At 42.0% G+C, this 57671-nt stretch carries 53 protein-coding genes, 1 tRNA gene, 1 pseudogene and 1 CRISPR repeat array (1 of these 56 only partly in view); of the genes and pseudogenes, 25 read left to right on the top strand and 30 right to left on the bottom strand.

Annotation, left to right across the window (positions count from 1 at the left end; translation table 11 throughout):
• The 4 genes from HEQ19_26600 to HEQ19_26585 form a co-directional block, all read left to right on the top strand.
• Positions 1-1749 carry the 3' portion of an ExeM/NucH family extracellular endonuclease gene (locus tag HEQ19_26600; GenBank protein ID WYM02512.1) on the top strand. It extends 6084 nt beyond the left edge of the window, so the window shows 1749 of its 7833 coding nt (coding positions 6085-7833); its start codon lies off the left edge, out of view; the stop codon is at positions 1747-1749.
• Between the two features lie 220 nt (positions 1750-1969).
• A CRISPR array of direct repeats spans positions 1970-2508; the repeat unit is 27 nt; unit sequence TAATCCGAATTAACCCAATCGGTGGGG.
• A gap of 315 nt (positions 2509-2823) precedes the next feature.
• The gene (locus HEQ19_26595) at positions 2824-3132 is read left to right on the top strand and encodes a hypothetical protein (GenBank protein ID WYM02511.1); all 309 of its coding nucleotides are present in this window, start codon (positions 2824-2826) and stop codon (positions 3130-3132) included.
• A gap of 27 nt (positions 3133-3159) precedes the next feature.
• Complete coding sequence (locus HEQ19_26590) at positions 3160-3528, top strand: type II toxin-antitoxin system RelE/ParE family toxin (GenBank protein ID WYM02510.1); 369 nt, start codon at positions 3160-3162, stop codon at positions 3526-3528.
• 2 nt (positions 3529-3530) lie between these two features.
• Positions 3531-3857, top strand: coding sequence for an XRE family transcriptional regulator (locus tag HEQ19_26585; GenBank protein ID WYM02509.1), 327 nt, complete (start codon positions 3531-3533; stop codon positions 3855-3857).
• A 153-nt stretch (positions 3858-4010) separates the two neighbouring features.
• On the opposite strand, the gene HEQ19_26580 is transcribed toward HEQ19_26585, so the two are convergent.
• Positions 4011-4220 carry a hypothetical protein gene (locus tag HEQ19_26580; GenBank protein ID WZI67032.1) on the bottom strand — a complete coding sequence of 70 codons (210 nt, stop codon included), beginning with the start codon at positions 4218-4220 and terminating at the stop codon, positions 4011-4013.
• A 533-nt stretch (positions 4221-4753) separates the two neighbouring features.
• Between HEQ19_26580 and phnG the strand changes: the two genes are divergently transcribed.
• From phnG to HEQ19_26515, 13 genes are all read left to right on the top strand, one after another.
• Positions 4754-5212 (top strand): phosphonate C-P lyase system protein PhnG, encoded by a 459-nt coding sequence (gene phnG, locus HEQ19_26575; protein ID WYM02508.1) that lies wholly within the window; start codon positions 4754-4756, stop codon positions 5210-5212.
• A gap of 5 nt (positions 5213-5217) precedes the next feature.
• A complete protein-coding gene (gene phnH, locus HEQ19_26570; GenBank protein WYM02507.1) occupies positions 5218-5820 on the top strand; it encodes a phosphonate C-P lyase system protein PhnH in 603 nt (200 codons plus the stop codon).
• Positions 5810-6274: a GNAT family N-acetyltransferase gene (locus tag HEQ19_26565; protein ID WYM02506.1), complete on the top strand. Its 465-nt coding sequence runs from the start codon at positions 5810-5812 to the stop codon at positions 6272-6274. The genes phnH and HEQ19_26565 overlap by 11 nt, the downstream gene beginning before the upstream one ends.
• 31 nt (positions 6275-6305) lie before the next feature.
• Positions 6306-7412, top strand: coding sequence for a carbon-phosphorus lyase complex subunit PhnI (locus HEQ19_26560; GenBank protein ID WYM02505.1), 1107 nt, complete (start codon positions 6306-6308; stop codon positions 7410-7412).
• A gap of 23 nt (positions 7413-7435) precedes the next feature.
• Positions 7436-8638 (top strand): alpha-D-ribose 1-methylphosphonate 5-triphosphate diphosphatase, encoded by a 1203-nt coding sequence (locus HEQ19_26555; GenBank protein ID WYM02504.1) that lies wholly within the window; start codon positions 7436-7438, stop codon positions 8636-8638.
• 69 nt (positions 8639-8707) lie between these two features.
• Complete coding sequence (locus HEQ19_26550; protein ID WYM02503.1) at positions 8708-9265, top strand: phosphonate degradation HD-domain oxygenase; 558 nt, start codon at positions 8708-8710, stop codon at positions 9263-9265.
• Positions 9262-10140, top strand: a complete 879-nt coding sequence (locus HEQ19_26545; protein ID WYM02502.1) for an alpha-D-ribose 1-methylphosphonate 5-phosphate C-P-lyase PhnJ — start codon at positions 9262-9264, stop codon at positions 10138-10140. Before HEQ19_26550 ends, HEQ19_26545 begins: the two co-directional genes overlap by 4 nt.
• Positions 10141-10368: 228 nt before the next feature.
• Complete coding sequence (gene phnK / locus HEQ19_26540; GenBank protein ID WYM02501.1) at positions 10369-11142, top strand: phosphonate C-P lyase system protein PhnK; 774 nt, start codon at positions 10369-10371, stop codon at positions 11140-11142.
• Positions 11143-11144: 2 nt separating this feature from the next.
• A complete protein-coding gene (locus tag HEQ19_26535; protein ID WYM03642.2) occupies positions 11145-11540 on the top strand; it encodes a hypothetical protein in 396 nt (131 codons plus the stop codon).
• Entirely contained in the window at positions 11540-12298 is a 759-nt protein-coding gene (gene phnL / locus HEQ19_26530; GenBank protein WYM02500.1) for a phosphonate C-P lyase system protein PhnL, read from the top strand. The genes HEQ19_26535 and phnL overlap by 1 nt, the downstream gene beginning before the upstream one ends.
• A 3-nt stretch (positions 12299-12301) precedes the next feature.
• Positions 12302-13438, top strand: a complete 1137-nt coding sequence (gene phnM / locus HEQ19_26525) for a phosphonate metabolism protein PhnM (GenBank protein WYM02499.1) — start codon at positions 12302-12304, stop codon at positions 13436-13438.
• A 391-nt stretch (positions 13439-13829) separates the two neighbouring features.
• A complete protein-coding gene (locus HEQ19_26520; protein WZI67031.1) occupies positions 13830-13994 on the top strand; it encodes a cytochrome P450 in 165 nt (54 codons plus the stop codon).
• An 8-nt stretch (positions 13995-14002) separates the two neighbouring features.
• A complete protein-coding gene (locus HEQ19_26515; protein WYM02498.1) occupies positions 14003-14752 on the top strand; it encodes a hypothetical protein in 750 nt (249 codons plus the stop codon).
• A 99-nt stretch (positions 14753-14851) separates the two neighbouring features.
• Here HEQ19_26515 and HEQ19_26510 read toward each other — a convergent pair whose 3' ends face one another.
• Positions 14852-16027: an FAD-binding oxidoreductase gene (locus tag HEQ19_26510; GenBank protein WYM02497.1), complete on the bottom strand. Its 1176-nt coding sequence runs from the start codon at positions 16025-16027 to the stop codon at positions 14852-14854.
• 5 nt (positions 16028-16032) lie between these two features.
• Positions 16033-16233 (bottom strand): annotated as a pseudogene (locus HEQ19_26505) (isopenicillin N synthase family oxygenase).
• 190 nt (positions 16234-16423) lie between these two features.
• On the opposite strand from HEQ19_26505, the gene HEQ19_31390 reads away from it, so the two are divergent.
• Positions 16424-16723, top strand: coding sequence for a GNAT family N-acetyltransferase (locus HEQ19_31390; GenBank protein WZI67030.1), 300 nt, complete (start codon positions 16424-16426; stop codon positions 16721-16723).
• A 213-nt stretch (positions 16724-16936) separates the two neighbouring features.
• Here HEQ19_31390 and HEQ19_26495 read toward each other — a convergent pair whose 3' ends face one another.
• The 4 genes from HEQ19_26495 to HEQ19_26480 all read right to left on the bottom strand — a co-directional run bounded on the left by HEQ19_26495 (position 16937) and on the right by HEQ19_26480 (position 20775).
• On the bottom strand, positions 16937-18310 hold the full coding sequence (locus HEQ19_26495; protein ID WYM02496.1) for an AtzE family amidohydrolase: 1374 nt from the start codon (positions 18308-18310) through the stop codon (positions 16937-16939).
• Entirely contained in the window at positions 18307-18495 is a 189-nt protein-coding gene (locus HEQ19_26490; protein ID WYM03641.1) for a DUF4089 domain-containing protein, read from the bottom strand. Before HEQ19_26490 ends, HEQ19_26495 begins: the two co-directional genes overlap by 4 nt.
• A 28-nt stretch (positions 18496-18523) precedes the next feature.
• Positions 18524-18874 (bottom strand): DUF952 domain-containing protein, encoded by a 351-nt coding sequence (locus tag HEQ19_26485; protein ID WYM02495.1) that lies wholly within the window; start codon positions 18872-18874, stop codon positions 18524-18526.
• Positions 18875-19266: 392 nt separating this feature from the next.
• Positions 19267-20775 carry a thioredoxin-like domain-containing protein gene (locus tag HEQ19_26480; protein WYM02494.1) on the bottom strand — a complete coding sequence of 503 codons (1509 nt, stop codon included), beginning with the start codon at positions 20773-20775 and terminating at the stop codon, positions 19267-19269.
• A 199-nt stretch (positions 20776-20974) separates the two neighbouring features.
• Here HEQ19_26480 and HEQ19_26475 point away from each other — a divergent pair, with 199 nt between their 5' ends.
• Positions 20975-21871, top strand: coding sequence for a glutaminase (locus HEQ19_26475; protein ID WYM02493.1), 897 nt, complete (start codon positions 20975-20977; stop codon positions 21869-21871).
• A 13-nt stretch (positions 21872-21884) separates the two neighbouring features.
• On the opposite strand, the gene HEQ19_26470 is transcribed toward HEQ19_26475, so the two are convergent.
• Entirely contained in the window at positions 21885-23510 is a 1626-nt protein-coding gene (locus HEQ19_26470; protein WYM02492.2) for a hypothetical protein, read from the bottom strand.
• Positions 23467-23679 carry a hypothetical protein gene (locus tag HEQ19_26465; GenBank protein ID WYM02491.1) on the bottom strand — a complete coding sequence of 71 codons (213 nt, stop codon included), beginning with the start codon at positions 23677-23679 and terminating at the stop codon, positions 23467-23469. Before HEQ19_26465 ends, HEQ19_26470 begins: the two co-directional genes overlap by 44 nt.
• 593 nt (positions 23680-24272) lie before the next feature.
• On the opposite strand from HEQ19_26465, the gene psaA reads away from it, so the two are divergent.
• Positions 24273-26531, top strand: coding sequence for a photosystem I core protein PsaA (gene psaA, locus HEQ19_26460; protein WYM02490.1), 2259 nt, complete (start codon positions 24273-24275; stop codon positions 26529-26531).
• A gap of 110 nt (positions 26532-26641) precedes the next feature.
• Positions 26642-28867, top strand: a complete 2226-nt coding sequence (gene psaB, locus HEQ19_26455; protein WYM02489.1) for a photosystem I core protein PsaB — start codon at positions 26642-26644, stop codon at positions 28865-28867.
• Positions 28868-29416: 549 nt separating this feature from the next.
• On the opposite strand, the gene HEQ19_26450 is transcribed toward psaB, so the two are convergent.
• The 10 genes from HEQ19_26450 to tnpA form a co-directional block, all read right to left on the bottom strand.
• The gene (locus tag HEQ19_26450) at positions 29417-30031 is read right to left on the bottom strand and encodes a Uma2 family endonuclease (GenBank protein ID WYM02488.1); all 615 of its coding nucleotides are present in this window, start codon (positions 30029-30031) and stop codon (positions 29417-29419) included.
• A 476-nt stretch (positions 30032-30507) separates the two neighbouring features.
• Complete coding sequence (gene csx2, locus HEQ19_26445; protein ID WYM02487.1) at positions 30508-31764, bottom strand: TIGR02221 family CRISPR-associated protein; 1257 nt, start codon at positions 31762-31764, stop codon at positions 30508-30510.
• Positions 31765-31782: 18 nt separating this feature from the next.
• Positions 31783-32079: a CRISPR system precrRNA processing endoribonuclease RAMP protein Cas6 gene (cas6, locus tag HEQ19_26440; GenBank protein WZI67029.1), complete on the bottom strand. Its 297-nt coding sequence runs from the start codon at positions 32077-32079 to the stop codon at positions 31783-31785.
• A 221-nt stretch (positions 32080-32300) separates the two neighbouring features.
• Complete coding sequence (gene csm3, locus HEQ19_26435) at positions 32301-33032, bottom strand: type III-A CRISPR-associated RAMP protein Csm3 (protein WYM02486.1); 732 nt, start codon at positions 33030-33032, stop codon at positions 32301-32303.
• A complete protein-coding gene (gene csm2 / locus HEQ19_26430) occupies positions 33033-33572 on the bottom strand; it encodes a type III-A CRISPR-associated protein Csm2 (GenBank protein ID WYM03640.2) in 540 nt (179 codons plus the stop codon). It lies immediately after the preceding gene.
• Entirely contained in the window at positions 33541-35961 is a 2421-nt protein-coding gene (cas10, locus tag HEQ19_26425; GenBank protein ID WYM02485.1) for a type III-A CRISPR-associated protein Cas10/Csm1, read from the bottom strand. The genes csm2 and cas10 overlap by 32 nt, the downstream gene beginning before the upstream one ends.
• Before the next feature lie 123 nt (positions 35962-36084).
• Positions 36085-36390, bottom strand: coding sequence for a CRISPR-associated protein Csx3 (locus HEQ19_26420; GenBank protein ID WYM02484.1), 306 nt, complete (start codon positions 36388-36390; stop codon positions 36085-36087).
• Positions 36390-36650, bottom strand: coding sequence for a hypothetical protein (locus HEQ19_26415; GenBank protein ID WYM02483.1), 261 nt, complete (start codon positions 36648-36650; stop codon positions 36390-36392). Before HEQ19_26415 ends, HEQ19_26420 begins: the two co-directional genes overlap by 1 nt.
• A 636-nt stretch (positions 36651-37286) precedes the next feature.
• Complete coding sequence (locus HEQ19_26410) at positions 37287-38612, bottom strand: VCBS repeat-containing protein (GenBank protein WYM02482.1); 1326 nt, start codon at positions 38610-38612, stop codon at positions 37287-37289.
• A gap of 494 nt (positions 38613-39106) precedes the next feature.
• Positions 39107-39511 (bottom strand): IS200/IS605 family transposase, encoded by a 405-nt coding sequence (gene tnpA / locus HEQ19_26405; protein WYM02481.1) that lies wholly within the window; start codon positions 39509-39511, stop codon positions 39107-39109.
• Positions 39512-39593: 82 nt separating this feature from the next.
• On the opposite strand from tnpA, the gene HEQ19_26400 reads away from it, so the two are divergent.
• Together HEQ19_26400 and HEQ19_26395 are read left to right on the top strand one after the other, a co-directional pair.
• Complete coding sequence (locus HEQ19_26400; GenBank protein ID WYM02480.1) at positions 39594-40799, top strand: transposase; 1206 nt, start codon at positions 39594-39596, stop codon at positions 40797-40799.
• Positions 40800-41076: 277 nt separating this feature from the next.
• Complete coding sequence (locus HEQ19_26395; GenBank protein WYM02479.1) at positions 41077-42384, top strand: aminopeptidase P N-terminal domain-containing protein; 1308 nt, start codon at positions 41077-41079, stop codon at positions 42382-42384.
• 642 nt (positions 42385-43026) lie between these two features.
• Here the strand turns inward: HEQ19_26395 and HEQ19_26390 are convergent.
• The 6 genes from HEQ19_26390 to HEQ19_26365 all read right to left on the bottom strand — a co-directional run bounded on the left by HEQ19_26390 (position 43027) and on the right by HEQ19_26365 (position 50673).
• Positions 43027-43761: an HNH endonuclease gene (locus HEQ19_26390; protein ID WYM02478.1), complete on the bottom strand. Its 735-nt coding sequence runs from the start codon at positions 43759-43761 to the stop codon at positions 43027-43029.
• Entirely contained in the window at positions 43733-44671 is a 939-nt protein-coding gene (locus HEQ19_26385) for a DNA adenine methylase (protein ID WYM02477.1), read from the bottom strand. The genes HEQ19_26390 and HEQ19_26385 overlap by 29 nt, the downstream gene beginning before the upstream one ends.
• 229 nt (positions 44672-44900) lie before the next feature.
• On the bottom strand, positions 44901-46358 hold the full coding sequence (locus tag HEQ19_26380) for an AAA domain-containing protein (GenBank protein ID WYM02476.2): 1458 nt from the start codon (positions 46356-46358) through the stop codon (positions 44901-44903).
• A gap of 256 nt (positions 46359-46614) precedes the next feature.
• Complete coding sequence (locus HEQ19_26375) at positions 46615-47625, bottom strand: DUF4011 domain-containing protein (protein WYM02475.1); 1011 nt, start codon at positions 47623-47625, stop codon at positions 46615-46617.
• Positions 47626-47814: 189 nt separating this feature from the next.
• Positions 47815-49701 carry an ATP-dependent zinc metalloprotease FtsH2 gene (ftsH2, locus tag HEQ19_26370; GenBank protein WYM02474.1) on the bottom strand — a complete coding sequence of 629 codons (1887 nt, stop codon included), beginning with the start codon at positions 49699-49701 and terminating at the stop codon, positions 47815-47817.
• A gap of 474 nt (positions 49702-50175) precedes the next feature.
• Positions 50176-50673, bottom strand: a complete 498-nt coding sequence (locus HEQ19_26365; GenBank protein WYM02473.1) for a hypothetical protein — start codon at positions 50671-50673, stop codon at positions 50176-50178.
• A gap of 149 nt (positions 50674-50822) precedes the next feature.
• Here HEQ19_26365 and HEQ19_26360 point away from each other — a divergent pair, with 149 nt between their 5' ends.
• The gene (locus HEQ19_26360; GenBank protein WYL98135.1) at positions 50823-51254 is read left to right on the top strand and encodes a hypothetical protein; all 432 of its coding nucleotides are present in this window, start codon (positions 50823-50825) and stop codon (positions 51252-51254) included.
• Positions 51208-51435 carry a GMC oxidoreductase gene (locus HEQ19_26355; GenBank protein ID WYM02472.2) on the top strand — a complete coding sequence of 76 codons (228 nt, stop codon included), beginning with the start codon at positions 51208-51210 and terminating at the stop codon, positions 51433-51435. The genes HEQ19_26360 and HEQ19_26355 overlap by 47 nt, the downstream gene beginning before the upstream one ends.
• A gap of 162 nt (positions 51436-51597) precedes the next feature.
• Here HEQ19_26355 and gltX read toward each other — a convergent pair whose 3' ends face one another.
• The 5 genes from gltX to HEQ19_26330 form a co-directional block, all read right to left on the bottom strand.
• Positions 51598-53040, bottom strand: coding sequence for a glutamate--tRNA ligase (gltX, locus tag HEQ19_26350; GenBank protein ID WYM02471.1), 1443 nt, complete (start codon positions 53038-53040; stop codon positions 51598-51600).
• 84 nt (positions 53041-53124) lie between these two features.
• A tRNA-Asp gene (locus HEQ19_26345) sits at positions 53125-53198 on the bottom strand.
• A gap of 258 nt (positions 53199-53456) precedes the next feature.
• Positions 53457-54065 (bottom strand): Uma2 family endonuclease, encoded by a 609-nt coding sequence (locus HEQ19_26340; protein WYM02470.1) that lies wholly within the window; start codon positions 54063-54065, stop codon positions 53457-53459.
• 203 nt (positions 54066-54268) lie between these two features.
• Positions 54269-55777, bottom strand: a complete 1509-nt coding sequence (locus HEQ19_26335; protein WYM02469.1) for a serine/threonine-protein kinase — start codon at positions 55775-55777, stop codon at positions 54269-54271.
• A 134-nt stretch (positions 55778-55911) separates the two neighbouring features.
• Positions 55912-57534, bottom strand: a complete 1623-nt coding sequence (locus HEQ19_26330) for a serine/threonine-protein kinase (protein WYM03639.2) — start codon at positions 57532-57534, stop codon at positions 55912-55914.
• Positions 57535-57671: the final 137 nt, after the last annotated feature.

The following is a 57671-nucleotide window of genomic DNA, read 5'->3' as shown; positions in this document are numbered from 1 at the left end:
GCCATCATCAGCGGGAACATCACAGGCGCAGTCACAGAAGATGCAGCCCAAAATACCGTCACGGGTAGCCTGAGTGTCACCGATGTCGATTCTCCTGCTACCTTTGTCGCCCAAACCAACAGCAGCGGTACTTACGGTAGCTTTACCATCAGTAACAATGGTAACTGGAGCTATAGCCTCAACAACAGCAACTCAGCCACCAATGCCTTGACAGCAGGTCAAACAGTCAACGATACTTTCACGGTGCAGACTGCAGATGGCACCAGCCAAACAGTTACCATCACTGTGACAGGTGCTAATGATGGGATTACGATTTTGGGTACTGCGGGCAATGATACCCTCACAGGAACTGACGGATCTGACATTATTTCGGGTCTAGCAGGTAACGATACCCTCAATGGTGGTGCTGGTAACGATACCCTCAATGGTGGTATTGGCAATGATGTGTTAAATGGTGACGCTGGCGATGATAACCTCAATGGCGACGCTGGCAATGATGTGTTAAATGGTGGAGATGGCAATGACTCCCTCAATGGCGGTGTCGGGAACGATACCCTCACTGGCGGTGCTGGTAACGATAACCTCAATGGTGGTGTCGGGAACGATACCCTCACTGGCGGTGCTGGTAACGATAACCTCAATGGTGGTATTGGCAATGATGTGCTAGATGGCGGTGTTGGCAATGATGTGCTAGATGGCGGTGCTGGTAATGACACCTACATTGTAGACAGCGTTGATGATGTGATTGTCGAATATGCCAATTCTGGCACGGATACAGTTAGATCCTCAGTCACTTTCACCTTGGCAAATAATGTCGAGAACCTAACACTGACTGGAACATTAGCGATTGATGGGACTGGCAATAACCTCAACAATATACTCACAGGCAATGCTGCCAATAATACCCTCAATGGCGGTGCTGGTAACGATACCCTCACTGGTGCCGCTGGCGATGATACCCTCAATGGCGACGCTGGTAATGATGTGTTAAATGGTGGGGATGGTAATGACTCCCTCAATGGCGGTGTCGGTAACGATACCCTCACTGGCGGTGCTGGTAACGATATCCTCAATGGTGGGGATGGCAATGATCTGTTAGATGGCGGTGTTGGCAATGACACCCTGACTGGCGGTGCTGGTAATGATACCTACACTGTAGACAGCGTTGATGATGTGATTGTGGAAGATGTCAACTCTGGCACTGATACAGTTAGATCCTCAGTCACTTTCACCTTGGCAAACTATGTCGAGAACCTAACACTGACCGGAACATTAGCGATTGATGGGACTGGCAATAACCTCAACAATATACTCACAGGTAATGCTGCCAATAATACCCTCAATGGCGGTGCTGGTAACGATATCCTCAATGGTGGTGCTGGCGATGATCTGCTTTATGGCGGTGCTGGTAATGATGTCTTGACTGGTGGAACTGGTGGCGATGGCTTCTACCTCACTGGTAATAGCGTTGGTGATTTTGATACCCTCGCTGACTTTGCACGAGGCGTTGATACGATCTTCATCTCCAAATCAGATTTCGGACTGACTCAAGCACTGGGTGTACTTGACGCCAGCTTGTTGCGATTGGGTGCGAGTGCGACTAGTGCGAGCGATCGCTTTGTCTACAACTCGGCTACGGGTAAACTCTTCTTTGATGCAGATGGTCTTGGCGGTGTGGCACAAGTCCAAATTGCCCAGTTATCGAATAAAGCAGCCCTCACCAGTAATAATATTACTGTGATTGCATAGCTCAAAAACTTGCATTTTTGAATTTTTGACCATCCCACGGTTGATTGCATCAGCGTCACCGTGGGATTTTTACAGCGATTTTCAGGTAAATGAACCACATTTTTATATCTCACGCAAAGGCGCAAAGGCGCATTCGCGGAGCGTCTCGCAGAGAAGGAAGAAAGAAATACAGATATCGGGGTGTCGTCTAAATACCTGAAAACTGCTGTAAAAGGTATTTTATTCATCATTAACCCAATCGGTGGGGAATTCAATTTCCCGTCATCTGACGACTCAGCACAAACCTGTTTCCAACTAATCCGAATTAACCCAATCGGTGGGGCTTTTGTCGTATCCGAAAACAAGCAAGAACGTTTCGTTTCCAACTAATCCGAATTAACCCAATCGGTGGGGTAATGGCATCAAACCAACTGTTCTGCAATTTGATAGCGTTTCCAACTAATCCGAATTAACCCAATCGGTGGGGGCGATGAAAAAAACGATGTCGCCATGCTAAGGCGTTTCCAATTAATCCGAATTAACCCAATCGGTGGGGATGGAGAACTCTCTCCAAACGGCACCTACAATGTTAAAGTTTCCAATTAATCCGAATTAACCCAATCGGTGGGGAAACAGCGGTTGAAAAAGCGGCAAAAAGAGAAGAGGGTTTCCAATTAATCCGAATTAACCCAATCGGTGGGGGGCAGAAACAATGTTGACAGAGTTTCTTCTGCAAGAGGAAATGTTTCCAATTAATCCGAATTAACCCAATCGGTGGGGAGTTCGTCTAGCAGCCCAAGCCCCGTAAGGGTTTCAGCCTGCAAATCGACACACCTCTAAAAAACATTATATATGTTGTGCAAAATTTAGCAAGACACATACCTCAAATCCTTACTGTGTAAGCAATCGACACCACTCAACGAAAAATATAGGGTTTCAGCGATTTGGCGAGTGGTGTCGATGACGTTGATACAAAACTTCCCAAACCTAGATAAGATAATACTTCGGCGGTGTTTGGGGTGGTTCCCCACCCAATACTGCTAGGAAAAAACAGGCGATACCGTAGGTGGGCGCAGCCATCGCTACAAACTTGTCTTGGTAACGAAAGTAGTTGTCTTGGTAACGAAAGTAGTTGTCTTGGTAACGAAAGTACTTGTCTTGGTAACGAAAGTAGTTGTCTTGGTAACGAAAGTACTTGTCTTGGTAACGAAAGCACTTGTCTTGGTAACGAAAGTAGTTGTCTTGGTAACGAAAGTACTTGTCTTGGTAACGAAAGCACTTGTCTTGGTAACGAAAGTACTTGTCTTGGTAACGAAAGCACTTGTCTTGGTAACGAAAGTAGTTGTCTTGGTAACGAAAGCACTTGTCTTGGTAACGAAAGCGACATTTCATGCTATCTTATGACTGGTTTTATAGTAAATTTCATATAAAATGGAAGATGATGAGGATATTATAGAAATTCCTTTACGACCTCTGGTTTGGATGGGAGACTCTCTCAAAAATATCCGTTCATTTCCTGAAGAAGTGCGTGCATCAGTGGGCTATGCGCTGCAATTGGTGCAAGCAGGGGAAACACCAATGGATGCCAAGCCTTTTAAGGGGGTTGGAAGTGGCGTGTATGAAATTGTCAAACGCTACGATACCGATACTTACAGGGCAGTTTATGCGGTAAAGATTGGAGAAAAAATTTATGTCCTGCACGCTTTTCAAAAGAAATCAAAGCAGGGAATTAAAACTCCACAGGCTGATGTTGACTTGATTAAACAACGCTATAAGGATGCGGTAGCAAGGGAGGAATAACAATGACTCAGGAACCCGTTTTTGAAGAAAGCAGTGGTAATGTATTCGCTGATCTTGGTTTATCAGATGCAGATGAACTTTTTACTAGGGGAAAGATAGGGATTCAGGTACTACGCCTTTTGAAAGAACGCAACCTGAAACAGCGTGAAATCAGCGAACTTCTTGGCATTCCCCAGCCAGAAGTATCTCATTTGATGAAAGGAGAGTTTCAACGGTTCAGTGAGGGCAAACTCCTCATTTTCCTCAAGCGACTCGATACGGAAATCACTTTACATCTTCGCCCTCGTCACGGGACTGGCCAATCTGCTGAAACTGTGATATCGCTATAGGGGAGGATGGAAACCTTAAAATTTCTTGATTCTTGCGGTACATAAATGCCAATTTCCAATACCACAACCTATTATCTAGCACAGGGGGTCATGGTGTTGGGGTTTTTCTCAAGTGGACGAAGGTGTTTTTCATCGCTGCTATCAATTTTCATATCAAGGACTATTATTTAATATTTTGCTTGTATTCTCAATACTATCTGCGTTGCTTGCTGCTCCTACTAAAATTTCAAATAAAGTTTTCTGGTCACAAGCTCCTTGCGTTTTAATCGAAATATTTTCACTCAAACAAATTAGAACCTCTTCAAGAGTTTCTGAATCGGTCAGGGCTAGCTGTTTTGATAAAGTCATTGGCTTAAATTTCATGACTAATATCCTTTATTTTTTCATTTTTTAAACCTTTTTTTATAATTCTAGGACTTACGCATTGACAAAAAACACAAAATATGGGCTGCCAAAAAACCGGAGATGTCGTAGGGGTTTAGCATTGCTAAACCCCTACAATGCGGGTCTGTTTACCATCAAAGTAATAATTAATCAAAGCCTGAAACAACGTATTTTGGTAAAAGCATACCATGCCAAATTTGTACAGTGCGTAAGTCCTATACTTGTCTTGGTAACGAAAGCACTTGTTTTCTTAACCAAGGAACTTGTTTTCTTAACCAATCGTTATTCACATAATAGTCAATTTGTACAGTGCGTAAGTCTGACGAAATTGCTGTAAAATAACGTCACAGCGATTTTCACCGAATAACCACAGAGCTTCGTAGGGGCGCAAGGCCTTGCGCCCCAAAAGCGTGGTCTATTTACCAGAAAATGGCTGTAATGAAAAATGCGTTTTTTCACCAAAGAAATACAAACCGCAATCTCCTGTAGACCAATTATCTTTAAACTAACTTATGGGTACTGTGACGCCGCGACAAGCATGGATGGCAACATTAGCTAAAGCTGAGTCAGAGCTATTGGAAAAATTAGTAAACAAATTGGGGGATTTGCCAAAGTATAAACTACTACGTAATCCAGAAATTGGTTTAGCAATGGTTCGGGGACGCGCTGGTGGTACGGGTACTGTATTTAACTTGGGAGAAATGACCATGACTCGGTGTGTGGTGCAATTAGAGAGTCAAGAAGAGCAGGCGATCGCTGGATTTGGTTATGTAGCAGGGCGATCGCACCGCCATGCGGAACTAGCCGCTGTTTGTGATGCTTTGCTACAAACCTCAAACTGGCACGATCAAATTCAGTCTGAGGTAATTCAACCCTTGCAAATACAAAGTCAACAACAGCAGGAACTCAACCAGCGTCAAACAGCCGCTACTAAGGTCAATTTCTACACAATGGTCAGGGGTGAAGGGTAAAAAAAATGTCAAATACAGTTACGCATTTACCAGGCTTTCCAGACCCAATTCATGATGCCCAGAGGACGTTTCGGGCGCTGCTGGATGCCCATGCTCGACCGGGAAACTCTGACCCGATAACTACCAGCATGACTGTGCCTTTTAGTTTAAAGCCTGCATGTGGGGCGGCTTGTCTGACGTTGCTAGATTTAGATGTTGTGGTATGGCTACAGCCGAGTTTTGCTGCTGAAGTTAGGGCTTGGTTGTTGTTCCACACTGGTTGTCGCTTCACCCAGCACCCAAAAGAAGCTGATTTTGCTTTAATTCAAGATTTGACAGCATTACCAGAATTGTCTATTTTCCACTGTGGTACCGCAGAACAACCAGAAGCCTCAACAACACTGTTGATACAGGTGGAAAGTTTTGAAATTGGGCAACCTGTAATCTTAACAGGACCGGGAATTTTAGACCAGCGAAGGGTCTCCCCCACACTGAATCGCCATTTTTGGGAATTCTGGGTGCAGAATCATCAAGCTTATCCCCAGGGCGTAGATGTATTGTTATTTACAGAAAATGCAGTAATGGGACTACCACGAACCACAAAACCAGAGGTTAATTATGACTGTTGATATCCGCATTGCTACCCGTGAAGATTGGCCGATATTAAATTACCTTTATGCTGACATGGATGGACAGACACCCATGTCAAGCGATCTCGCAGAAAAAATCCTCACAGAAATCACACAGTTTCCCAACTACCAGATCTACCTTGCTGTGGAAAAACACCAAGCTGTAGGTACTTTTAGCCTCCTGTATGTGCCCACAATGATGCATCGGGTATATCATAAATTTGCAGTTCTAGATGGAGTTGCAGTCAGTTCTGAACTTCGCGGACAGGGGATTGGCACGCAAATGGTGCAAGCAGCGCTGAAACTTAGTACGGAGGCTGGGTGTTATAAATTAATGCTTTCTTCCAATATAAAACGCGAGCGTGCCCATCAATTCTATCAATCACTGGGATTCAAGCAGCATGGCTGGAGTTTTCAATGTGTACTCCAGCCCAGCGTAGAAAGTGACAATTAGGAAACAATATCGGAGCAGATAATCAAAATATATGCCATACGTTGCAGTTAAAGGCGGTGAACAGGCAATTCAAAATGCAGAAGCACTATTACAAAGCAAACGTAGAGGTGATCCTGCTATTCCCGAATTGACCCTAGACCAAATTGAACAACAGCTTACCCTAGCTGTAGAACGGGTGATGTCGGAGGGGAGCTTATATGACCGACAGTTAGCCGCTTTAGCGATTAAACAATCTTGGGGTGATTTAGTAGAAGCAATTTTCTTAGTCCGAGCCTATCGCACAACATTACCCCGCTTTTACTACAGCCTACCGTTAGACACCAGCAAAATGCAGATTCAGCGGCGAATTTCTGCCATTTTTAAAGATGTTCCGGGAGGACAGAAGTTAGGCCCTACTTTTGACTACATCCACCGTCTACTAGACTTTAAGCTAATAGCAGAAGGACAAGTTCCCACAGCACCAGAAGCAGAAGCATTTACAGAACCAGTTCCTCGCGTAATTGACACTCTAGATCGTGAAGGCTTGATCCAAGCAGAACTAGAACAGGGAAGCAGAGACACAAACCAAGCAAACAATGATGATTCTTCACCTCAACCATTTGACCTGACTCGCCAACCGTTAACCTTTCCAGCAGAACGGGATGCGAGACTGCAAAATCTAGCGCGTGCAGATGAGGGTTTTTTGCTATCTTTGGCATATTCTACACAACGAGGCTACGGCAGAAACCATCCGTTTGCGGGAGAAATTCGCATGGGGGAAGTAGAGGTAATAATTTGTCCAGAAGAATTGGGATTTGAAGTGGCGATCGCCGATATTACCGTTACCGAAGTGCAAATGGTCAACCAGTTTCAAGGTAGTCAAGAATTACCCGCCCAGTTTACCCGTGGCTATGGACTCACCTTTGGTTACAACGAACGTAAAACTATGTCGATGGCGTTGGTAGATAGAGCAATGCGGTCTGAGGAATTAGGAGAAACAGTTCAAGGCCCAGCCCAAAGTGTCGAATTTGTAGTTTCCCACTCCGATAACGTGGAAGCACAAGGTTTTGTCCAACATCTCAAACTCCCACATTACATAGACTTCCAAGCAGAGTTAAATCTGGTGCGAAAAATCCGCAAAGCAGGGAATGGGGAATAGGAAGGAAAATAAAAACACAAGCTATGCCATTATTGTCAACAATGACGAAAAGAAAAATCGCAATTCAAGGAGTAAATGTACTAACTCCAAATGGTTGGCTAAAAGATGCCACAGTCTGCATAGAAGATGGGCAATTTACTAGCATTGATCAGGCAATTAGTCCAGAGGGATTTCATCTAGTAAATGCTCAAGGACTACAGATGTTGCCAGGAATGATCGACCTCCACGGTGATGCTTTTGAAAGGATGATTTATCCTCGTCCTGGAATTAACTTTCCTCTAGCAATGGCGATGGCTGACAATGATCGTCATCTTTTAGCATCTGGAATCACAACTTTTTACTGCTCAATTACAGATTCCTATGAACCAGGTTTACGCAGCCGAGATTCAGCCAGGGAATTAATTGACTTTATCTTGGGGGTAGGAAAACAAATTTTAAATTGCAATCACAGGATTCATATTAGACATGAAGAAGCAAATACCGCAGGACATCAAGAGTTGTGTGATTGGCTAACATCTGATCGGGTGCATATTTTGTCAGTCAACGACCATTTACCACCCCCAGGAAATGAAAAGAGATTGAGCCGATATCTCAACAGTGTGAGACAAAGATCATCCATGTCGGTGCTAGAAATTGAAGCATTACTCAACCAAGTAGCAGAACGGCGACAGGAAGGATACGCGCAAATAGCAGAATTGGTGGATTTAGCTCATAGCAAAAATATTCCCCTGGCTTCTCATGATGATGACACCCCAGAAAAAGTGGCGCTGAGTCAACAACGCCGAGTAGCGATCGCCGAATTTCCCGCTGATATTACCTTAGCCGCCCAGTCTCGTGAATATGGAGCAGCAGTCCTCATGGGTGCCCCTAATTTAGTTCGTGGTGGCTCTCACCTGGGCTTGATGAGTGTAGCTGAAGCGATTAAACATAAGGTCCTCGATTGTCTTTGCTCAGATTATCATTATCCTTCCTTATTTTATGCCCCCTTCAAGCTTGAAGAATTAGGCTTAATGTCTTTTGAACAAGCATGGTCATTAGTTTCCCAACGACCTGCAGAAGCGGTGGGAATTAGCGATCGCAAAGGTAAAATTGCTCCTGGTTTAGACGCTGATTTTCTCTTAATCTGTTCTGCTCATCCTCTACCATCGTCCATCGCATCTGTTTATATAGCCGGACAAGAAGTTGCTCGATATAGCAGGGGACTGGGGACTGGGTTACAAGTCTGATTATGTCTAGGTTTTATCATCAGTTAATGTCCTAAGCACTTTGGCGGTTGCTATATCACACGAAATCACATGAAACCTACTATCGAAAACATTATTAATCTATTTGCCGAAAAAGGTCATCAATTGTATGGCGACGAAGCTGTTAGTCAGCTAGAACACGCCTTACAATGCGCTAGCCTCGCCGAAGCATCAGGTCAAACAAATGAATTAATTACTGCTTGTCTACTTCATGACTTAGGGCATTTAATTCATAATTTGGGAGATAATCCAGCCACCAAAGGTATAGACGATCAACATGAATATCGAGCTATTTCCTTACTAAGTAAAATGTTTAGTCCAGCAGTCACAGAACCAATTAAATTTCATGTCGCCGCCAAACGCTATCTTTGCTCAGTTGATCCTGAATATTGGAATAGTCTCTCAAATCCATCTAAACGCAGCTTAGAACTGCAAGGAGGAAGATTTTCGCCTGAACAAGCAGATACATTTATTCACCAACCCTATGCCCAAGATGCTGTGCAGTTAAGGATTTATGACGACCAAGCAAAAATCACAAATCTGCAAACACCCGATTTAAACCATTTCATTCCATCTATAACAGCCTGTTTAATATCCCTTGGAAAATGAATATTTCTCCCAATTCCCCATCCCCAGAAACAGGCTTTAATTTTGCTTACTTAGACGAGCAAACAAAGCGATCAATTCGTCGCGCTCTGCTGAAAGCCGTTGCTATTCCCGGACATCAAATTCCCTTTTCTTCCAGAGAAATGCCCATGTCTTACGGCTGGGGTACTGGTGGAATTCAGGTAACAGCTGCTGTCATTGGTCAAACTGATGTATTGAAAGTAATTGATCAAGGAGCAGATGATACCACCAACGCCGTAAATATTCGCCGCTTTTTCCAAAAAGTTTGTGGTGTAGAAACCACAGAACAGACATCAGCAGCAACTTTAATTCAGACTCGTCATCGCATACCCGAAACACCACTACAGGATGGACAGATTTTAGTTTATCAAGTACCGATCCCCGAACCTTTGCGATGGCTAGAACCTTCATCTGTTGAAACCAGCAAAATGCACGCCTTAGAAGAATACGGGTCTATGTATGTCAAGCTTTACGAAGACATCACCAGACATGGATACATTGCTACATCCTACGACTACCCGGTAATTGTGCATAACCACTATCTGATGAGTCCTAGTCCGATCCCACGCTTTGATAATCCCAAAATGGAGATGAGTCCCGCACTGCAATTATTTGGCGCAGGGAGAGAAAAACGCATATATGCAATTCCACCCTACACCAAAGTTAAAAGCCTCGACTTTGAAGACCATCCCTTTACTATCGAGCGATGGGATCAAGTCTGTGAGTTATGCGGTTCCACAGAAAGCTATCTAGATGAAGTAGTCATTGACGACCAAGGTGGACGAATGTGGATCTGCTCAGATACAGACTACTGTAATCGACGGCAAGGCAAAAATCCAATGACTGTTGACGGTTGACCAATGACCAATGACAAATGACAAATGACAAATGACCAATGAGTAATGAGTAATGAGTAATGAGTAATGAGTAATGAGTAATGAGTTAGGAGTTAGGAGTTAGGAGTTAGGAGTTAGGAGTTAGGAGTTACCTACCAATGACAAATAACAAATGACCAATGACAAATGACAAATGACAAATGACAAATGACAAATGACCAATGACCAATGACAAATCACTAATAACTAATGACTAAACCTCTTTTACAGGTTCACGAACTGAGTAAATCCTACGGCGCAATTAAAGCGTGCGATCGCATTTCTTTTGATCTCTATCCTGGACAAGTTCTCGGTATTGTTGGCGAATCAGGTTCAGGTAAGTCTACTTTGCTGAGTGCGATCGCCAATCAAATTTCTCTTGACCAGGGTAATATTATTTATGCTAGTAGTAGTGGAGATTACTTAGATATTTGCCAGCTTGCGGAAGCTAAACGGCGTTTATTGATGCGAACAGAGTGGGGTTTTGTTCAGCAAAATCCCCGTGATGGTTTGCGAATGAGGGTCAGTGCTGGCGCCAATATTGGCGAACGCCTACTAGATATAGGAGTACGGCATTACGGTAAAATTCGGGATGAAGCAGCCCACTGGCTACAACAAGTGGAAATTGACCCAGGGCGGATAGATGATTTGCCAATTCACTTTTCGGGAGGGATGCAACAAAGATTACAACTGGCTCGTGTGTTGGTGACACGTCCTCGCTTGATATTAATGGATGAACCGACGGGGGGGTTAGATGTCTCGGTACAAGCACGGTTATTAGATTTGTTGCGATCGCTTGTCCGAAATTTTCAACTCAGCGTCATTATAGTCACCCACGATATCGGCGTAGTCAGGCTTCTGGCTCACAGATTACTAGTTATGCAACAAGGACAGGTGGTGGAATCAGGTTTGACTGACCAAGTGCTTGATGATCCACAACATCCTTACACTCAATTACTAGTTAGCGCCACTTTAACACCTTGAATTTGTCATTTGTCGTTTGTCGTTTGTCATTTGTCATTTGTCATTTGTCATTACTCATTACTCATTACTCATTACTCATTACTCATTACTCATTACTCATTACTCATTACTCATTACTCATTACTCATTACTCATTACTCATTACTCATTACTCATTACTCATTACTCATTACTCATTACTCATTACTCATTACTCATTACTCATTACTCATTACTCATCACTCATCACTCATCACTCATTACTCATCACTCATTACTCATTACTCATCACTCATCACTCATTACTCATCACTCATTACTCATTACTCATTACTCATTACTCATTACTCATTACTCATTACTCATTACTCTTTGTCACTACTCCCAATCCCCAATCCCCAATCCCTGGAGATGTTTAATGCAATCATTACCTGTTAATCATCGACAAGTAAATTTTGCTAGCCAAGCAGTTTTACAAGTTGAAAATTTGCGAAAAAGCTTTACTTTACATCAGCAAGGAGGAATTTGTTTACCGGTACTAAAAGGCGTATCTTTGAGCATTAATGCAGGAGAATGTGTCGCCCTTGCTGGAGCATCGGGAAGTGGAAAATCTACATTTATGCGCTGTTTATATGCTAATTATCGGGTTGATAGTGGTTCCATCTGGATAAAGCATCAGCAAAATTGGGTTGATTTGTGTCAACTTGCTCCCCACGAAATTTTAACAATTCGGCAGAAAACAATTGGATATGTCAGCCAGTTTTTACGAGTAATTCCCAGAGTTCCAGCGTTGGAGGTAGCTGCAGAACCACTTTTAGAATTAGGAGTAAATATAGATGTTGCATATCAAAAAGTTAAAGAATTATTTTGTCGCCTCAACCTCCCAGAAAGACTGTGGAATATTTCCCCCACTACATTTTCTGGAGGCGAAAAGCAACGGGTAAATATTACTCGTGCTTTAGTAGTTGATTATCCAATTTTGCTACTGGATGAACCAACTTCAGCGTTAGATGCTACCAATCGCCAAGTAGTAATTGAACTGTTACAAGAGCGAAAAGCTCAAGGCTGTGCCTTAATTGGTATTTTTCATGATGAAGAATTAAGAGGTCTAACGACAAATAGCTCTGCGTCTACGCAGCTTTGTAACCGGGAATTAATCTTTGGGAAGGATAATTGAGCCATGAATGAGCAGATTTACACTAACTATCGTCTCCAACTCCCAGATCAAGAACTGCTGGGAACTTTAGTAGTAAGAGATGGATTGATTGCTGATATTCAACCAGGGGTTGTGAGTCATGGTCAAAATGGTGAGGGAGATTATCTTTTACCAGGGTTGATTGAGTTACACACCGACAATCTAGAACGCTGTATGTCTCCTCGTCCAGGTATTAACTGGCCAATAGATGCTGCAGCAGTTTATCATGATCGAGATTTCGCTAGTGCGGGAGTAACAACAGTATGTGATGCGATCGCCATTGGGGATGTGGCGACCGGCTCCCCTCGTTTAACTAAGTTTGGGTCGATGATTGATATCATTTCTCAAAGACAAGCCGCCGGTAGCTTTTGTGTGGAACATCGCATTCATCTACGCTGTGAATTGGCATATGAAAAAGTTTTTGAGATTACTACACAATATGCCGATCATCCACTATTATCAATGATTTCGTTGATGGATCATACCCCCGGTCAACGACAGTTTGTCCGCTTAGATAAGTTTAAAGAATATTACATGGGCAAACACGGTGTTACTTCCGAACAAATGGCAGAATTTATCCTGACTCGTCAGCAACAACAAGAAATATATGCACAGAAAAACCGTAGAGATCTAGTAGAACTCAGCAAAGCCAAAGGTATTTCCTTAGCAAGTCATGATGATGCTACACTGGAACATGTTCAGGAAGCGGTACAAGATGGCGTAGTGCTATCTGAGTTTCCCACCACCTTAGAAGCTGCAAAAGCCGCGCACAACTGCGGATTACAAGTTTTGATGGGTGCGCCTAATTTAGTCCTTGGGGGTTCTCACTCTGGTAATGTTTCGGCGATGGAGCTTGTATTGCACAATTTAGTGGACGTGATTTCTTCTGATTATGTTCCTCAAAGTCTATTACAATCAATCTTTATCATAGCCAATAAAACTGGCAAGCCTATTTACGAAGCTATGCAATTAGCTACGAGTAATCCAGCAAAAGCCATTGATATTTTCCCAGATCGCGGTAGTCTAGAGGTAGGAAAAAGAGCGGATTTGATCACTATTCATGATGATGGTATCGTACCCCGATTAAATACAACTATCTGCCAAGGTCATCGTGTTGCTTAATACTTAATTTTATTTACTCCCTTCCCGGTCTAAGAGGATGTTTGAAAAGCCCTGGCGATTAGAAATCGCGGCTACACAGACAAAACCCACCTCCGTGGGTTGAAGATCTTCTCTGCGTTCGCGTAGCGTGTTGAAGACAGACGCTCCGCGAATGCGCCTTTGCGCCTTCTCTGCGAGACGCTCCGCGAATGCGCCTTTGCGTGAGCTAAAAATTATTTCCCTACGGGACGCTCCGCGAACGGTAATCTTCTAGCGGGAAGGGAGTAATAGCAATTAAACAAAAGAATGGGACAGATAGGGTAGGGGCGCAAGGCCTTGCGCCCCTACAGATTATTGATGTGTTGCAAAGATTGTTTGAATTGGTATAATTGGCTTTGGTGGAGGACTACGGGTGTGTATTGGGATCGCTTTTGCGAAAATGGAAATGAAAATTGTTGCAGCCCATCTTTTATGCAGCTATGATTGGGAAATATTGCCGAATCAAAGTTTAGATCCAGTGCAAATTCCCACCAATCACCCTAAAGATGGATTGCGGGTTAGATTTCAGCATCGGTGAAATGTTATATGACACCTCAAATAGATTTACATTTGTCTGAAGGAGTTCTTCAACACTTTCAAAAAGTCAAAGGCTTTGTTAACGAAAGGGTTCATTCTCTGACCAACTCAGCACAGCAAGTTGGTGAGTCTTTAAAGGAAACAGCTACTCAAGCTACCGATAGGGTAATTGATACAGCCACAACAACCCTTGAGCAAGCTAAAGGCTCGTTAGAACAAGGTTTGCAAACAGCAGAGCAAGTCAAAAATACCACATCTGTAGCCGTTAAAACAGCGCTCGCTTCTTCGATAAATGATTGGCTGACACAACACCCAATATTTTTAAAGCTATTTCAAATCCTAGGTTGGGCAGCTAATCACCCAATTATCAGTTGTGTAATTTTGCTTTTTATGCTTGCTCTAGTTTGGAGCATCATTAAAGCGATTATACGTTTAATTGAAACCGCTAGTTGGTCAATACTTAAATTTCCCTTAAAATTACTGCAGGCTTTAATGACGGTTATTTTGACCAATCTGGGAAGATTTGCTGTTCAAAAAATTAATTTTGCTAAACAATCTGATAATGACAAAAATTTAATATCTATAATCTCACCGACAATTTATCAAGGTAAACAGCAAAGATTAGCAGAAATTTCCCATCGCTTAAAGGTGATTCAAAAGGAACAAGATGAACTTTTGCAAGAAGCAGCAGAGCTAATTTCTGGAGATACAATTGATATTAACGTAGAAGAAATCACATTCAATAACAGTCGAAATTAATCCTCGGAACCCCTAAGCGCACGTGGGGAGGGGGCGCAAGGCCTTGCGCCCCTACAAATATATCAATCTGTTACCAACATTTTTTTACTTGTTAAAAGATTATTTAAACCGAGATGGAGATAGCTGAGAAATAATTGGATCTTCCTTGCCAGTTGCAAAGTTAGCAAAGCGTTGTGCTAAGGGTGGTATAATAACTAAAGGATTGCTAAATCCAGAGAAAACATGAATACCATCAAATCCGGGAATAGCACCAATTAAAGGGAGGTTGTCACTACTAAACGCCACTAAACAATGATGCCAATTTCCTGGTAAATTTGCCAAAGCTGGTAAAAATTTCCCCACACTTTGACGCAACCAAGCTTCACTTTGATTGGGATTAATTTCAGCATTTGGGTCGGTCAGAGCGCGGCTAATTTGACCTAAGCGCAAACTACCATTTTGAAACTGAATCGCACCGGCATCTAAAATTGGTGGTATGATTTCATTACCGATTTCATCCCATAACTTATCAACTTGAGTTGATTTAGATTCTAGTTGAAACCTTTGCAAATTGGCTGATGTAACTAAAGTGTGTAACCGCAAATCAACGGATGGAGTTTCAATAATTTCTGCGTGGGTAAAATATAAATTGATAGGAATACCCGCTGATTTTAATAATTGTCGGCTGAGTCCACCGGCACAGATGACAATGTTAGCACTTTGATAGGTTTGGGTAGTTGTATTTATAGCGCTAAACCCCACCCCGGAAGCGAGGAGGGGAGTTAATTCTAATGCTTTGGTGATATGCATTTCACCACCAGCACGTAAAAAAGCTTGAATATAAGCTTGTGCTGTTTTTTGTGGGTGGATATGACCGTGTTTTACAATTAAAGCACCTGCGATCGCATCCTGATTTAATAGCGGCTCTAACTCACAAGCTTGTTGTACACTGATTAGGCGGGGTGGAATGGCACAATGGATGTAGGATGCAGCAGTATTTTCGGGATTACTATCAGCGGATATAGTGAGTAATAAGTCTAATTCGCGAAATTCAATATCAGCGTCTAACTCTTGAGCTAAAATTTGATAACGGGCGATCGCTTCTGTACACAATTGGCGAGTTAAGGCTGTAGTCCCCGACCAATAAGCAAGTCCACCATAACTATAGCGCGTGGCATTATCTGGCGTCGCGTCTTTTTCTAACAACAACACCCTAAAGCCTTTCTGCACTAGTTCATAACTAAGTGTAGCACCTGTAATGCCACCACCAACCACAATCCAGTCATAGGTTTTCATTGAATTTAATATGTTGCTTGTAAACGACTTAAAAGATATTCTCCCGCTAAAATAGGAGGATACATAGGTGGATTTTCTTTTTGACAACTTTCAAGACAAGCAATTTCTGTATCATGATTAGGATGGCAGAAAAACGCGATAGAATATCGAGATTGGTTTACCCTGTTGTCATGGGGAATCATCACCCGATGCGGTTCTTGCGTACTTAGCGTGCTAAATATGTTGAAAAATAAGCTTGAACTCCTTGCTGGGATAAGATGACAGCCATTATTTACTGCCTTTTAGGTCTGATGATTAAAATTTTGGCTATAAGCGCCTGTAAGCCTTGATTTTAAAACAAAGTTATCGACTGTAATTAAAAATTTAGCACGTTAAGTACGCAAGAACCACATTTTTATGCTGCAAATTATCCAAGTCGAGACTGATGAACACAAAAATCATGTACAGGAAATATTTTGGGAATATTGTAACGAGACTAAGTTGATATTCAGTCAGGAATTTGGCATCAATTTAGATGTTAATACATTTTCTGAGCAATATCTGAGTCAAATTGACCAATTCGCGCCGTCAGAAGGACGCTTGTTACTAGGACAATATGATGGACAAATAGCAGGTTGTGTTTGTCTGCGAAAGATTGGCGAAGATATTGGTGAAATTAAAAGAATGTATGTAAAGCCTGAGTTGCGAAGAAAATGAATAGGTCGATATTTATTACAAGCTATTATTAATGAAGCTTCCCAAATAGGTTACGCTCATCTGCGATTAGATACTGGTCTGTATGCGAAAGAAGCGCTAGCGCTTTATCGTCGATTTGGCTTTCAAAATATCGCACCGTATGTTCAAAAAACAGAGATACCACAAAAATATCGAGCAAATTGGGTCTTTATGGAATTAAAGTTAAGAGGAAATCTATACAACAGTTAATGAAATTATATCTTGAGATTCCAGTACAGATGCAACTTTTAAAATTAAGGCTTCATTATACGGTGCTGCTATTAGTTGAACCCCTAAAGGTAAAGAATTGGGAAGCTGAATTGGTACTGATAAAACAGGTAAGCCGATAAAAGATAATGGTTGAGTAAATAACCCCAAATGGGGACGGACAAGAATTTCCTCCCCATCTAAAATCATAGTTTCTTGACCAATTAATGGTGCAGAAATTGGTGTAGTTGGGGCGAGAATTACATCCACATTTTGAAAGATTTCTCGGACGCGATCGCGATACCATTTTCTAAAGCGTTGCGCTTGCAAATACCAGCTACTCGGTATTAACGCCCCAGCCAAAAAGCGATCGCGTGTAGCGGGGTCGAAATCTTGGGGACGCGATCGCAATTTTTCTAAATGCAGATTTGCGCCCTCAGTAGCTGTAATTACAAACGCCGCCGCCCTAGCTCGGTTAGCTTCGGGTATAGTCACATACTCAGTTACATCCAACGCCAGAGCCACTTTTTCTACTGCAGCCAAGGCTTCCGGCGCTGCACCTTTGACAAAATAATCAGCAGCAATGGCAATCCTTATACCAGAAATATCTTGATTTATCTGCGGTAAACACGGTTCAGGGGGGCGTTTAGTACAAACCGGATCACGTTCATCTTCCCCTTGTAGCACATCAAACACGGTAGCGATATCTGCTACCGAACGAGCAAAAGGTCCGATGTGGTCAAAACTGCTAGAAAATAAAGCCACCCCAGCACGGGATAATCTTCCGTAAGTCGGCTTCAAACCCAAAACGCCACACAAAGCAGCGGGAACCCGAATCGAACCGTTAGTATCAGAACCCAGGGTCAGCGGTATCAAACCAGCCGCAACAGACGCAGCGGAACCACCAGAAGAACCACCAGCGACCCGCTGTAAATCATGGGGGTTGCGAGTCGCACCATAATGGAAATTTTCCGTTACAAACCCATAGGCGTACTCATCCATATTTAAAGCGCCTACCAACACCCCACCCGCCTGCTTCAACCTAGCAACTGCAGTTGCATCTTGACTAGCTGGCGGATTTTCGGCATTAATTTTCGACCCCGCCAGAGTTATTATACCAGCGATATCAAACAAATTTTTCACCGCAAAAGGTACACCAGCAAGCACACCAGGATGATTACCTGCAGCTATTTCCCTATCAATGCGTACAGCATCAGCCAAAACCGTATCCGCCATCACAACCGTAAAACAATTGAGTTGATTATCCCGCGCTGCAATTTTCGCTAACGCAGCTTCAGTCACCTCCACCGCGCTAACCGTACCTTCACGCACAGCAGCAGCTATTGATACAGCATCATTCATGGTTCAAGCACAGGTGCAGGTTCCACTTCTTCAGGTAAAGGAAAAGAATTTACCACTAGAGCGATCGCCTTTATTCTCTCAAAATTTGTCACCACCCCATCACGATATTCATCCCTTAACTGCAAATCCAGCAACAACGCCATTTGATCCACATATTCACCCACATCAAACCCGTCAGCTTCCATCTTTCTTCCTCCGCGCATCTGCGGTTCGTCACTCCAAATTTATCACCTCTTCTGGTAACACAAAAAAACCATCTTCCCCAGATTCAAAATCAATCACCTGAAACACAGCGTCAATATTCAACTCACCATAAATATGGGGAAATAACTCACCTATCTCAGCCACCTCATAGCGAATTTCCGGTTTAACTTTATCAGAGTCAATGAAAAGCATTACCAAATCCTTTTGATTGACAAAAAACCGATTTGCGACCCAGATAACTTGTGTAGCTGTCGAACAATGGATAAATCCTTCAGAGTCCAGCGTATCACCGCGATAGGTGCCTAAGCGTTTTGCTTGTTCCCATTCTTCGCGTTGCGTGATGTGTAGGATGGTGTTCATATAAAAACTGGGGATTGTCACTGCTTCTAATATTTTCGCAAAAAATGTACCATCTACATCAAAAATAACTAATTTTATGATAACCCTACTATAGCCGTTCTCAGTTGGATGGAATACAAAATTATATCATCGCCTGTAGGGGCACGGCACTGCCGTGCCCTTACGAGTGTATTGGACTCAACCGATAACCGCTATAAATTACTCTTTGCGCCTTCTCTGCTTTAGCGTAGCGTGTCGGAGACAGACGCACTCGCGTTTGCGCCTTCTCTGCGTTAAGAGCGGGACGCTACGCGTAAGCGAAGCTATGCCGCAGGCTTTACGCGTAGCGTGTCGTTCGCGGTAGCGTTGCGTAGCAAAGACAGACGCACTCGCGTTTGCGTGAGATTATCCTCCTACGGAATACAAACATCAGGCGCACACAAACCAGCAAAATTCATCGTCGTCACCGCAAACGAATTTAAATCAACACGCCGAATAACATGATTATTCGTATCACTAATATATAGATATGAACCCATAACACTCAATCCCGAAGGTTCAAAAAAGCGCGTCTTCTTAGCTTCACCATCTTGCAAACCTGCGACACCATCCCCCAAAATTGTTTGACAATCACCTGTGCTAGGACTGACTAATTTAATTTTATGATTATAAGTATCCGCTACCCACAAATAATTCTGGGCGTATTCAATTCCTAAGCAATGTTGTAAACGAACATCTTCACCTTGTCCATCTACATCGCCAAAGCTAAATAAACCCCCACTACCGCAAACTGTACGCACTTGGTATGGTTTTACCAGTCCCACACCGCGAATTGAACTAACTTCACTGTCAGCAATATATAACTCTTGACCATCTGTAGTCATACCACTTGGTTGAGCAAAAGCCGATTCATCTAAAGAACCATCAATACAAGCTTCTGCACCAGTACCAGCATAGCTTTTAATCATGTTTGTTTGTAAATACATCACCCAAATTTGATGAGATCCAGCCATCGCAATAAATAGGGTATTTCCGACTTTCACCAAATCCCAAGGAGAATTCAAAGCGGTTTTCAAACCAGCGCCACTATGACGACTGATATTCCGATTTTGCGTACCAGTTCCCGCGATAGTTTCTACTAATTGACGCTTGATGTCAACTCGCCGCAAAGCATGATTTTCTGTATCAGCAACATAGAGAATTTGATCTTCTGCATCAAAAGCCATTCCTTGGGGTGCAAAAAACTGTGCTTCGCCAAAACCACCATCAGTTAAACCAGATTTTCCCGTACCAATTAAATACAAGACTTCTCCCTCAAAGCTACTCATAATTAGGCGGTGATGTCCAGAATCAGCGATGAACAAACCCGCAGATGTCGCCAAGACTTTACCCGGAAAAGCTAGTGGCGTAATTAATGGTTGACGCTCTTTTTCTAAGCTGAAACTAAATTCTTGAAAATTAATCGTGCCTTTTTCCTGGTGTTGGCGAATTAATTTTTCAATCAATTCATCTAAAACATCACGTTTTCCTTCACCGGAGAAATAGCCAATTACATAACCTTCAGGGTCAATTACCATTAAGGTAGGCCAAGCACGTACAGCATATTCTTGCCAAACTCGAAAATCCCTGTCTACTAAAACTGGGTGTTCGATGTCATAACGCAAGATAGCTTGACGAATATTTTCGGTTTCTTTTTCGTTGTCAAATTTGGCGGAATGGACGCCAATGACTGTCAGACTATCTTTATATTTCTGCTCTAAATATTTTAGATCTGGCAGAATATGCAGACAGTTGATACAACAGTACGTCCAAAAATCTAAAATTACAACTCTACCTTTGAGTGCTTTCAAAGAAAATGGTTTATCGGTGTTCAACAAAGAATAATTTTGTGGTAGTTCAGGCGCTCTGACGCGGGGAATCATAAGTTATACTTTGATATTGAATATAAAATGCCAAAATTAAGTTTCTTTAACTCTTACTCTTTGCGCCTTTGCGCCTTTGCGTGAGACTAATTCATATTTCTAATTAGCAACGCCAATTTTTATTTGTATCTTTGTGCCTCAATGGTGCAAAAATAAAATTGACACCACAATGATAAAATCTCCCAAGATTGTATAACATGTGAAAGGACTGGAAACACTAAGCCAAACTCAATTATCTGTCTGGGTACAACAAGCCAAAATCCAGGCTGATAAAGGAAAAGTAATTAACCGCATCCCCTTATTAGCTGTGGCTGATCCTCATTGGTTTGCGGTTCATATCTGCTGTAAAAATGGCCAAACTTACAGTCAAGGGGATACAAATTGCTTATTCCCGCTGATGAGTGTAATTAAGCCATTTTCCTTCCTCTATCTCCTAGAACACCTGGGAGCAGAAAATGTTGTACAATGGGTTGGGGTTGAACCATCATCAGCGCCTTTCAATTCCCTAGAGCAATTAATTAGCGATCGCGGACACCCCCGCAACCCGATGATTAATAGTGGCGCTATCACCCTTGCTGATAAGTTACCAGGAAAAGACGCCAATCATCGCACTGTTTTATTTTGTCAATGGCTCAATCAATTAGCCGGTTGTCAGCTAAAGCTGGATGAGGTGATGCTGGCTTCTGTACGTGCTAATCCTTCACCAGCCAATCAAGCGATCGCCAATTATCTGGCTCAAACCCAACATCTCGACAATCTCCAAATAGCCCTTGATACTTACGAACAAATCTGCTGTATATCTGGCAGAGTTAAAGATTTAGCAATACTTGGAAAAATTCTCGCTTGTGAAACCGGATTGTTAAATTCACAAAATCGTCAACTTGTCAACAATGTGATGTTAACTTGTGGACTATATGAAGCTTCCGGTGAATTTGCTGCCAGAATTGGTCTACCGATGAAATCAGGCATTAGTGGTGGACTTTTAGTAATTATACCAGAACAGGGAGCGATCGCCTGCTATAGTCCTGCCTTGGATAGTATAGGTAATCCTCTAGCTGCGATCGCTTTTGTTGAGGCTTTATCTCAACGCTCGTAGTTACGCTTTATCGCTAAACATTCGGTAATTCCATTGCTTCAGCTTCTGGTTTTACCGTTGGCTTTGGTGCTGGTGTCGTTTCTGGTGACGGTGTAATTACTTCCGGCGCCGGTGTCTCGATAATTTCCGGCGCTGGTGTCGTTTCTGGTGACGGTGTAATTACTTCCGGCGCCGGTGTCTCGATAATTTCCGGCGCTGGTGTCACTACAGGTGTTGGCGTAATAACTTCCGGCGCTGGTGTCACTACAGGTGTTGGTGTAATAACTTCCGGCGCTGGTGTCGTTTCTGGTGACGGTGTAATTACCTCCGGTGTTGGTATAATAACCTCCGGTGCTGGTGTCACTACAGGTGAGGGCGTAATTACTTCTGGCGCTGGTGTGTCTATAATCTCTGGTGTGGGAGACACACTAGGAGGCTGAGGAACTTCTTTTTCCTCAGTTGCTTCAGGTGTCGGCGCAGTGGGTTCCGGTGTGGGAGACACACTAGGAGATGGTACCACCGTTGGCTGTTCTAATTTTGGTTCTTCTGGCTGTTTTGGTTCAATTGTTTGTGTTTTAGGTTCTTCTAGAATCTCAGTCTCTGGAATTGGCTGTTTTTCTTCTTTAATCTGTGGTTCTGGTGTTTTTTCTACTTCAGGAGTTGCGGTAGGTTCCGGCGTGGGTTCAGTCGGTGGTATCTTGACGATGTAATTTGGATCTACAATACCTCGCACCTCATCGGCGGTGAGTTCTCCTCTGACAATGCGCGAGAGTGTGTCTTTACCGTTCGGCTGATAGTTTATGACTCTAACTGTGGAGTTAAAGACATTTTTCACAGGGTTTCCCTGATTATCGAGAAATTCCAGCTTGATCCAGTTTTTCCCTGGCTTAAAGCCTTTGAGATAAACTGATTGCCAGCGATCAAATACAAAGCTTTCACCATTAATTGTAGTACGGATGCGCCAATCACTAATTTCGTCTTTGGGGTTATTTTCAGCCGCGATGTGTAGTGGGGCGTTAGTGAGGTAAAAGTCTAGTAAAATTGGTTCAGCGCCGTAATCACCTTTAGGACGGCTATAGGTTAGCAGGGGTAAGGTGGGATCTGGATTATTGTCGTCGGTTTTGGTGAAAATGTGAAATGTTGTTTGGGCATAAGCGCCTTCATTTTTAAAGCTTTCATGCCAAGGACGGGAAGCAAAAACTCGTAGGGTATGGGTACCTGGGGACAAATCTGGTAAAACCAGGGGCTGATTCAGGTCGTAAACGGCTATATATGGTTCGTTATCAAGAATTACGTGTAGATGAGGACCTAGTTCAAATTCAGGGTTCTGAAATATTGGTAAGTCCTTAACCTGAAAGCTGACTGTCACCTGACGGTCTTGCAAAACCTCATCTTTTTGAGGTGTAACTATAGTTACCTGTGGTTGATAAACTTCCAACGCTCGACGCAATTCTTGGATTGTAGCTGGTGGTGACACTTCCGAAAATTGCTGGGAAATTGGTGGTTGGGTTTCTTTGTAGCTAACAGATACATCCTGACTGACAGCTTTTTCTCCACAACTGGTCAAACTCAAGACCAGTAAGAAAGTCATTAGCCATCTGAAAATTGCGAACCTCCTAGGGAGGAGATTTTCTAACACCATATTCTGCCAAGACTTCATGGGTTCCACTTACTGATAGTTTTAAACTACTGCCAGATGATTGTGGATCAAACTGTCCATAGGGAACAATAGCGCAAAAGCACAAATTTGCTTGACATTCGGTGAGATTCGCTTTGTATATATCAGAATATTTGGCGAAATTAGTGAACTGCGCGATTGACCAAGCCAATTTTAGATTTTAGATTTTAGATTTTAGATTGTTTCGGTCCCTTGCAGGCCCCTTGTGTGCCTAACAAATCCAAAATCCAAAATCCTCGAGCAAGGTACCCTTGTGGTCGGGGTCAATCCAAAATCCAAAATCCAAAATCCAAAATCGATTGACCTGACCTACTCTGCGGGCACATTCGTAGAGAGAGTAGGATGCCAAAAATCTGTGGTTTATCACGACTCAAATCCCTAACACCCTACCCACAACATATCTTGAGTGTGACACCTGCGTAAATCTTGGGTTTATTTGCGGCGACTTAGATACAGTCAAAGTATAAGTTTAACCAATTGTTATAGTTTGTAAATAAAATGAATAACCTATTGACTTTTTGACCATCGCTTTGCAATTAAAAGGCAGAGCAGACAATTATTCCAGGAAGTTTGAATTATTGTTAACATATGTCGAAGAAGGTACAAGTTAAGACCCTATAATTCAACAGAAACAAACTTCCACATCGGGTCTTGATCGCTGCCCCAGTCAAATCCTGGAGGATGCGACTAAGGATAACTTTGTGGTTCCATGATTCCTCATTCCTTATCTAGAGAGGAGGTCGAATGACGATTAGTCCTCCGGAGCGAGAGGAGAAAAAGGCAAGAGTCATAGTCGATAACGATCCCGTTCCTACCTCGTTTGAGAGATGGGGACAACCCGGACACTTCGACAGATCCTTAGCCAAAGGTCCCAAAACCACCACATGGATTTGGAACCTCCACGCTCTCGCCCACGATTTTGATACGCACACGAGCGATTTAGAAGAAATATCCCGCAAGATATTCGCTGCACACTTCGGCCACCTAGCCGTAGTAGCGATCTGGTTGAGCGGGGCTTTGTTCCACGGCGCGAAGTTTTCCAACTACGAAGCTTGGTTAAGCGATCCGCTGAACGTCAAGCCTAGTGCCCAAGTGGTTTGGCCTATCTTTGGGCAAGACATATTGAATGCTGATGTCGGCGGTGGCTTCCACGGCATTCAAATCACCTCTGGCTTATTCCAAGTATGGCGGGGCTGGGGTATTACCAGTTCATTCCAGCTATACGTCACAGCCATTGGTGGCTTGGTATTAGCAGGCTTGTTCCTGTTCGCTGGTTGGTTCCACTACCACAAGCGCGCTCCCAAACTGGAATGGTTCCAGAATGTGGAGTCGATGCTGAATCACCACTTGCAAATATTGCTAGGTTGTGGTTCCTTGGGGTGGGCTGGTCACTTAATTCACGTGTCCGCACCAATCAACAAGCTATTGGATGCAGGGGTAGCCGTCAAAGATATACCCCTACCCCACGAGTTCATCCTGAACTCATCCTTGTTGACAGATCTGTATCCCAGCTTTGCCCAAGGTTTAGCACCATTCTTCACGCTGAACTGGGGTGTATATTCTGACTTCCTCACCTTCAAGGGAGGTCTAAACCCCGTAACAGGCGGGTTGTGGATGACAGACATTTCCCATCACCACCTGGCGATCGCTGTTATCTTCATCATTGCTGGTCACCAGTACCGTACCAACTGGGGTATCGGTCACAGCATTAAAGAAATCCTCGAGAATCATAAAGGCCCCTTCACTGGTGAAGGTCACAAAGGTCTTTATGAAAACCTGACCACATCTTGGCACGCTCAATTGGCAACTAACCTTGCCTTCTTGGGTTCGTTGACCATCATCATCGCGCATCACATGTACGCGATGCCCCCCTATCCTTACTTGGCAACTGACTATGCTACCCAATTGTGCATATTCACTCACCATATTTGGATTGGCGGCTTCCTAATCGTTGGTGGCGCTGCTCATGCTGCCATCTTCATGGTGCGGGACTATGATCCTGTTGTTAACCAAAACAACGTCCTGGATCGAGTAATTCGTCACCGGGATGCGATTATCTCTCACCTAAACTGGGTGTCTATTTTCCTAGGCTTCCATAGCTTTGGACTGTACATCCACAACGACACAATGCGTGCATTGGGTCGTCCCCAAGACCTGTTCTCCGATACAGGTATTCAGTTGCAGCCAGTGTTTGCTCAGTGGGTACAAAACCTGCACCACTTGGCACCTGGTACAACCGCACCTAATGCCCTCGAACCTGTGAGCTATGTATTTGGCGGCGGTGTTCTGGCTATTGGCGGTAAAGTGGCAGCAGCAGGTATTCCTTTGGGTACAGCTGACTTCCTGGTTCACCACATCCACGCCTTCACAATTCACGTCACAGTCTTGATTCTGCTCAAGGGTGTGCTGTTTGCCCGCAGTTCTCGTCTGATTCCAGACAAAGCAAACTTGGGCTTCCGCTTCCCTTGCGACGGTCCAGGTCGTGGCGGCACATGTCAAGTGTCTGGTTGGGACCATGTGTTCCTCGGACTTTTCTGGATGTATAACTCCCTATCTATTGTGATTTTCCACTTCAGTTGGAAAATGCAATCGGATGTTTGGGGAACAGTAGACTCAGATGGTGTAGTGTCTCACATCACGGGTGATAACTTTGCCCAAAGTGCCATCACCATCAACGGCTGGTTGCGTGACTACTTGTGGGCACAAGCTTCACAAGTAATCAACTCCTACGGAAGTGCGCTGTCTGCCTACGGACTGCTTTTCTTAGGCGCTCACTTTGTTTGGGCATTCAGCTTAATGTTCCTGTTCAGTGGTCGCGGCTACTGGCAAGAACTAATTGAGTCGATTGTTTGGGCACATAATAAACTAAAAGTAGCACCAGCAATCCAGCCTCGCGCTCTGAGCATCACTCAAGGTCGGGCTGTAGGTGTGGCACACTACCTCTTAGGAGGAATAGCCACCACCTGGGCATTCTTCCACGCACACATCCTTTCAGTAGGGTAGGGAGCGAGAGTTATGGGTCAAGAGTGATGAGTATTTAACTCCTAACTCTTAACTCCTAACTCGTAACTCCATTAGCTAATGGCTAAAGGTCAGAGGAATTATCAAAACCTATGGCAACGAAATTTCCAAAATTTAGCCAGGATCTCGCACAGGATCCGAGTACTCGTCGGATATGGTATGCGATAGCTACAGGAAACGACTTTGAAAGCCACGATGGCATGACGGAAGAAAGTCTTTACCAAAAGATTTTCGCCACCCACTTCGGTCACTTGGCAATCATCTTCCTGTGGGCTTCCAGCCTCCTGTTTCACGTAGCCTGGCAAGGTAACTTTGAAGAGTGGATCAAAGATCCCCTGCATGTTCGCCCCATTGCCCATGCGATTTGGGACCCCCACTTCGGTCAACCTGCGATCGAAGCATTTACCCAAGCTGGTGCTAACGGTCCGGTAAACATTGCTTACTCTGGTGTCTACCACTGGTGGTACACCATCGGTATGCGGACAAACAGTGAACTGTACACCGGTTCAGTATTCCTGTTGTTATTCGCATCTGTGTTATTGTTTGCTGGTTGGCTACATTTACAACCCAAGTACCGTCCTAGTCTGGCTTGGTTCAAGAATGCTGAATCTCGCCTAAACCACCACTTAGCAGGTTTGTTTGGCGTTAGCTCTCTGGCTTGGGCTGGTCACTTAATTCACGTTGCTATCCCCGAAGCTCGCGGACAGCACGTAGGTTGGGACAACTTCTTGACCACCGCTCCTCACCCAGCAGGCTTGACACCCTTCTTTACAGGTAACTGGGGTGTTTACGCTCAAAACCCAGACACTGCTGGACATTTATTTGGGACTTCCACCGGTGCGGGTACAGCGATTCTCACCTTCTTAGGTGGCTTCCATCCTCAGACAGAAGCCCTGTGGTTGACTGATATAGCTCACCACCACCTGGCGATCGCCGTCCTGTTCATTGTTGCTGGTCACATGTACCGTACCAATTTCGGTATTGGTCACAGCATCAAAGAAATGATGAATGCCAAAACCTTCTTTGGCAAACCTGTTGAAGGTCCATTCAACCTGCCTCACCAAGGCATTTATGACACCTACAACAACTCCCTGCATTTCCAGTTGGGTTGGCACTTAGCTGCATTAGGTGTCGTCACCTCATTGGTAGCGCAACACATGTACTCTCTGCCATCCTATGCGTTCATCGCTAAGGATTACACCACCCAGGCAGCACTGTACACCCACCACCAATACATCGCCATCTTCTTGATGGTTGGTGCTTTCGCCCACGGGGCTATCTTCTGGGTTCGTGACTACGACCCCGAACAAAACAAAGGTAACGTACTCGACCGTGTGCTACAGCACAAAGAAGCGATTATCTCCCACCTCAGCTGGGTATCTCTCTTCTTAGGCTTCCACACCCTTGGCTTGTACGTCCACAACGACGTAGTAGTTGCTTTCGGTACTCCTGAAAAGCAAATCTTGATTGAGCCAGTATTTGCTCAATTCATCCAAGCTGCTAGTGGTAAAACACTATACGGCTTAGACACCTTGCTGTCTAACCCCGATAGCATCGCTTACACAGCCTACCCCAACTACGGCAACATTTGGTTAAGTGGCTGGTTAGAAGCCATTAACTCTGGCACCAACTCCCTCTTCTTAACAATTGGCCCTGGCGACTTCTTGGTACACCATGCGATCGCCTTAGGTCTGCACACCACCACCTTGATTTTGGTCAAAGGTGCTTTGGATGCTCGTGGTTCCAAGCTGATGCCCGATAAAAAGGACTTCGGCTACGCCTTCCCTTGCGACGGTCCAGGCCGTGGCGGTACTTGCGATATCTCCGCTTGGGACGCCTTCTACCTGTCTCTGTTCTGGGCATTGAATACAGTAGGTTGGTTAACATTCTACTGGCACTGGAAACACCTCGGTATTTGGCAAGGTAACGTTGCTCAGTTCAACGAAAACTCCACCTACCTCATGGGCTGGTTCCGTGATTACCTCTGGGCTAACTCCGCTCAGTTGATCAACGGTTACAACCCCTACGGCGTGAATAACCTGTCTGTCTGGGCTTGGATGTTCCTGTTTGGACACCTAGTTTGGGCGACCGGCTTCATGTTCCTCATCTCCTGGAGAGGATACTGGCAAGAGTTGATTGAAACCCTGGTTTGGGCACACGAACGCACTCCTCTAGCTAACCTAGTTCGCTGGAAAGATAAGCCCGTTGCTCTGTCCATCGTTCAAGCTCGTGTAGTTGGTCTAGCTCACTTCACCGTCGGCTATGTCTTGACCTACGCCGCCTTCCTCATCGCCTCCACTGCTGGTAAGTTCGGTTGATCTGGCTAGTAGTTATGTAGATGAGTAATCAAAATCCCCCGCCACTTGGTGGGGGATTTTTTTTGTCTTAATCGTCTGCGTGAGTGGAAGTCACAATTCATCTTGCACACAAACAAAGTCTTCCTGCCCAAACATTTATTGTAGAGTATATAAATTTATACTTGATTAGTATAAATGATTACTGGTGAACCTGGATGTCATTTGAAAGCAAAGCATGATGTAGAAGATCCCTATAGAGCAAATTTGGGTATTCCTAATTGCAGCCCAGCAACCAGATGCAGAAAAAGCTATAGAACAAGTTATTTTACAGTCAAAGTTAAATGAAAGAATTATAGAACCTCAAGATATTTCAAAATTCTTGGAATTCATCAATGATAAGCAGTCTAATCTGACTTTAATTCCTGGCGTTAAGGATGGATATGCAAAACTAATTTCAAATAATCGTCCTTATACTTCCCAAGAAGATATGCAGAAAAAGCTAGGTGCTAAACGATCTTTAAATTGGCTGCGAGCATATAAGCAAGTATAAATAAAAAACGTTTGCCATATCTATGCTGCCAAAATTTGGTCAACTGTCAGCAGCATTTCGGGAAAAGTCCGCGATACAATCTTATCAGTACCTCGGTAGGCAGTGGATTGATAAACTCCATGCTCATCAAGTAGGTAAACAAAAACTGTTGGGACTTTGGGATTACCTAAATAATTGCGACTACCGATAGCTAAATAATCTACAATCCAGTATTCGCATATACCCAGGCGTTGATATTCATCCAGCTTGTCGATGTAATCATCTTCCCAGTTTGTGGATACGACCTCTACCGCTAATTGCAGAGGTTCGTGTAGCGCTGAGTAAGCACTCAAATTAGTGTCCCAAATTGTTCTATCTACTACACTCACATCAGGTTGACGACCCTGTTCTCGACCTTCTGGGGTCACTGTCTTAATTACTATTCGACCAGACACTCTATAGTTGAGATTGAATTGTCTAACTTCTGCTTTAAAGGAATCGCCAAGAAATTCGGCTACATTATCATGCTTCCTGGTGGCTAATATCCTCATAATTTCTCCGTTCACTAGTTCATAGCGACCCTCCTCATCTGGGAGTTGTTCTAAAAATTGCTCAAAGGTGAGTTTTTGTTTGGGTTGGTTTGCAGCTAGGATCATAGTCAAATCAGAGTGAGATGACAGGGGTTATAGTTTCAGCATACTGGATGTGGGGAGATGGTGGGGAGTGTAGGTGTAGCCCATCGTAAACTTATTTTCAGATACAAAAACATATACTATACTAATTAGTAACTTACGCTGTTTGGGTTGAATAGAAAGAGCGATCGCACTGTTACATATTCTTTTTTTCACATATTACAGCGATTTTCAGGTAAATGAACCACATTTTTATATCTCACGCAAAGGCGCAAAGGCGCAAAGGAACAAAGAAATACAGATATCCGCGTGTGGTCTAAATACCTGAAAAGTGCTGTAATCACCAGATGATTTCCATGTTGATGGACTGAATTTTAGAATCACGAGTAACCAAGGGTAGATGCAAATAAAAAAAGGATAATACTTGAGTTTAGGGAGATGGTGGCGAGCGATCGCTTTTCTTTGGTAGTGGCTAAACAGTGCTTAGATTATAAAAATATTCACTCAGTAGATACTCGTTCTGGTAGTAGTTCCTGTCCAAGTTTTTGCAATTGCGGGTAAAGTGATACAGCCTTCTGCTTGAGTTTTGCTGCGGGTTGAGGGTTAAGATTCATGCCTACATGTGCAATATCATTACGTAGTTCAATCATTTGACTCCAAACTTTGACAAATTCATTTGCTTGTGGCAAAGCTGCAAATTTATCATCGCAACGACTAGGAGTAATAGGATGCGGTGAAGATTTAGTCTTTTCAAGGGCATTATTTATAGCATCTTGCACATACTTTCGACTATTTTTGTTATCAAACATTCGCTCATCAAACTTCAATACCAATATAGAAATTAACCATTCACGCGCTAGAGTTACTGCTTGTACAACTCTATCTCGCTGAATGTACCACTCAATCATTTGTAACTGTAACCATAAATTTTCAGCTAATGCTGCTTGGTCAGTTGGATCTTCCAGAGCAAATTGTCCATACTCTTTAACAACTCTTTTTGACAATAATGAAAATGGTTTAGCACGTTCAACAAAGCTTGGCTCTGCTTGTTTTAATATTTCTTCTAACTTAGTAGCTGATTGCATTGTTTCAATTGGCCGAGTTACATTCAAAGCCAATGAAATATTTTCAATACTTTTAGCAGTTTTTTCTAACTGACTTCTTAATGGTCTACTAGCAGGATTGTCTCGAAGTTCAATGCTGGATGGGATAGCAGTTTTGAGTAAATTTGCCAGTGCTTGTCCATCTCCTATTTCTACAAAACGTTCTGTTGCTGTAATCCAATCAATCATAGATACAAATTCTGATAAATCAATGACTGGCGCTATTCCATTATTGGAAGCCTTTAATTCCGATGCTCCATAGTAAATAGCTTTAATGGTAATATTTTTGGCTGCTTTAAGATATGCCGCAAACAAAAATACTAAAAATGGTAAAGAACGTAACCCATGAGTAATATCAAATATTACATGATCGTTTTCATTTACATTTTGAGTAATTATTTTAAAAGTTTCCCACATTTGTTCATTGGTTTCACCGATAGGTATATCAACTGCTTGTATGCGCTCATCTTCTAGTCTTTCTAAAATAGGAAAAGTTGTTTTTTTAGCCTCACTTGTGACACAAACCAACATAGAGTCATAATTGCAAAACTGATGTAAAGCTTCTGCAAATACTTCTCCATCATAATTTTTACCTTCAAAAATATAAGTAGTTTTCTGTGGTTTAATTCCTAAAAATGTAATAATTATTCTCATGATTATCTCCTTGATGTATTAATGAATTAATGTCTGACCCATTCCTAACCGTGTCTTCATCCCCGTCCCAGCAAACCGCGCATATTGAACTAACAAATGAGCCACATTCGCCAATAAAGGATCTGCACGGTGCAAAACTTGTAGCGTGACATCGCCAACAAAGCCATTGACATAACCTTTATGTAATTGCCAACTGCGCGTTTGAATTTTGTGATTTTTGAGTAAAATAGCATTGCTAAGGTAAGCAATTAATTCATCACTTCCCAAATAGACAGGTGCAAAATGATTCCAGCGTTCTAACCAACTGCGGAACATTAATGTGGGTAAGGGTAGAGGTAAATTTGCTTTACCCTGAGCAAAAGTAGGGTTCTTGCGTACTTAACGTGCTAAATTTTTAATTACAGTCGATAACTTTGTTTTAAAATCAAGGCTTACAGGCGCTTATAGCCAAAATTTTAATCATCAGACCTAAAAGGCAGTAAATAATGGCTGTCATCTTATCCCAGCAAGGAGTTCAAGCTTATTTTTCAACATATTTAGCACGCTAAGTACGCAAGAACCGCTTCCACTGTATAAACTAGCTCAAAATCAAATTCTGCTCCTGCTGGTACTCGTTCAATTTGACGGGGATTTGCTGCTGCTGTTACCCGATCCAAACCGTTTTCCCATTTCCATTCGGTCATGTATAAACCTGTGTCAACTCGCTCTAGTTTTTTAGCTGAGTCTTCACATAAGCGACAATCTCGTACAATGATTTTTGCTGGAGAGTTACGACCTCTGACAATTTTGCTATATTCCACTCCATCAGAAAATATTTCGGTAACGTATTGGTCATTTTGCTTAACTCTGTCTAAATTTTCGGTTATTGCATCTGTTGTTTTTACCCAAAAATTAGAACCACCTGTTGAGCCAAACAGTCTACTAATAGGACAAGTTCGCGCTCCTTCATAATAAATTCTAATTCTTTGTTGATCGATTTTAAATTCGGTATATCCATCAACTAAATCATCACTTTCATAACGATAAGTATCCCGACTTCCAGCACGATTTAAAGGCTTGTTGTGAACTCGTTCTAAAAGAGAGCGAAGTTTTCCTTTTATAGAAGAACCAGGTAAATAAGGATATTGGGTTATCGGGTCACGCGCTACTGGTTTATCTAATCCCCCGATATCCATTTTGCCTTCACCACCTCCAATATGTAACCCAGTCTCTACAACAAGAATTCCTTCGATGCGGAATTTACCAAGTAATCGTTTCTGTGAGAGCATTTAATTATTCCTATTTAACTTATTTGTTTCAGCAGCTTTGTGATAAGCAATGATAGATTCGATTAAATTTACTAGCCGATAAAAATCAGGTGTGTCTTTGACTCTATCTATCGCCTCTGAAAGCACATCATTTAATGGCTTAACTGGATTTGTTCTTTCATTATCTTTGCGGGCAGTAGCATATGCTAATTTAGGTTTAAGCAAAACTACCTCTGTTTCAATAGTCGAAAATCTTTCATCTTTGTCTTGAGCCAGTTTGACTTTGAGACGATTAACTGCATCTAAAAATTTACGAATTTGGTTTGTTTTTAATCCTATTTCTTGCAGATATTCTCCCAATTCTTTGGCTTGATCGACCAAACAGCGAATTTCATAGTTTCGCAATTCTCCATCTTTTAAAGCCTTGATAGTTTGAATCATCTTTTGGTCAGCGGTGAGTTGCATTTGTGCCTCCGACCGTTTTTGTGGTGTTTCAACTGCTTTAGCTGGTAGAGACTTAGGCTCTGGTTTAGGGTTTATTTTTTTGATTGGTTGTGTCATTGGTTTGAGTACGATTCAATAGTTCAATCCAAGTAGCAATAGCCTGAAAATAACGTGCATTGTAAGGACTAATTAACGATTTCCGAATTGGAATAAAATCATCGTTATTTAGTATGTTAGGACGTAATCTACCTAAAGCATAGGCTATTTTAGGTAAGTGTAAATAATAACGAATATCATCAATTTCACCTTGATATTGCTGTTGTTTGCGTTTATTTTGAATTTCTTGAATCTTCTGCTCCTGCATTTGAGCAGTATCTAAAAGATTCCTAACAAAACTGCGAGTATAATTGATTTCAATCTGCTGTTCTTGTAGTTTCTTCACAAATGGGAAGATACCAAATAAATCAAGCATTATATTTGTTGCCAAATATTCTCTGATTTTATTATCGAAAATTTCAATATCTGAAACATTAATATTTTCTGCTCCTAACCACTCACTCCACTTGAAGGCTTGTCCAAATAGCCCTAAACTATCTCTACCATTGTCTTTAGCTTTATCCTCAGCCTCACCTGATGATTTCGCAGCTTGATAAAGCGGGAATTTAATATCCTCAATGCTAATCCCGCCTGATATCGTAATATCTGGATTATTACCTGTGTAAGCGCGGAAGCATTGGTAAACATCAAAGGCAAATTCTACAATTTCATTCCAAGCGCCACTAATGAATAAATCATCACCACCAGCGTAAATAAATAGTAACTTATCCCGGTTATCTTTAGTTAAATATTGAGCATTGTTGAAAAATTTAATATTTCCCAGTTCTCGATGCTGTATAAAATTATCATAACGCTTTTTTGCCAAACTGTTGAGGTAAACCTTAAAAAAATAACTCATTTGACGTGAAAGTCCAGCCAGTCTTGGTAAAGTTTGATTTTCACCTAATCCTTTTGCAAATATTTGTCCTAGTTTGTCAACATCCATTCGCAAATAGCCAACTCTGTTAACACCTTTTGCTTTTTTTGCCATTTCACCAGCACGCATAAAGCCTTTAGATTCTTCTGCATTATCTTGATCTTCTTCACTCTGCTTTCCATAGTTACCTAGTAATAATGGAGAAACATTTTGGAAATGCTTGAACTGATAATGTTCTAAATTCCAATCATTGACTAATAGAACTAAATCAGAATCTGGAACTATAGGTTTCCATGTTTTGAACAAATGATAATGAATATTGACAGCAGGAGACTCACCAATCTCAGAAAATTTAAATGACAGTGTAGGTAATTTACTTCCTACGTCTTCGCTTTTTGAGCGCACAATTGCTTCCACGCCAAACAAATTACTGCCTAAATCAAACATCCTTCGACAAATTTCACAAGCCAAAACCGAATCTGGCTCATTGAAATTAAGCGGTTTTAATGCTTCTGGTTCTACATCGTCACGATGACAAACGCGACAAGGTTCATGACTGTTACGTGTTGCGATAACATCACTAATCTGATGTTCAGCAAATTTCCGAGATTTATATACAGCTAGATTTTTGGTTGCATTTGACCAATGACAAGCAAATGTCGCACTAGCGATTTCTGTAAGTGGAAACTTTAAACAGTCTAAAGCCAGAAATATTTTACCTTGAAATTCTTTCAAAAGCCATTGATTAAACTGTTGTCTTACCTGAGTGACAATTTTTTTATTTTCCTCATTTGCGGCTGATAAAATATACAAATTACCACCACCAGCATAAATTACATTTGTGAATGGTAAATCGAGTTTATCTAATAATTGCTGTACTACTTCTTCTGTAACTAATTCTAAATAAAAACTTCTTGCTCTTAGCGATTTCAGCGCACCATCAGAAGAAATCGTGTAGATAAATTTTTGAATACCAGATAAATCACCAGCAATTAAACTAATTTCTTCCGTAGGGTTATTAACTAAAGCTGCTGCTACTGCTGCTGTAGCCCTAGCCATGTCTACCAAAGCTACATCTGATTCACCAAAGCTCAGACATGAACCAAATTTCTCTATAATTAACATCAACAGCGAAATATTTTGCCAGTTTTCGCCGAGATAGGGTAAGACTTCATCTCTAATTTGTTTTTGGAAAGCTTCCTGTTGTTTTTCTGTAGGTTCTACATCTAGAGGGTAAGGAATAGTAGGATACTCATGATTCTCGTTTGTTATTGCAATCAGTGGTTGGTAATGTTGCTTATTAGAATCTTGTCCTTTTCCATCAGGTAATTTCACTTTGTCAAATAGCAGGTGTAATGTTCCAACACTCATGTCTTGAGTCCAACCCAGAATTTTTTTTGCTTTAGTAACTGCTGGATATTCCTCAACAGACTGAAAGTGAGAAACTAGCTGATGATTTGGATCTACCCACTTAACCAGTGTAGCGATCGCCTGTTGAACAACCTGCAGAACAACTTCAGAACTTGTCATCATAAACTCTTATATACATAGATAGACCTTGAACAAGGTAAGGAAATCAGTACGACACATCCTTACCCCCACACAACCCCACCAACAACCGCGCCACAGTCATCACTGAGGGTTAATAACAGTACATCAATCTATTAAGTCTCCCAGTTTATACTCAGGATTATGTGTGATTGAAATCACATATTTACCTAACTTAGGATCAAAAAAAGCAACTGCTCCGTAGATATGAGCAAGTTTATGTGCTAACACAAAAGCTACAGGAATAGAAACAGGTCCATTAATCTTCAGTAGCGGACCTCCCACCAATTCCCCCGACTGCGCCATTTCTTCCAACCGCGCAGCCGCATCCTTGACAATCTGGTCATTTTGGGCAGGTTCGCCGAAATTAATCCGTAAAATCCCTTCTTTTAACTCAATATTGTAGGTAGCCATTATTTCCATCTTCCAAGTGATGCTAATATCATACACGTTACTGGAAAAGGCCTTTTCCAAGGTAAATTATGGTATTGAAGTCCCAAAATTTGTGAACCTTGACCCTTAACCACCTTTACAAAAACCAAATGAAACGCAGCTTTAGTCTTAGTCAAAATACTGAAATGCTTTCTCAAAAGCTTTAATTGCTTTCTCATTTTAGTGTTTTCCGCAAGCAAAAGCTTTAATTGCTTTCTCAAAAGCTTTAATTGCTTTCTCATTTTGGTGTTTTCCGCAAGCAAAAGCTTTGAATGCTTTCTCATTTCAGTAATTTACAGATCCCTGTGGTCTAGTTACAAGCCACATCCTTTTGTGGATGTGGCGGTTCACAAAAACATCACGGGTCGTGTGGAAGCCACTTGGCAATAGATGCGTGGAGGAAACACGCCACGGTTGGTTTTAACAAGCGTGGAAAATGATATAATCAAATTGTGAGTAGGAATAACCATCTACGTGTTGAAGTGTTTTGTAAGGAGTAACCCCTAATTTACCTCGCAAGAGCACAAGTTGCGACTCTGGGTAAACAAGTAATGGGAAAACATGGAGCGTACCTAACTGGCGTTGTGATGGACTCGGAAAACAAAAAAAAGAAAATTTTGCGCAATTGCAATACCTGTGTTATTGGTAATTGTTTTGAGCGTCTAGGGGGATATTTGACTATCCCTTTTAAGCGAGTCTTAAAGAACCTGCGTGTCTTCTCACTCGGGGAGACGCCAAGGGCGAACAGACCGCAGAGTGTCAAAACAAAAGCCAATGCATCTAAATGCATTGGCTATATAGGGGCGAAAATTTAAGCTTAACCGAGCAGCATTGTGACGCACCCTACAAATTGGATATTTTTTTTAATTAGAAGTCCCTTAGACAGTCACCCATTTTCTGACGGGTTGACCATCTGCTCCTATTGTGGGATTACCATCTTCTCCGAGAACGAGTGGAGAAAGCTGATCTGTACTTGCTAAAGGAGTCTTAGTTACTATCGTCCCATCTCCATTGCTTGTCCAAATTTCGTCTGATCCCGTTGCATAATCGCGCCAGTAGATATCAGTTTTGCCATCGTTGTTGTAATCACCAAACGATGCTTTAGCATTTGTAGAAGTAGAGGAGAGGAAAGTTTCGGTAGTAACTGTTGTGCCATTCATCAGCCAAGAAGTATTTGCACCTGTGGCGTTATTGTGCCATAAGATGTCTGTCTTGCCATCGCCGTTGAAATCCCCAATGTTGGATGTCCAGTTGGAGTCAAGTGTCGTCAGTGTCCCTGTAGTGAAGAATATGTTATTAGAGAAAAAAGAATTGGTAGACCAAACGGTATTTTCTCCCGTTTGAGTGTTGCGCCAGAGGATGTCAGTCTTAAAGTCGCCGTTGAAATCTCCAAAGCTATAATTCCAGTTTATATCTTGTGATTGCAACGAACTTTGAGTTACTTGGGTACCATCCATAAACCAAGTGCTGTTTTCACCTGTGGTACTACGCCAGAAAATGTCGGTCTTACCATTACCATCAAAATCGACCATGTTAGCAGTCCAGCTCGTGTCAAGAGTGTCAATCACAGTTGCACTCACAACGGTTGTACCATCCATCTGCCAAATGGCATTTTCACCCGTTGTATTATTACGCCAGAAGATATCAGTCTTGCGATCGCCATTGAAATCCCCAATCAAGGGACTCCATGCGATATCAACGTTGTCTAAAGCAACTGCATTGGCTATTCTTGTGCCATCCATTAACAAAATCTGATTTTCACCGGTTTTCTGATTACGTAACAAGAAATCGGTCTTACCATCACTGTTAAAATCGGCAATTTTGTAAGTCCAGGAAGTCAGGTCAATTTGACCTAGAGAACCCTTGGCTGCAACGGTTGTACCATCCATTTGCCACACTACAACTTCACCGGTTGTCTGATCAACCCATACTTTGTCTGTCTTACCATCGCCGTTGAAATCAGGAACAATCGCCGCACTAGTTAAGTAAGGATTCGGGTTAGGGTTTGATCCGACTGATGGTATCTGTAAATATGGAGAAATCAAGGGTATACTTGGTACTTCAGCAGAAGAACTGCTACGCCCTTGCAACGAAGAAGGATTGTAATTTTCTGTTAATGAGGTACTCAAGCTTGTGCTTGTATTCAGAGATTGGTTATACCAGCTTGTTGTATTGATAGCCAAGGGATTTTGATTTTCAGCCATGATGTGTTTTTATAACTAGTTGTGATTAAAGTTTTAACTCTTCTGGTGAATATCTTTCTGTTAATGAATAACATTTACGATATTTTTTATTTTTTTGAGTAAGCTTTCTGTCGATAAATGTCAGTATATGTAGATAATTCTCTGGTAAATCAGTACTTATGCAACTCGCACATTAGTAGGATGCGTCAGATTTAATAAGTTGGTGATTTTCAACATCTTACGCACCCTAAAAAATATGTTGACTGTGACACCTGCGTAATTCATGTAAATGATTTGTGAGATATTTTCAAGTCGGTTTTAAACAGTTATAAAATATTTATTATGTTGGGTTTTATAAGGAAGGCAGGCTGAAAACCCTTGAGGAACAGGGGCACAGCGCTGTCTTCCGTACTTCTCCCTTGGCGTTAGCCTCTCCCTTTGGGAGAAGGGGAGACGCTGCGCGAACAGGCAAGGGATGAAAGCAGCAGTCAGGCGTTTACGCCTCTGTGATGTTTTCAATCACGCTGTTGTTCAATATATCGTTTAACTGATTCTGTGCTGATATTGCCAGCCGTCGATACAAAATAGCTGGGTGTCCACAGTGTCGGAAGTTTGAGCAATTCTGGAAACTCTTTTCTTAAGTGGTGGCTAGCCCAACATTTGATTTTGTTCATCATTTGAGAGGGGTTGTCTGTCGGCTTTGCGTTTAGGAATAAATGTACATGGTCTGGCATGATTTCCATTGCAATAATTCGCCATCTGTTCTCATTGCAAACATCACAAATGATTTGCTGCAATCGTTCGGCTATTTCACCAACCAAAACTTTTTTTCTACGCTTATGGATAAAAACAAAGTGGTAATTGAGTAATGATATAGCGTTTCCCTCGTGTCTATACTCATCTGGTGTAAAAATTGCCATTTTCCGAAATAACCTATTGCGGTTTTCTACTTAAGAATGGTATAATCAAAATATAACATAAACAACAAAGGGGGTGATTAAGTTGCTAGTTCTAGAGTACAAAGTTAAAGCTAAAAAACTTCAATATTTAGCCATTGAATCAGCTATTAAAACTACTCAATTCATTAGAAACAAATGTTTGAGATATTGGATTGACGCGCCAAGAGAAGCAAAAATTGATAGATTCGCACTCAACAAGTATTCAACGGAACTACGCAACGAATTTAAATTTGTCGCTAACCTAAACTCGATGGCAGTACAATCCTCAGCCGAAAGAGCATGGTTAGCAATATCAAGGTTTTACGATAATTGTAAAAAGAAAGTATCAGGTAAAAAGGGATATCCCAGATTCCAGCGTGATAATCGCTCGGTTGAGTACAAGACATCAGGCTGGAAGCTAAATCCAATCAAGCGCCGTATTACCATTACTGATAAAAAAGGTATTGGTGAGTTGAAATTGTTGGGCAAATGGGATATTCAAACCTACCCTGTAAAATCAATTAAACGTGTTAGATTGGTGCGTCGTGCTGATGGCTATTACTGTCAGTTTTGTATTGATGTTGAAGCTTCAGATATTCAACCACTGACAGGTAATGAAATCGGTTTAGATGTTGGGCTAGAGAGTTTTTACACTGATTCTAACGGACATCAAGAATCTAATCCCAAGTTTTTGATCAAGGCTGAAAAGTCAATTAAACATGCTCAAAGACGTATTTACAAAAAGAAAAAAGGTTCTTCAGGACGTAGAAAATCTAGAGCTATATTTGCCTCTAAGCACTTGAGAATAAGTAGGCAACGGAATGAACACGCTAAGAGAATAGCGCGTAACGTGTGCAAGTCTAACGACTTAGTAGCCTATGAAAACCTGCAAGTGCGTAACTTACTCAGAAACCATTGTTTAGCTAAGTCAATTGCTGACGCTAGCTGGTATTTGTTTAGGCAGTGGATTGAGTATTTTGCTGGTAAATTTGGTAAGTTAGTGTTCAGCGTGCAACCACATTACACATCACAAAAGTGTTCAAATTGTGGCGTGATTGTAAAAAAATCTCTATCAACTCGCACCCATGTTTGTAGTTGTGGATGCAAGTTGCATAGGGATGAAAATGCAGCGATTAACATTTTAAATCTTGTCTCCGACACGCTCCGCGATGCAAGACTTGCTAGGGATGGGCAATCCCGAAGTAACGCTGTAGGAGTCGGAATCACTACGCTAGTTGGCGCAAGCCAGCAAGAGCAAATTCTGACGTAGATTACAGAATCCCCGTACCTAATGGTCGGGGAGTGTCAAAGACAATAGGACTTACCCAACTGTCATAGTTTTAACGCGAGAGCTTGTCATCGCCCAGCGTGTCGCAGACAAGGGTCAAAAGTCAAGATTCCAAAAAACGCGGAAAATATATGTGCCCCCAGAGTAGGTCAAAAAATTCCACCCTTCGGAGTTTTTGTCAGTAATCAGTGGCATTAGCCATCCAATATCTTGTTACGAAAGGTTAAAATATCACCAGAATTTGAAATCTAAAGTAGCTATGCAACTAGAATATCGGGAGCGTCGTCAGCAGTTAATATCAAAAATTGGCAATGGTACTGCCATTTTTCGCAGTGCGCCAATGGCAGTGATGCATAACGATGTTGAATATACTTATCGCCAAGACAGTGATTTTTTCTATTTGACGGGTTTTAACGAACCCCAAGCCGTGGCTGTATTAGCACCCCATCATCCAGAACATCAGTTTATCCTCTTTGTCCAACCCAAAGATCGAGAAAAAGAAGTTTGGACTGGTTATCGCTGTGGGGTAGAAGCAACCAAGGAAATTTATGGTGCAGATATTGCTTACCCCATCAATGAGTTAGATGAAAAACTACCGCAGTATTTGGAAAAAGCCGATCGCATTTACTACCACTTAGGACGCGATCGCAGTTTTAATGACAAAATTCTCAGTCATTACCAAGATTTACTCCGCACCTATCCCAAACGTGGTACAGGCCCAATTGCGATTGAAGATACTATACATGTTCTCCACAGCATGAGATTGGTAAAAAGTCAAGCCGAGTTAGAATTGATGCGTCAAGCAGTGGCGATCGCCTGTGAAGCACACAATCACGCCCTCAAAATTAGCACTCCTGGACGGTACGAGTATGAAATCCAGGCGGAGATAGAACACATCTTTCGTCTGCGGGGTGCAATGGGGCCTGCCTATCCTTCAATTGTAGCTTCTGGGGCGAATGCTTGCGTACTGCACTACATTGAGAATAGGCGACAGATGCAGGACAATGAACTGCTGCTAATTGATGCTGGGTGTGCCTATGGTTATTACAACTCTGATATTACGCGGACATTTCCCGTCGGCGGTAAATTTACGCCAGAACAGAAAATATTGTACGAGATTGTTTTAGAAGCACAGAAACAGGCGATCGCTCAAGTACAACCAGGTAATTCTTTCCACCAACCTCATCATACAGCAGTGCGTATCCTCACCGAAGGCTTAGTTGAGCTAGGCATCCTCAAAGGTGAAATTGACAAATTAATTGAAGAGGAAAAATACAAGCCATTTTATATGCACCGTACCAGCCATTGGTTAGGCTTAGATGTCCATGATGTCGGTGTTTACCAACACGGCGACAACCCGCAACTTTTACAACCAGGACAGGTATTGACCATAGAACCAGGACTTTATATTGTACCAGATACCAAACCAGCCGAAGACCAGCCAGAGATTGACCAGCGCTGGGTGGGGATTGGGATTCGCATCGAAGATGATGTGTTAGTTACCGCTACTGGCCATGAGGTGTTAACGGCTGGGGTTCCCAAGGCGGTGGATGAAGTAGAAAGTTAACGCTAAATTCATAGGAATACGGGGGATGCGGGAAACTCAGCGTCTTCAGACCGCTCGTGGTCAGCGGCACGAGCGACTTCAGTCGCAGTGGTATTTGTGTTAAAATTAGAGCGTGAGTAAGAACAAAAAACATCTACGTGTTGAAGCATCCTAGTATCGGAGAAATCCCCGCTCCTATGAAACAACGGTTAGGTTTAAGTCCTGGCGCAGTATGACAGGAAAGAGCAAATAAAGGCTTGTTGCGGAGCGTACCGCGTCTTGGCTTAGTGATGGATTCACCAAAGCATGGGAAAAAATAAAAGTAGCTAGAAACCTAAGCTTGACTTAGAGTGACTAGGTAGACGGCGTTTGACGGTCGTAGCGAGAGTTTTACTCTGTCTGTAGAATCTCAGTGTCTTTAGACCTGAGAGTGTCAATTATACATCTTGTTAATTTTGTCAAGATTCAAGAGTCCAGGTTTTTTGATTCTTGACTGGCAATTTTAGATTTTAGAATTTGTGATCGGCGTCAAGGTAATTCATAATTTAAATCAGTGCGAGCTAGTACTCTCCACTGATTTAAGACCACGGAATTTTTAATTCAGTGAGTGGCTCTGTACAGTGTCTTTAATTATGAATTAATAATTATTTTGTCAACAAAGTTTTAGCCGTCAGTGTTTCGGTGCATTTCTCGTTCAATGATTTCCTTGATAAATTCAGGGATTTCTTTTTCCAGGCTGACGGCTCGTTGTTTTAATCTTTCATAGATCTCAACATCCTTTTCTTCCCACATAATATCTATTCTTCTGACTTGTCGCATGGCAATATGCGTGTAATCCTCTGGATATGCCCAGTAACATGACTTACAAATAGATTTGTCTTTTATGCTGTTCCAATTTTCGCAATGCTCACATGACCAAGACTTAGCCCGATTGGCAGATCCACAAAGCAGCATAAAGCTTTCTGGCTCTAACTCTGGCTCTCCATCAACTTCAAAAGGAACACGATGATCAATCTGCAATTCACGCTCCTCAACTTGCTCTAAGTAGATGAAGCACTTACAACCATATTTCCTGATCAATTTGGCTTTAATCTGTTTCGATAAGCCTGTCCTACCCGATAACCTAGAAAACCTGGCCTTGTCAACATCCCCAAATCTGTAGGCAGCTATTTTTCTGCCATCACTTCCTGTTACGCGAAAGGTTTCTAGAGGAATTCCATGTTCTCGAACATCTCTAGCTGCTCTTGGAGGATGATTGTAGCCGTACCTTGCCTTCAAGTCTTCCGTTGTAATAAAACCGTATTGTAGAATGTGGTCAATAACAGCTTTTGGTCTTTTCGCGGTTACTGACTGACAAAGTTGGATGAAATCATTGGGTAACTGTTGAGAACTGTCCATGCCTTTCCAAAAGGGTAAGCTGTTTCGGTGCTTTGCTAATATAGGTTTCTAGATCCGAAAATTGTCCACTCAGTAAATTTGGTGATAAATACAAAGACTCTACTGTCATTTCCTCTTTACCGAGTAGCGTCGCTTGTGACGATCGCCCTACTTCGATTTCAATCCTCTTGAGTCCCAACTCTTTAGGTAATGTATTGCCAAAGGTTTTATTGCCTCGTTTGCCATCATAACTAATTGCAAACGCTACTTCCTTGCCATTTAATTGTTCAAGAGCTAAAACGAAATCATCAAAATCAATTCCTGAGAAATATCTCGAATCTGTTTCTCCACATACACCTTGATAGGGAGGGTCTAGATAAACAAAATCACTACTTTTTACTTCGGCTAAAACTTCTCTATAATCTAACCATGTAAATTTACATTTACCCTTTAAAAAAGCGGAAACTCCTTCTATATTTTTCCTCATATTTACAGGTTGAGTTCCCTTGCGTCTCTTATCAGGACTTTGATTGAAGAATCCCGCAGAGTTATACCGAACAGCGCCTTTTACGCAGCGAGTCAATAAATACAGAAGAAGTTTTGGATCATTGGTTCTATTAAATGTCTCTCTAACTTCAAAGTAGTGACTGACAGAATCATGATGCTGCTCATTCCATATATTGGCATACGCAGCTACAATTTCATGTGGTCTTTCTACAATTAGTTCCAATAGCTCAATCAGGGGCTTGTTGAGATCATTAAGCCAAAACTTTTGAGAAATGTGTTTAGAAGCAGCAGCGATACTAATGGCTGCGGTTCCTGTAAAAGGCTCTACCAACCTCTCTACCTTATTAGGTAAAAATCTGAGAATGTCGGGCGCAAGGTTTCTCTTACTACCCTGATACTGAATTGGATGCGGTAGGCTAGCCATCTCAAAAAGAGAACAAATTATCTTAGTTACTTTACCACGAGGAGTAGGCTGTATGCTGCGTTAATTCCGCCTAAAGCCCCCATCTCCAAAAAATATCAGAATCACCCCACATTCGGGAGCAACGCCAAATTAACTGCAGCCTTCCACAAATTCCACTTCTGGCAGTTTACCTGATCGAAATTGAGTGACACGCTTACCATCAGTCTCGAATATCACGCGATAATTCTGATCAGCGCGGTCTTTCGGTATAAAGATTTATTTGTTGTAGCCGTTCAATTTTTTCTATCAAGAGCTTCACTTGAGCGGGTTTGTTACGAAACCAATCCGTTGACCAAATGCGGTGAATTTTCCAACCTAGCCTTTCGAGCACCTGTTGTCTCAGGCGATCGCGATCTCTTGCGGTCGGTGAACTGTGGTATGATGCACCATCACACTCGATACCCAATAAAAACTCACCAGGGCGATTTTTATTGACTACAGCTAGGTCAATCCGGTATCCTGAGCATCCGACTTGGCTACGAATGGTGTATCCCCGTTCTACTAAGGCGTGGTAAACATCTTCTTCAAATGGTGAGTCAAATTTCAGCTTATCTGTATAATAATTACCTTCCAGTCGTTCCCCTCCACTGGCTGCGTACTCTAGATAATCGCGCAGTAATCTTAAACCTTCGCTTTTGCTGTGTGTTAAATCAATGTCATCAGCTAAGATAGAAGAAACCAATGTAATTTTACTTTTTGCTCTTGTAATAGCCACATTCAGCCGTCGTTCTCCACCTGGGTTTTTAATAGGGCCAAAGTTGAGATGAAGCTTACCTTGAGAATCACGACCATAGCCAACACTGAGTATAATTGCATCACGCTCATCACCTTGGACATTTTCCAGTGCTTTGAGAAAATAGTGAGGTGAGCGATCGCTACAAAATGCATCAAAATCGGGATTATCTTTCCCCAAAATCTCTATTTGCTCTTGAATAGCATCAGCTTGAGCTTCGCTAAAGGCAATAATACCCAGAGATTGGTCCCGAACCCGTTGAAAATGCTCTAATGCTAACTGAGCAACTACTTCAGCCTCCTTGCGATTATCTGTGCGCCCACCGCGATCATATACCCCATCGGGAACATGCTTAAACCAGACTCCCAAATCTGGATTTTGAATTGGGTTGGGAAATGTGACTAATTGAGAGTCATAGAAATGTTTATTAGAAAAAGCTATCAAGCGTTCATCTTGACTGCGATAATGCCATTTTAGTGTGCGTCCAAACATAAAATTTGAACATTCATCCAAAACGCTTTCATAGCTTGCATCATCCTCATCATCTAAATCTTCTTCGCTGTCTCCCGTTACAAAAACTGACGTGGGAGGAAGTTGTTTTCTATCCCCAATGACAATTACTTGATCAGCGCGAATAATCGACGGCACAACATCCTCTGTACGCAGCTGAGAAGCTTCATCAAAAATGAGAACATCAAAATGAACCTCATCAGCATTAATATATTGACTAACGGAAAGCGGACTCATCATCCAGCAAGGCTTTAAAGCTTTTACCAGATTTGGTATCCCCCTTTGTTTGTCATTCAGGAGTTTACGAATAGGTAAATGTTTCCTTTTTTTGTTTACTTCTTTATTTAACCTTGGTAACTCAGCTTGAATAATTGAGAACTTTTCGCGATTTTTCCAACGCTGCACATGAAGTAGTTTTAAACGTTCCCTAGCAGCATCTAGTTGATGAGAATCGAATTGAGAAAAATCCTTAATTTGCCGTTCGTGTACTTCAACGTTAAAATTCTTCAACTCAGGCTTTCTTGCCAGAATTGCATCAAGACAGGTTTGGTAAATCAGCTTCTCTAGAATTGGAAACCAAAGTTTTGGTTCTAGGTTCCTGTCACGTAAAGCAGTTAAAAACTTATTAGCTCCCAGATTTTCGAGTTTCTGGTAAGTTTCTTTATAAGTTAGCCATTCTTGAAAGTAAGGTAGTATTGACAATTGTTTGACTTTTTCCTGTTCCTGGAGGCCCTTGAACAACAAAGCTAGAACCAGCTTTTGCTGCTTCAATTACCACTTGCTGGCTAGAATCAGCATCAAGAATTTGAAATATTCGCTCTGGTTTAATTTGTGAGTCTAAAGCAGATGCGGGTAATGGTTCTCTATAACTAGACTGATATTTAGTTAAATCTCCACTAATTGCTTGCAAAATTGGGTGCGAAAAAATTCGAGCTTCATTTTCAATGATGTCTCTAACCATTGCAGCTTTGGCATAAGAGAATAATGAGAGAAATACATTCTCTTTGATTTCCCATGTCTTTTGTGCTGCTAAAAGTTCTCTAATTTGGGTAATAATTTCGTCATAAGTTAGTTCTTGTATAGCCTCTATCTCTGGAAGCTCTATTCCAAAACTTTGCTTTAATTTTAGTGCCAAAGTTGGATTTAGTACAATATCATCTTCCAAAGCAGATATTTTATATATATCTCGTCTAGACTCTTTAATTAAATCTACAGGAATTAAAATTAGTGGCGAGAGTAAAGCATCCTCTGGTTTATCCTTGTCATACCAAGTCAGTGTTCCTAGTGCTAGGAATAAGCTGTTGACTCCTCGTTCTTCGATTGACTTTCGCGCCTCAGCACGCAATTTCTTAAACCGCTTGAGTTGCTCGTTACCTGTTTGACGCGTAATTAATTCGAGAGGATTTTTGGCTGTAGGTAATGCTTGAATTTTTTGTGTCGGTAAAGTATCTTGATACTCGCTATCAAGCATTTGAAAATTGAGCGCGTTCTTCTCTTCTTTAAGCTTTTGGAAGACAATATCTGGTTCCTCCGTCAGAATCTCCAAAGTTCGGGGACTATCTTGTCGAAACTTGATTAGAGGATTTCTTCGCCCCAAGTCAGCCAGCCCAGCTTTCCACTTTGCAATCTTTTGAACAAGGTTGTATTGAACGTCTGGAGTGGACTGTCTCATATTAGCCTTTGTAGTAAAAAAATCTGTTGTTCAATACTATACTAACTTTTCTATCAGTAAATTTTATTAACTTAGTACCAATGGTGATACACCCATTTCAAAAAAATATCAGAATCACCCACCTTATCAAAATAGGGGCGCGACATTGATTGTCGCGCCCCTATTTGAAAATTTTTGATTCTGGACTAATTACAGACTTGGTGCGTACTGAGACTTTTCGGGTACGTCGGTGTATTCAGCCACAATTTGGCGGAACTCAGCACCATCAATGGTTTCCTTTTCGATCAGCAAATCAACTAAGCGGTCAGCGACGGTGCGATGTTCACGCATAATCTTCTTGGCTGTGTCGTAGCATTCTTCCACAATGGCGCGGACTTGACCATCAATGCGGGAAGCGATAGACTCAGAATACTCAGATCTAGTTGTCCAGTCACGACCCAAGAACACTTCTCCTTGTTGGCTTTCCAGTGACACCGGACCCAAATTGGACATTCCAAACCTTGTTACCATCTGTCTCGCCATTCCCGACAATTGTTGCAAGTCACCACCGGCACCAGTAGTCACTTCGGCTGCACCAAAAATCACTTCTTCGGCGGCGCGACCACCCAAAGCACCAGTAATTCTGGCTTTGAGTTGGGAACGGGAAATTAATCCTTGTTCTTCGTTGGGGGTAAACCAAGTTAAACCTTGGGCTTGTCCGCGAGGAATCAAGGTAACTTTTTGCACTGGGTCATGGTCTTTTAACAAAGTGCCGACCAAGGCGTGTCCAACTTCATGATAGGCTATCAAACGCTTGCTCTTGCTGTCTACCAAGGGAGTACCTTCCATCCCGGCGACTACGCGATCCACCGCATCATCAATTTCCAGGAGGGTGATTCCCTCTTTGCGTCTTCTGGCGGTGAGAATTGCGGCTTCGTTGAGTAAGTTAGCTAAGTCAGCACCTGTAAATCCAGGAGTCCGACGGGCGATCGCTTCTAAGGATACATTGGGGTCAAGTTTCTTGTTGCGTGCGTGGACTTGTAAGATTTCCAAGCGTCCTTTGATGTCTGGTGCATCAACGGTGACTTGTCTGTCAAAACGTCCGGGACGCAACAAGGCTGCGTCTAATACGTCAGGACGGTTGGTGGCAGCAATAATAATGATACCTGTGTTGCCTTCAAAACCGTCCATTTCGGTCAACAGTTGGTTGAGAGTTTGTTCTCTCTCATCGTTACCGCCACCGATACCAGCACCCCGCTGTCTACCTACAGCGTCGATTTCATCTATAAAGATGATACAGGGGGCGTTGTCTTTGGCTTTCTTGAACAAGTCGCGCACGCGCGAAGCACCCACACCCACGAACATTTCCACGAATTCCGAACCAGAAATGCTGAAGAATGGAACACCCGCTTCCCCAGCGATCGCTTTTGCTAATAAAGTTTTACCAGTACCAGGAGGCCCAACTAGCAGCACTCCTTTAGGAATGCGTGCGCCTACGGCGGTAAATCTTTCTGGCTGTTTCAGGAATGTAACAACTTCTTGTAGTTCTTCTTTGGCTTCTTCAATCCCGGCGACATCATCAAATTTGACACCAGTTTTGGCTTCCATTTGAAACCGCGCTTTAGATTTACCAAAGTTCATCGCTTGTCCAGGTCCGCCTGGGAGGTTGTTAGACCTACGGAACAAGAAGAACAACCCAGTAATCAACAAAATCGGAAAAATCAGATTACCCAACAGTCCCCAGATTGCGCCATCATTGCGTATGGGGTGGGCATCAAAACTAATTCCTTTGTCTTTGAGCTTGGTAATTAACTCAGGAGCGTTTACAGGTAGATCTACCCGCCACCGTTGCACACGATTTTCCAGATCTTGATCTACACCTTCAACAATTGCTGTCCGCCCGCCTTCATAAAGATCTACACTGGTAACGCGATTGGCGTCCAAGTATTCCAGAAAGCGACCATAGGTCATGCGGGTATTAGCTGCATTTTTACTCATATCCGCAGGAGCATTAGCAAACGCCCCTTGCCAAAAGAAAAAGCCAATTACCAAAGCCGGCAATGTCCAGAGTACCAGGACTCTCCAGGAGAATTTCATTTTAATTTGCCTCTAGATGCCAATACAACTCATCAGCTTTAGCAACCGAATGGTGGAACCACCCTCTCAGATTCAGGATCAAGTGAACTCAGAAGGATAGAATTTTTCATCCTTCATCCTTCATCCTTCATCCTTTCTCGGTCACTACATAGCTAGGAAACGGATCTTGATAAATCCATTTTGTTTAACTTGATGTCTGACATCCATCACCATATAGCCATCATGGCTATACAGCAGATCGATGACGACATCAACAATCTTAATGAAAGTTAACTTAATTTTAATACATTATCGCACAATCCAACCAATGAGGAGTAATCTCAAGCGTCAAGTATTTGCCGGACTTACTCGGACATTTATTGACAAACCGCACCAAAAACCTTGCGCGCGTATGGTGCAGACGCTATGCGCTCGACTGGCTTTGTCAGAACGTCAATTAGAGAAGTATGGGGACATGGGGGGATGACAAATGACCTACTTAACTTGTGTAATTTGTAGAGTGTAAGGCAGATATTGACCTTTTTTGTAGGAGCCAACCCAAATCTGGTAGGTTCCGCGAAGCCATTCCCCAATCATCCCAGGATTTTTTTTGCCATTAAACTCGTCATTACACCAAGTACCACCGGGACCTGTCACAATCAGGGTAGTGTCTTCAGGACTATCGACTTGCAGCTTCAGGTAGTCAAATTTACTTGTTAATTCCAAAGTATGGTCTGGTGTTTGATCAACAAATCCGGTACATGGCCCAGTAGCTGTTTGAGTTATCCCGGCTACTTGGTTCCCAGGGACCGAGCCGCCACTCATACCGCGAACTGTGAAGGGGTCCGGGGAGAACTTGGGTCCGATGGTGACATCTCCAAATATTTTTGGCATTTGTTGAACATCAGCTTTGGCATTCGTTGCCGATACGGCGAAGAGCGTCAATATCATCAACGATAATTTTATCCCTCTGTAGAGCGCTGATTTCGGCATTTTGATTACATGTTCATCTACGTATTGTAGAAGACATGATTTTTACACAATGAGTTCCCAAAAGTAAGTCGTTATATCTGTGCAAACGCCAATTAGCACTTTTCGTTATGTCTGTCAATGCTTAAGTCCTAAAATCAAATCTTTGAGTTGTGGAAAAAACTCAGGAGCAATCTCAAGCCGCACGAACGATTGGCAACCTGGGAAATATACATAAATTTTTTATGTTTTACCATCTAGGGCTAGGAATTGCTCCACCTCTGGGAAGCTTTCGGTATGACCAATCTACCCAGAGCGTTAAGCTGACCTGGCCTAAAGACGATCCAGCAATTGTTCAGGTACGTGAGGTCGCCTTGGCTACCTCCGAGACCCTCAACCAGGGTAATACCACCAGCCAGTACCAACCCAAAACTGGCTATTTGGTAGACGGAGCAACAGCTCACCCACTTGGTGGTGCTGTATTGGTTGACATAGTTCCAAATCACATAGTCAAATCCCGTCTTACATCACCTAGCCCGACAGACAATGCCCTGCCTGTTGCCACTATTTTACCAAAAAGCCGTCCTAGAAGGACGGGGCTTTAGACCCAGTTTTTTTGGTAAAGTTTGCGATTATTACGGCAGAGTCAAAGGCTACAAGGGTCTATATGTCGTTGATGGTGCTTTGATTCCGGGTGCAACAGGAGCAGTCAACCCATCTTTTACTATTGCTGCAATTGCCGAACGATGCCTTGAGCGGATTATTGAAGAATTGAAGTTTCGGTAACACCATTGTATCGGTTATCTGACGACGATTATTGGTAGGGGCGCAAGGCTTTGCGCCCCGAACGCCCCTACAACAACGCCAAAAACCCTCATTTTACCCTGGAATGAGGCGTCTTGCGCTTGATTCGCCTGCAGTATCTTGGTGGGAGTATCAATCTAACTGCTAATTACCAAGTGCGATCGCCTGAGTCAAACGTGGCTGATCTAAACCTATTTGATGCAGCAGTAACCAGGATTGAATGAGGTCTGGCCCGTGTACATCTCCAGTTAAGGCGGCTCTGAGCGATCGCATCACCAACCCTTTCTTAACATTTTCCGCTTTCACCACCTGTTTAATTATCTCCTGGGCGGTGGCTGGGTCTAGCGGTTGATTTTCTAAGGCGGCGATAATTGCTTTGAGGGCTGCTGCAGAACCTTCAAGCTGCAGTTGCTTGCTTGCTTCTTCGCTAAATTCTACTGTGTCAGTAAAGAACAGTTGGCTTTGCTCTACAGCATCTTTGAAACGAGTCAAGCTGGGGCTAATTAAAGCAACTAGCTCCTCTAACCAACCACGTTCCCGTCCCCCGTCAAATTTATACCCTGCTTCTTCCCAGTAGGGTATGAGCAAATCTGTCAATTTATCTATTGGCAGTGCGTGGATATACTGACTATTTAACCAATCTAACTTTGCCCAGTCAAACTTTGCACCGGCTTTATTTACCCGCTCAAAGCTAAACTCTTTGGCGGCGGCTTCTAAGGTAAATATTTCCTCTTTTGAGTCTGGGGGAGACCAACCAAGCAAGGTCATATAATTTACCAAGCCTTCACTGTAAAAGCCCAATTGCTTAAAGTCAGAAATGGAAGTGACACCATCTCGCTTAGAAAGCTTGCGCCCATCCAAGTTCAAAATCAGCGGTGTATGAGCAAATTCGGGGATTTTTGCACCTATTGCTTCATATAGCAGAATTTGCTTGGCGGTGTTGGCTATGTGGTCTTCGCCTCGGATGACATGGGTAATTTGCATGTCAATATCATCAACCACAACCACAAAGTTGTACAATGGCTGACCAGTACCCTCTTCTGAGGCGCGGGCGATGACCATATCACCACCTAAATCGCTACCTCGCCAAGTCATTGTTCCCCTTACTAAGTCATTCCAGACAATTTCCCGCTCATCTTCAATTTTGAAGCGAATCACATAACTGCGACCTTCGGCTTCAAAAGCGGCGCGTTGTTCTGGGGTGAGATTGCGGTGACGGTTGTCATAACGAGGGGCTTCACCTCTAGCTTTTTGGCTCTCTCGGAGGGCGTCTAGTTCTTCAGCGGTGGTATAGCAGCGATAGGCTAATCCCCGTTCTAGCAGTTGTTGTAAGGCTTGTTTGTACAGATCCAGGCGTTGGGATTGGAAAAATGGTCCCTCATCCCAATTTAATCCTAGCCAGCGCAATCCTTCCAGGATATTGTCGGTGTATTCGGGACGCGATCGCTCTAGGTCTGTGTCTTCAATTCGCAGGATAAACTTCCCGCCGTGGTGGCGAGCAAATAACCAGTTAAATACAGCCGTTCTAGCTGTACCGATATGTAGGTTCCCTGTAGGACTCGGCGCAATACGGACTCTGACAGTCACGGTTAATTCTCTCTTTGACAAAGCATGACAACTATCATAAGTGCTGAGTGATGAGTCTCGTTACCCACCACTCACAACTTTCTACGGGACTGACGGGGCTCGAACCCGCAACTTCCGCCGTGACAGGGCGGTGCTCTAACCAATTGAACTACAGTCCCTTGTTTCTCGACTTTGCCATTATCACTCGGTTTTTTCTACTTGTCAAGTGTTTTTGCGTCAGAAGTTTCAAAATTTTTCTTTCTGCACCCAACAGGCAATAGGGGACAAAAGTCAACCGTCTTTTACGAAAAAAAGTTGTTATTAGTTACGCTTTAGCGCTTACTCTTTTAATTAATAGCGTTAAAGCGCAACTACGAACAAATCAATTCACCAAGTGTTGTTGACTTGAAGGACTACTAGTTTTAAGAGTTCCCTGTTTATTCTATATTTTCCAAAAAGTTGATTTTTTTATACAATTGCTTGAAAGACAATTTAATATTAATTGATGAAATATTTAAGATAGCATCTTCTGTTTCATACTCAGTCAAAAGCCATTGATTTTGAGAATTCTTGACATATTGCATGACATAATATTTAGTTTGATCAATCAAAATATATTCTTTAAATTCGGGAATTGAGCGATAATAGAGAAATTTATCACCCCGGTCATAGTCTTTTGTAGATTTAGATAAAACTTCAGCAATTAACAAAGGATTGGTAACTGTTGTGGTATTTGTGCTATAATAAACAGGTTGCCCTTCAATTACCATAACATCAGGATAAGTAAATTCGCGATACCGTGGTATCCACAATTTTACATCACCAATATAAACTTCATAGTCTAAATCATTTAATGCCAAATTCAGGGCAGTTGCTAAATTTAATGCCAGTTTATTATGATTTGTTGTTCCACCAGTCATTGGTGTAATTTCTCCATCTCTATATTCATTTTTATGATCAGCTTTTTCTTCTAGTTCTAAATATTCTTCTGGGGTATAGTAGGCTGTAACTGTTTTGATTTGTTGGGTAGTAGTTTGCAGTTTCATAGGTTTATCCTGTTAATAGTTTAATTTTTAGTAAGTAGCCGTCATGAATTGCGTACACCATGACACAGGAAAATCGGCATAGGGCATCTGTATTTTACATCGATATTGGTCAAAGTATTATTTTCAAGCTAGGTCGGCGCAAATTAATAATTATTAATTTATAATTCAACAGGGTTTGATTCTTCTCACTTCTTCCCAACGGGTCAACCGTCAACAAGATGCTGCTGTATGCGAGATTGCATTTGCTTGTATTGCTGCTTTAAGAGGTTTTTGCTCAAGTGGGATTGAGAAGATGGTGGTAGATGTTTACTCTGTTCTACCCAGGTTTGCAATTTTTGGCGCTGTGCTGAATTAATGTAACTGTTGATGATGTGATTGCATTTGTGGGGTGCTTCGAGGGTAAAGAAAATTAAGGGGTAGCGTTCATGTTCTGCTAATGCATAAACTAGTTGATGATTTTGGGGATTTTGCATATCTAGGTAACAGGGTAGCCATTTAGGGTCTAGTTGTCGATTGTAGAGGACTGTTAGCCACAGTAGCATGGGGTGGGGGGATGTGATAAAGATAAACTGGTTGTAACAGGTTGAATGCTTACGGCTATTGATTTCTGGTTGAGATAACATCAGCCATAGTGATGCTACAAATCCTTGTTTGGTGTCTAGTCGTTGGGGAAACACTATTTCTTGAATAGGTTTGTTTTGAGGCCAGACAAGTTGTCCAGATTTTTTTTCTGCTGATAAAGGTAATCCAGAACCAGTGAGAATTTTAGCAGAGGAAGTATCTCTGGGTGCAGTCCGAACTTTTTTTAATTCCTGATTTATGGGCTGATTTAAACTATCCAAAACTTGCATAACCAGAGCGATATTTGCGGGGCGATCGCTTGGTTTTTTGGCAAGACAAGTCATGATTAAATCATTGAGGGCTGGTGGTATTTGCAGATTTGGTTTGACATCGGTAATCATTTTTGGTGATTCAAAATGATGTGCTTTATACCAAGCGCCAAAGTAATCTGTTTCTGGTCGCCAAGGTTTTTCGCCTGTGAGCATTTCAAACATCATTACTCCCAGGCTATAAATATCGGATCGATTATCTAATTCTTCCCCTTCTAGTTGTTCTGGAGAACAATAAGGTAAGGTGCCACGAAATCCCTTATTTGTGTTGACTGTGGTGGAATTATGTATAAATTTAGCAATACCAAAATCGAGAATTTTGACTAAGTAACCTAACATGGGTTCGGGGATAACTAATATATTCGCTGGCTTGATATCTCTATGGACTAATGGATAAATTTCGCCGTCCATTTTCAAGCCTTTATGGGCACATTGTAAACCCAAACAAATCTGGCGTGTTATAGTTATAAACATTGCCAAAGACATTGGCATTAAATCTTTTAAACTTTCGCCAGATAGATATTCCATGACGTAGAATGGTTTACCTTGTTCACTGACGCCGTAATCATACGCTCGCACGATATGTATGCTTTGTTGACTTAAAGCGGCACTCATGAGAGCTTCACGAACAAAGTCTTGTTGCATTTCAGGATCTGAAACTGTCTGAGAGAGGAATTTGATCGCAACTGGTAGTCCTCCTAGCAACATATCATTTGCTAAAAAAACCTCGCCCATAGCTCCCCTACCAATTAAGTTTTGGAGTTGATAACGATTGGCAAGTAACCCTGTATTTTGTCTAGATGCAAATGCGGTTTGCTTCACTTTTACACCCTCTAATGATGATAAATTAAAAATACAATTTAACAAGGGTCAAGGCTCAATTAGGGGTGCAATTTTTTGAGCCATTAGTCGTTATCGGTTTGATTTCGGACTAAGATAAACGAAGTGGAAGGGATTTATTTTTGCCATAAAATTTCGTAAATTTGATGAAAAAACTTATATACCCAAGCTTTAACCCAAATTTTCTTGCCTTCGGGTTTTGCTGTTAATTTTCGTAAAATTTTACCTTTAATTCTTTCATATTCTGCCTTCAAAATTATTTGGGCTTGTTTGGCAGAAATAAATTCATTAGCTTCTTGACTATTCGCCAACCAATCTGTAAGTTGCTGACGCTGTTTAGCACTAATATTCAACGTTATTACATGAACACAATTATGTGGTGCTTCCAGAGAAAAAAATAGCAAATGATAATAGCCTTTTTCTGCTAAACCACGGACTATATTTTGCCCTTTACTATCTTTCATATTCAAGAAATAAGATAGCCATCGTGTGAGAGAAAGTTCGGCATCATATAAAACCGTTACCCATAATAGCATTGGATAGACATTCATTTTGGCAACAAATTCAGTGCCTTGGGTTTTATCTAAAAATTTGTCAATTTCTTGTTTGGGTAACATTGCCCAAAAAGTTGGTATAGTGCCTTGTAATGTATGTAACAAATAGGGAAACCCAATTGTTGCTATTGGTTTGTTCTTAGGCCAAGTCTTTTGCAAACATTCTTTTTCTGATAATGAAGTTACAGGGATTAATTGCACTGGATAAGCAGCTTCAAAGCTATCGCTACCCATACAAATATCATTTTCATTCCGCCAGGCAAATTGTTCTAAAATTTCTAATATTTCAGGGATATTTTGGGGGCGATCGCTGACTTCTTTGGCTAAACAAGTCATGACTAATTTTTGTAATTCCTGGGGGATTTTTACTTGGGAATTTGCATCCTCAAAGGTAGGAGGAGCTTGAAACCGATGAGCCTGATACCAACTACCAAAGGAGTTACTTGTTTTCTGGAATGGGTGTTTTCCTGTTAGCATCTCAAACATCAGTACACCCAAACTGTAAATATCAGAGCGGACATCGAGTAGTTTGCGTCCTTCCATGTGTTCGGGAGAGCAATAAGGTAAACTACCAATAAAAGATTCAGTCAGAGTCATCCCGCTACGCTCTGTTAAAAATTTGGCAATCCCAAAATCGAGAATCTTGACTATATTCCCTTTATTAGTATCTTCAACAATAAATATATTTTCTGGTTTAATATCCCTGTGAACCACGGGATAAATTTCTCCTTTGAGACTGATTCCTTGGTGAGCGCACTGTAAACCTAAACAAATTTGTTGACAAATATCTAAAAATTTGGGTATTGTTAGTTCCTGATGTTTGAGTATTTGTTTTAAATTTTTTCCTTGCAGATACTCCATAACATAAAATGGAATTTTATCTTCGGTGACACCGTAGCTCAACATGCGGACAATATTTTTACTTTTCCGTCCTAATTGAGCGCCAATAAAAATTTCTCTAGCAAAGCGTTGAGACATTTGCTGATCTCCCAAACTAAGTGAGAGAATTTTGATAGCGACCGGCATACCTCCTTTAGCTACGTCTTCTGCTAGGTAAACCCTACCCATACCCCCTTTACCTATCAAATCTCTGATTAAATAGCGATTACTTAAAAATTTGCCAATATAAATGTCTAATTCAGTTTTGGAAGTTACCATATTTTCTTCAATATGATTTTGCAGCATAGATTTATTTATCGTTGAATGATAAATCCAGAGAATTTGATTTTATCTAAAACCAATTACCAGGAAAATAGAGATTTGATTATCTCAAGTTTAAATCGTGATAAAATTAAGTTAATGATTGATAAAATAATTAAAAA

Origin of the sequence: Gloeotrichia echinulata CP02 (genome assembly GCA_038087035.1) — a bacterium.
Taxonomy (GTDB): Bacteria; Cyanobacteriota; Cyanobacteriia; order Cyanobacteriales; family Nostocaceae; genus Gloeotrichia; species Gloeotrichia echinulata.
Note: the sequence above shows the minus strand (reverse complement) of the source record. Positions and strands in the feature narration are given on the sequence as shown.

Coding starts and splice junctions, on each gene's coding strand:
- HEQ19_26450 (WYM02488.1), bottom strand. CDS start 30,031: ATGATCCTAGCTGCAAACCAACCCAAACAAAAACTCACCTTTGAGCAA.
- csm3 (WYM02486.1), bottom strand. CDS start 33,032: ATGCTCTCACAGAAACGATTACTTGGTAAATTCCGCATCGAAGGAATT.
- HEQ19_26330 (WYM03639.2), bottom strand. CDS start 57,534: ATGCTGCAAAATCATATTGAAGAAAATATGGTAACTTCCAAAACTGAA.
- csm2 (WYM03640.2), bottom strand. CDS start 33,572: ATGACACAACCAATCAAAAAAATAAACCCTAAACCAGAGCCTAAGTCT.
- HEQ19_26385 (WYM02477.1), bottom strand. CDS start 44,671: ATGGCTAGCCTACCGCATCCAATTCAGTATCAGGGTAGTAAGAGAAAC.
- HEQ19_26545 (WYM02502.1), top strand. CDS start 9,262: ATGAATATTTCTCCCAATTCCCCATCCCCAGAAACAGGCTTTAATTTT.
- HEQ19_26415 (WYM02483.1), bottom strand. CDS start 36,650: ATGAGAAAGCAATTAAAGCTTTTGAGAAAGCAATTAAAGCTTTTGCTT.
- HEQ19_26470 (WYM02492.2), bottom strand. CDS start 23,510: ATGAAGTCTTGGCAGAATATGGTGTTAGAAAATCTCCTCCCTAGGAGG.
- psaB (WYM02489.1), top strand. CDS start 26,642: ATGGCAACGAAATTTCCAAAATTTAGCCAGGATCTCGCACAGGATCCG.
- HEQ19_31390 (WZI67030.1), top strand. CDS start 16,424: ATGCTGCAAATTATCCAAGTCGAGACTGATGAACACAAAAATCATGTA.
- HEQ19_26560 (WYM02505.1), top strand. CDS start 6,306: ATGCCATACGTTGCAGTTAAAGGCGGTGAACAGGCAATTCAAAATGCA.
- cas10 (WYM02485.1), bottom strand. CDS start 35,961: ATGATGACAAGTTCTGAAGTTGTTCTGCAGGTTGTTCAACAGGCGATC.
- HEQ19_26485 (WYM02495.1), bottom strand. CDS start 18,874: ATGAACACCATCCTACACATCACGCAACGCGAAGAATGGGAACAAGCA.
- HEQ19_26495 (WYM02496.1), bottom strand. CDS start 18,310: ATGAATGATGCTGTATCAATAGCTGCTGCTGTGCGTGAAGGTACGGTT.
- phnG (WYM02508.1), top strand. CDS start 4,754: ATGGGTACTGTGACGCCGCGACAAGCATGGATGGCAACATTAGCTAAA.
- phnH (WYM02507.1), top strand. CDS start 5,218: ATGTCAAATACAGTTACGCATTTACCAGGCTTTCCAGACCCAATTCAT.
- psaA (WYM02490.1), top strand. CDS start 24,273: ATGACGATTAGTCCTCCGGAGCGAGAGGAGAAAAAGGCAAGAGTCATA.
- HEQ19_26480 (WYM02494.1), bottom strand. CDS start 20,775: ATGATTCCCCGCGTCAGAGCGCCTGAACTACCACAAAATTATTCTTTG.
- HEQ19_26590 (WYM02510.1), top strand. CDS start 3,160: ATGGAAGATGATGAGGATATTATAGAAATTCCTTTACGACCTCTGGTT.
- csx2 (WYM02487.1), bottom strand. CDS start 31,764: ATGAGAATAATTATTACATTTTTAGGAATTAAACCACAGAAAACTACT.
- phnL (WYM02500.1), top strand. CDS start 11,540: ATGCAATCATTACCTGTTAATCATCGACAAGTAAATTTTGCTAGCCAA.
- ftsH2 (WYM02474.1), bottom strand. CDS start 49,701: ATGAAATTCTCCTGGAGAGTCCTGGTACTCTGGACATTGCCGGCTTTG.
- HEQ19_26340 (WYM02470.1), bottom strand. CDS start 54,065: ATGAAACTGCAAACTACTACCCAACAAATCAAAACAGTTACAGCCTAC.
- HEQ19_26510 (WYM02497.1), bottom strand. CDS start 16,027: ATGAAAACCTATGACTGGATTGTGGTTGGTGGTGGCATTACAGGTGCT.
- HEQ19_26395 (WYM02479.1), top strand. CDS start 41,077: ATGCAACTAGAATATCGGGAGCGTCGTCAGCAGTTAATATCAAAAATT.
- cas6 (WZI67029.1), bottom strand. CDS start 32,079: ATGTTCCGCAGTTGGTTAGAACGCTGGAATCATTTTGCACCTGTCTAT.
- HEQ19_26375 (WYM02475.1), bottom strand. CDS start 47,625: ATGAGACAGTCCACTCCAGACGTTCAATACAACCTTGTTCAAAAGATT.
- HEQ19_26420 (WYM02484.1), bottom strand. CDS start 36,390: ATGGCTACCTACAATATTGAGTTAAAAGAAGGGATTTTACGGATTAAT.
- phnK (WYM02501.1), top strand. CDS start 10,369: ATGACTAAACCTCTTTTACAGGTTCACGAACTGAGTAAATCCTACGGC.
- tnpA (WYM02481.1), bottom strand. CDS start 39,511: ATGGCAATTTTTACACCAGATGAGTATAGACACGAGGGAAACGCTATA.
- HEQ19_26580 (WZI67032.1), bottom strand. CDS start 4,220: ATGAAATTTAAGCCAATGACTTTATCAAAACAGCTAGCCCTGACCGAT.
- HEQ19_26585 (WYM02509.1), top strand. CDS start 3,531: ATGACTCAGGAACCCGTTTTTGAAGAAAGCAGTGGTAATGTATTCGCT.
- HEQ19_26555 (WYM02504.1), top strand. CDS start 7,436: ATGCCATTATTGTCAACAATGACGAAAAGAAAAATCGCAATTCAAGGA.
- phnM (WYM02499.1), top strand. CDS start 12,302: ATGAATGAGCAGATTTACACTAACTATCGTCTCCAACTCCCAGATCAA.
- HEQ19_26515 (WYM02498.1), top strand. CDS start 14,003: ATGACACCTCAAATAGATTTACATTTGTCTGAAGGAGTTCTTCAACAC.
- HEQ19_26365 (WYM02473.1), bottom strand. CDS start 50,673: ATGCCGAAATCAGCGCTCTACAGAGGGATAAAATTATCGTTGATGATA.
- HEQ19_26565 (WYM02506.1), top strand. CDS start 5,810: ATGACTGTTGATATCCGCATTGCTACCCGTGAAGATTGGCCGATATTA.
- HEQ19_26490 (WYM03641.1), bottom strand. CDS start 18,495: ATGGAAGCTGACGGGTTTGATGTGGGTGAATATGTGGATCAAATGGCG.
- HEQ19_26410 (WYM02482.1), bottom strand. CDS start 38,612: ATGGCTGAAAATCAAAATCCCTTGGCTATCAATACAACAAGCTGGTAT.
- HEQ19_26550 (WYM02503.1), top strand. CDS start 8,708: ATGAAACCTACTATCGAAAACATTATTAATCTATTTGCCGAAAAAGGT.
- HEQ19_26390 (WYM02478.1), bottom strand. CDS start 43,761: ATGGACAGTTCTCAACAGTTACCCAATGATTTCATCCAACTTTGTCAG.